Here is a 57,671-nt window from a genome sequence, read left to right as displayed (position 1 = left end):
AAGCATTTAATGAAGATGATGAAACTAAGGCTGTCGTTATGATTGGTGAAATCGGGGGTACTGCAGAAGAAGAAGCTGCTGAATGGATTAAAGCTAATATGACGAAACCTGTTGTAGGCTTCGTAGGCGGTCAAACAGCTCCTCCTGGTAAACGTATGGGCCATGCTGGTGCGATTATCTCAGGTGGTAAAGGAACTGCAGAAGAGAAAATTAAAACACTTAACAGTTGTGGTGTTAAAACAGCAGACACACCTTCTGAAATTGGTACAACTTTAATTGATGCAGCTAAAGAAGCTGGCATCTATGAACAATTATTGACTGTAAAATAATTTTATTTATTAAAAGTCAGCGCAAATTCCGATAGTATGTCGGAGTTTGTGCTTTTTTAGGTTGTATGAGCTGATATTAAAATTAAAAAAATGCATTTGATAAAGTACTTTATATAGTAGAAATGCGACCGCTAAATTAAAGATAAATAAAATTAATATCTCCAATTGAAAGATCAGATGTTGTCAATTTAGAAATTTAAAATTACTCTTTAAAATCATATGACTTATTACGATCATTTGACAAAATTTTGTAATACGCAGCATATATATTTTATCGTATAATATGAGGTATAAAGGAGTATGATAAATGAACGATTTAGACCTTTTAAAGCTTCGATTTGCTGGACTATCTACACAACAAATACATCGATTATTAAGATTTTCTCCCTCTTTTATGAAATATAGTAAGGTAGATAAACAATACATACTCAAACAATTTTTGGGAACAGTAAAAATAACTGCAAAAAATGAAAATGTATACCGATTATATGTGACAACTAATTTTGAAATACTATTCAAACAATTAAAAGCATGGAAAGTTCATTTCATAACAATTAATCACCGTTTATATCCACAGTTATTGCGAGAAATTTATGATCCACCCCTAATCCTATTTTATCGCGGTAAGCTCACTTTAATGCAATCTCCTCGTACCCTAGCTATTATTGGATCTAGACAAGCGACACAATATACATGGCAATCACTTCAAACATTTTTTCCTTCATTTAAAAAACATCATTTGACGATAATATCAGGGCTTGCAAAAGGTGCAGATATGATGGCGCATCAACATGCTTTGTTATTTAAGTTACCTACAATTGCGGTATTAGGATTTGGACATATGCATCATTATCCGAAAGAAACTAAAGAGATAAGACAGCAAATTGAAAAAGATGGAATAGTTATAAGTGAATATCTCCCTCTCGAAAAGCCCAAAAGATACCATTTCCCAGAAAGGAATAGATTGATTAGTGGACTTTCTAAAGGTATCTTTATCACAGAATCTGCAGAAAATAGTGGCACAAGTATCACGACGCGATTTGCATTAGAACAAAATAGAGATGTGTATGTCTTACCTGGTACAATATTTAATAAAATGACATTAGGCAATTTGCGTAGTGCTCAAGAAGGTGCGAAAATTGTATTGAATGCGGATGATATATTAGAAGATTTTATTATATGAAAAGTAAATAACACACAACTTTAAAACAGATTTTATTTAATGCTTTGTTTTTTAATAATATATGAAAAAATACTGCTGATTGATAAAGTTTGGGATGAAATAACGGTATAAATTTAATCAAGTCAAAATTAAAAACATTGACAAAAACAAAATACACCGTTTATCATTTATCTTTGTAATTAGAAAATGCAAGGGGGTAACTACTTTGGCAGAAAATTTAGTCATAGTTGAATCGCCTGCAAAAGCTAAAACCATTGAAAAATATTTAGGTAAAAAATATAAAGTAATCGCATCAATGGGGCACGTTAGAGACTTGCCTCGTAGTCAAATGGGTGTAGATGCTGAAAATGATTATGAACCCAAATATATTACGATACGTGGTAAAGGTCCAGTTGTAAAAGAATTGAAAAAACATGCTAAGAAAGCGAAAAAAGTATTCTTAGCGAGTGACCCCGACCGTGAAGGTGAAGCTATTGCTTGGCATTTAGCGAATATATTAAACTTGGAAGATTCAACAGAAAATAGAGTAGTGTTTAATGAAATAACAAAAGATGCAGTAAAAGATAGTTTTAAACATCCAAGAGGCATCGAAATGGAACTCGTTGATGCGCAACAAGCACGACGTATTCTAGATCGTTTAGTCGGTTATAATATCTCACCTGTATTATGGAAAAAAGTTAAAAAAGGGTTATCTGCTGGTCGTGTACAATCTGTGGCATTAAGACTAGTTATAGATCGTGAAAATGAAATTAGAAATTTCAAACCAGAAGAATATTGGAAAATTGAAGGCGAATTTAGATATAAGAAAACAAAATTCACAGCTAAATTTCTTCATTTTAAAAATAAACCATTTAAATTAACTGAAAAAGCAGATGTTGAAAAAATTACTACGCAGTTAGATGGCGATCAGTTTGAAGTGACTAAAGTGACTAAAAAGGAAAAAACGCGTTATCCAGCTAATCCTTTTACAACGTCAACACTTCAACAAGAAGCAGCTCGTAAATTGAATTTCAAAGCACGTAAAACAATGATGTTAGCCCAACAACTATATGAAGGTATAGATTTGAAAAAGCAAGGTACAGTTGGTTTAATCACTTATATGCGTACAGATTCAACAAGAATCTCAGACCAAGCGAAATCAGAAGCGAAAAATTACATTCAAGAAACATATGGTAATGACTATACATCTAATCGAAAATCAAAAGGTCAAGGCGATCAAGATGCCCATGAAGCTATCAGACCGTCTAGTACTTTACGTACACCAAATGAAATGAAAAATTTCTTAACTAGAGATCAACATAGATTATATAAATTAATTTGGGAACGTTTTGTTGCCAGTCAAATGGCACCTGCAATTTTAGATACAGTTGCAATGGATTTGACGCAAAATGACATCAAATTCCGAGCAAATGGACAGACAATCAAATTTAAAGGTTTTATGACTTTATATGTTGAAACCAAAGATGACAGTGAAGATGGTAAAGATAACAAATTACCAAATATTGGTGAAGGTGAAATGGTTACAGCTATGAACATTGAACCATCACAACATTTTACTCAACCACCACCACGCTATACTGAAGCGCGTTTAGTGAAAACAATGGAAGAATTGAAAATTGGACGTCCTTCCACATATGCACCAACAATCGATACAATCCAGAAAAGAAATTATGTGAAAAATGAAAGTAAACGTTTTGTGCCAACTGAATTGGGCGAAATTGTTCATGAACAAGTTAAAGATTACTTCCCAGAAATTATCGATGTTGACTTTACAGTAAACATGGAAACATTATTGGATAAAGTTGCCGATGGTGAGATTGGCTGGAAAAAAGTGATTTCAGATTTTTACAGTAGTTTCAAACAGGATGTAGAACGCGCAGAAGAAGAAATGGAAAAAATAGAAATAAAAGATGAACCTGCTGGTGAAGACTGTGAAGTCTGTGGTTCACCTATGGTTATTAAAATGGGTCGTTATGGTAAATTCATGGCTTGTTCAAATTTCCCAGATTGTCGAAATACAAAAGCTATTGTTAAGACAATTGGTGTGACTTGTCCTAAGTGTAAAGAAGGCGACGTTGTAGAACGTAAATCTAAAAAGAATCGTATTTTTTATGGTTGTTCTAAATATCCAGAGTGTGATTTTGTAACTTGGGATAAACCGATAGGAAGAGATTGTCCTAAATGTGAGCATTACTTAGTTGAGAAAAAACAAGGACGTAAGAGCCAAGTAGTATGTTCAAATTGTGATTACAAAGAAGAAGAGCAAAAGTAATATAGTATAGCGAATTTACGCTTGCAATCGTATTTATGAAAGAAATAGTTTAAACAATAACAGCAACTTATGACACATATATATAATGTAGATGCATGTATTTATATTTATGATACGATGTCTAAGTTGCTTTTTAATTATGGGAGGAAATCGAATGACTCAAGTTGTAAATGTAGTAGGTGCTGGTTTGGCTGGTTCAGAAGCAGCATATCAATTAGCGCAACGAGGCGTAAAAGTAAATCTTATAGAAATGAGGCCGGTGAAACAGACACCTGCACATCATACCGATAAATTTGCAGAACTCGTATGTTCGAATTCACTACGAGGCAATGCTTTAACAAATGCTGTCGGTGTACTTAAAGAAGAAATGAGACAGTTAGATTCTTTAATTATCAGTGCAGCGGATAAAGCGCGTGTGCCTGCCGGTGGCGCTCTAGCAGTCGATCGACATGATTTTGCTGGCTATGTGACTGAAACATTAAAAAATCATCCAAATATCACAGTTTTAAATGAAGAAATTAATAGCATACCTGAAGGATATACGATTATTGCAACAGGTCCTCTAACGACAGACAAGTTAGCAAACGAAATTGTGGAGGCAACTGGAAAAGATCAGTTGTATTTCTATGACGCTGCGGCACCAATTATTGAAAAAGACAGTATTGATATGAATAAAGTGTATTTGAAATCCCGCTATGATAAAGGTGAAGCCGCATATTTGAATTGTCCTATGACAGAAGATGAGTTTAATACATTTTACGATGCGCTCATGGAAGCTGAAGTTGCACCTGTAAATGAATTTGAAAAAGAAAAATACTTTGAAGGTTGTATGCCATTTGAAGTAATGGCTGAACGTGGTAGAAAAACATTATTGTTCGGTCCAATGAAACCCGTGGGTCTCGAAGATCCTAAAACAGGCGAAAGACCATACGCTGTCGTACAACTACGCCAGGATGATGCTGCAGGAACACTATACAACATTGTAGGTTTCCAAACACATTTAAAATGGGGAGCTCAAAAAGATGTCATCAGATTAATTCCAGGATTAGAAAATGTTGAAATAGTTAGATATGGTGTCATGCACCGTAACACATTCATCAATTCGCCTGATGTTTTAACTGAAACTTATGAATTAAAAGGAAGAGAAGAACTTTATTTCGCAGGTCAAATGACTGGTGTTGAAGGATACGTAGAGAGTGCCGCTAGTGGACTCGTTGCAGGTATCAATGTAGCACATAAAATGCTTAACAAGGGAGAAGTCATTTTCCCTAGAGAAACAATGATAGGTAGCATGGCATATTATATTTCACATGCCAAAAATGAAAAAAACTTCCAACCAATGAATGCTAACTTTGGTTTACTACCAACATTGGAAAAGAAATTAAAAGATAAAAAATTACGTTATGAAAAATTAGCAGATCGTGCTTTAACATATTTAGATAATTATAAACAAACGCTATAAAATATTGTATTTTTATAATTCTTTCCGAAAATTTTGAAAGTTTTACTCAATTTAATAGTTATTTTTCGCAGACCCCTCTATCAATATGCTACAATTTATGTTGATGGAGGGGTTTTTATTGGAAAAAATCCAACAAGCGTATTTATATATGCTAAAAGTAGAAAAACAATTTTCAGAGCACACTTTAAAATCCTATCATGATGATTTAGAACAATTTAATGTTTTCTTAGCTCAAGAACATTTAGATTTGAATGCGTTTGAATACAAAGATGCTAGGAACTATCTCAGTTACTTATATTCAAAAAACTTGAAAAGAACCTCAGTTTCACGTAAAATTTCTACGCTGAGAAGTTTTTATGAATATTGGATGACACAAGATGAAGCGGTGGTAAATCCGTTCATACAATTGGTACATCCGAAAAAAGAACATTATTTACCACATTTTTTCTATGAAGAGGAAATGGAAGCATTATTTGACACGGTTGAAAATGATGCAAAAAAAGGCTTGCGAGATAGGGTAATCTTAGAACTACTTTATTCTACTGGTATTAGAGTTTCAGAGTTAGTGCATATAAAAGAACAAGACATAGATATGACGTCGCCAGGTGTAAAGGTATTAGGTAAGGGTGGCAAAGAACGTTTTATCCCCTTTGGCGAGTTTTGTAAACAAAGTATGGAACGATATTTAGCGTCATTCAAACCTAAATTAAATAGTGATCACGATTATTTATTAGTTAATATGAAAGGCGATCCTATCACTGAACGTGGCGTTCGTTATGTATTGAACGACGTAGTGAAACGAACGGCCGGTGTTACAGAGATACATCCTCATAAACTTAGACATACATTTGCGACACACATGTTAAACCAAGGTGCAGATTTAAGAACAGTGCAATCTTTGCTCGGTCACGTTAATCTGTCAACAACTGGTCGATATACACATGTGACAAATGAACAATTAAGAAAAGTATATTTAAATGCACATCCTCGTGCAAAAAAGGAGAATTAAATAATGAGTACATCTATACATGCAACAACAATATTTGCAGTACAACATAATGGACATGCAGCAATGGCTGGAGATGGTCAAGTTACTCTAGGTGAACAAGTCATCATGAAACAAACAGCGAGAAAAGTGAGACGTTTATATAATGATAAAGTATTAGCTGGTTTTGCTGGAAGTGTAGCAGATGCGTTCACTCTATTTGAAAAATTCGAAACAAAATTACAACAATTTAGTGGGAATTTAGAAAGAGCTGCAGTGGAATTAGCACAAGAGTGGAGAGGCGATAAACAATTACGTCAGCTAGAAGCTATGTTGATTGTAATGGATGAAACATCAATCTTAGTAGTTAGCGGTACAGGAGAAGTAATCGCACCAGATGATAATTTGATTGCAATTGGATCAGGTGGTAACTATGCGTTAAGTGCAGGTAGAGCGCTAAAACGTAATGCAACACATTTGTCTGCGAGCGAAATGGCTTATGAAAGTTTGAAAGTTGCTTCAGATATTTGTGTATTTACAAATGACCAAATTATAGTTGAGAATTTATAGCTGAGTAAATAAATTAATGAAAATGTCTAAATTTAGAATTAATTGGCAATAGTAAACATGTATAAATTATAAGTTGTTTTAAAGCACAAAATTAATGGAGGTAACGTATCATATGGAGACAAATGGAATAAAATTAACACCTAGAGATATTGTATCAAAACTTAATGAATATATTGTTGGTCAAGACGATGCTAAACGTAAGGTTGCAATTGCATTAAGAAATAGATATAGAAGAAGTCTATTAACTGAAGAAGAAAAACAAGAGGTCGCACCTAAAAATATTTTGATGATTGGACCTACGGGTGTAGGTAAAACGGAAATTGCAAGACGTATGGCTAGAGTAGTTGGCGCTCCATTTATTAAAGTTGAAGCAACTAAATTTACAGAAGTAGGTTATGTTGGACGTGATGTAGAAAGCATGGTTAGAGACCTTGTAGATGTTGCTGTTAGACTTGTAAAAGATCAAAAAAAGGCATTGGTACAAGATGAAGCCCAAGATAAAGCGAATGAAAAGTTAGTGAAATTGTTAGTACCTAGTATGAAGAAAAAAGCTAATAACAATACGAACAGTAATAACCCATTGGAATCTTTATTTGGTGGTTCAATCCCTAATTTTGGTCAAAATAATGATGACGAAGAAGAAACACCTACTGATGAAGTGAAAACGAAACGTGCAGAAATTAAGCAACAATTATTAAATGGTCAATTAGAAGATGAGAAGGTACGCTTAAAAGTTGAACAAGATCCAGCTGCTATGGGCATGTTAGGTACGAACCAAAACCAACAAATGCAAGACATGATGAACCAATTAATGCCTAAGAAAAAAGTTGAAAGAGAAGTTCCAGTTAAAACTGCACGTAAGATATTAACTGATGAATTTGCTGATGAATTGATTGATCAAGAAACAGCTAACCAAGAAGCTATTGAATTAGCTGAACAAATGGGCATTATATTTATTGATGAAATAGATAAGGTTGCGACAAATAATCAAAATTCAGGGCAAGATGTATCTCGCCAAGGTGTTCAAAGAGATATATTACCAATTCTTGAAGGTAGCATGGTTCAAACAAAGTATGGTACTGTTAACACTGAACATATGCTATTTATTGGTGCTGGAGCATTCCACGTGTCTAAACCAAGTGATTTAATTCCAGAGTTGCAAGGCCGTTTTCCAATTCGCGTTGAACTAGAAAGTCTTTCAGTTGAAGATTTTGTTCGAATCTTGACGGAACCTAAATTATCACTTATCAAACAGTATGAAGCGTTACTACAAACAGAACAAGTAACGGTTAAATTTACAGATGAAGCAATTAAACGATTAGCAGAAATTGCATTCCAAGTAAACCAAGATACTGATAACATTGGTGCACGTCGATTGCATACTATACTTGAAAAAATGCTAGAAGATTTATCATTCGAAGCACCAAGTATGCCCGATGCGGTTGTAGATATTACACCACAATATGTTGATGATAAGTTGAAATCAATTTCAACAAACAAAGATTTAAGTGCATTTATTTTATAATATAAATATAAAGGAGTAGGAATATGAGCTTATTATCAAAAACGAGAGAATTAAATACACTTTTGCAAAAGCATAAAGGTATTGCGGTAGATTTTAAAGATGTAGCACAAACGATAAGTAGTGTGACAATAACAAATGTTTTTATAGTTTCAAGAAAAGGTAAAATTTTAGGTTCGAATTTAAATGAATTATTAAAAAATGAACGTATCATCGAAATGTTAGAAAATAGACATATCCCTGTAGAATATACAGATCAATTGATGGATGTGAAAGAAACACAATCCAATATTGGTATTGATAATGTACTAACTGTTTTCCCACCTGAAAATAATGATTTATTCGGTGATAGCAGAACAACAATTTTCCCAATTTTAGGTGGTGGCGAAAGACTTGGTACATTAGTTCTAGGACGTGTGACAGAAGATTTTTCTGAAAACGACTTGGTATTAGGTGAATACGCAGCTACAGTTATCGGTATGGAAATATTACGTGAAAAACATAATGAAGTAGAACAAGAGGCAAGAGATAAAGCAGCTATTAGTATGGCGATCAACTCATTATCATATTCTGAAAGTGAAGCGATTGAACATATATTTGAAGAACTAGGTGGTAAAGAAGGCTTACTAATCGCTTCAAAAGTTGCAGATAGAGTCGGCATTACACGTTCAGTTATTGTAAATGCCTTGCGTAAACTAGAAAGTGCGGGTGTAATCGAATCTCGTTCATTAGGTATGAAGGGTACATTTATTAAAGTTAAAAAAGACAAGTTCTTAGATGAACTAGAAAGAATCAAATAAAATTTTATTGCGTAACGACTTAATTGAGAACGACTAATAGATGGGCTTAGTCGTTCTTTATAATGTGTAAATTAATGGACAAAAACTATTGATTTGCATAGGTAAATATGATATATTTATTGACGGCTATGAAGCCAATACACACACAGAAAGTTAAAGTATAAAGGGTGCGATATTTAATTGTCGTGTTTATATGAGCTTTTTGTGGAGGTAATAAACCAATAGGAGGAATTTATTATGGCAGTAATTTCAATGAAACAATTGCTAGAAGCAGGTGTTCACTTCGGTCACCAAACACGCCGTTGGAACCCAAAAATGAAAAGATACATTTTCACTGAGAGAAACGGTATTTACATTATCGATTTACAAAAAACAGTGAAAAAAGTAGAAGAAGCTTATAACTTCATTAAACAAGTATCAGAAGATGGCGGAAAAGTTTTATTCGTTGGTACGAAAAAACAAGCACAAGATTCAGTTAAAGCTGAAGCAGAACGTGCTGGTCAATTCTATGTAAACCAAAGATGGTTAGGTGGAATCTTAACTAACTATAAAACAATTTCTAAACGTATTAAACGTATCTCTGAAATTGAAAAAATGGAAGAAGATGGCTTATTCGAAGTATTACCTAAAAAAGAAGTTGTAGAACTTAAAAAAGAATATGACCGTTTAATTAAATTCTTAGGCGGAATTCGTGATATGAAATCTATGCCTCAAGCATTGTTCGTTGTTGACCCTCGTAAAGAGCGCAACGCAATTGCTGAAGCACGTAAATTACACATCCCAATCGTTGGTATTGTAGATACTAACTGTGATCCAGATGAAATTGATTACGTTATCCCTGCAAACGATGATGCTATCCGTGCCGTTAAATTATTAACTGGTAAAATGGCAGATGCAATCTTAGAAGGTCAACAAGGTGTATCAAATGAAGAAGTAGCAGCTGAACAAAATATTGATTTAGATGAATCAAAAGAAGCTACTGAAGCAGAAACAACTGAAGAAAACACTTCTGTTGAATCAAACTAAGAATAATGTAAAATGGGTGATAAGATATTGAAGCTTATCACCTTTTTTTAAAATAAATAAAATAAAATTCATTAAATAATGGAGGAATTTGAAATGGCAATTTCAGCTAAACTTGTAAAAGAATTACGTGAAAAAACTGGCGCTGGTATGATGGACTGTAAAAAAGCGTTAACAGAAACTGATGGTGACATCGATAAAGCGGTAGACTTCCTACGTGAAAAAGGTATCGCTAAAGCTGCTAAAAAATCTGACCGTATTGCGGCAGAAGGTTTAGTACACGTTGAAGAAAGAGGAAACGAAGCAGCAATTGTTGAAATCAATTCTGAAACTGACTTCGTTGCTCGTAATGAAGGTTTCCAACAATTAGTGAAAGAAATTGCTATCCAAGTATTAGATACTAAAGCAGAAACAGTTGAAGCACTTTTAGAAACTAACTTACCAGATGGTAAATCAGTTGACCAACGTGTTAAAGAAGCTATCTCAACTATCGGTGAAAAATTAAGTATCCGTCGTTTTGCAGTTAGAACTAAAACAGACAACGATTCATTCGGTGCTTATTTACACATGGGTGGACGTATTGGTGTATTAACTGTAGTTGAAGGTTCTACTGATGCTGAAGCAGCTAAAGATGTTGCAATGCACATTGCTGCAATCAACCCTAAATATGTTTCATCTGAACAAGTAAGCGAAGATGAAATCGCTCATGAAAGAGATGTTTTAAAACAACAAGCTCTAAATGAAGGTAAACCAGAAAATATCGTTGAAAAAATGGTTGAAGGTCGTTTACGTAAATATCTACAAGAAATTTGTGCAGTTGACCAAAACTTTGTAAAAGATCCTGATCAAACAGTTGAAGCTTTCTTAAAATCTAAAGGTGGTAAACTAGTTGACTTCGTACGTTATGAAGTAGGCGAAGGCATGGAAAAACGTGAAGAAAACTTTGCTGACGAAGTTAAAGGACAAATGAAATAATTTTTCATAAGTTAAAACAAGGAAGAAGACACCTTTTGTGCTCCGTATGAAAGATTCACTTTTGTATTGGAAGACCTATTGTGTCTTCTTTACTTGTATAATTTACATATTTTTACAATAGAGAGGATAAGACAATGGCTCAAACTTCTAAATACGAACGTGTTGTATTAAAATTAAGTGGCGAAGCACTCGCAGGTGACGATGGATTTGGAATTAACCCAATTATAATCAAAAGTATTGCAGAACAAGTAGCTGAAGTAGCTAAATTGGACTGTGAAATTGCAGTTATCGTTGGTGGCGGTAATATTTGGAGAGGTAAAACTGGTAGCGATTTAGGCATGGATCGTGGTACAGCAGACTACATGGGTATGTTAGCTACAGTAATGAATGCATTAGCTTTACAAGATAGCCTCGAACAATTAGAATGTGACACACGTGTTTTAACTTCAATAGAAATGAAACAAGTTGCAGAACCTTATATTCGTCGTCGTGCAATCAGACATTTAGAAAAAAATCGTGTGGTCATCTTTGCAGCCGGTATAGGTAACCCTTACTTCTCTACTGACACAACTGCAGCATTGCGTGCAGCTGAAGTTGAAGCTGATGTTATCTTAATGGGCAAAAATAATGTCGACGGTGTTTATTCTGCTGATCCGAAAGTAGATCCAAATGCAATCAAATATGAGCACCTAACGCATATCCAAATGTTACAAGAAGGTTTACAAGTTATGGATTCAACAGCTTCATCATTCTGCATGGATAATAATATTCCATTAAATGTATTTTCAATAACTGAAGAAGGTAATATTAAACGCGCTGTCATGGGTGAAAAAATAGGAACATTGATTACAAAATAATTAGAGGTGTATGACTATGAGTGACATTATTAATGAAACGAAATCAAAAATGCAAAAATCAATAGACAATCTTTCAAGAGAATTAGCTAATATCAGTGCTGGTAGAGCGAATTCAAACTTATTAAATGGTGTAAATGTTGATTATTACGGTGCGCCAACACCAGTTCAACAACTTGCTAGTATTAGTGTGCCAGAAGCACGTTTATTAGTCATTTCTCCATATGATAAATCATCAGTTGGCAATATTGAAAAAGCAATCAATGCAGCTAACTTAGGTGTTAATCCTTCAAGTGATGGAGAAGTTATCCGTATCAGTGTACCAGCATTAACTGAAGAACGTCGTAAAGAGCTTGTTAAAGATGTTAAAAAAATTGGCGAAGACGCTAAAGTTGCAGTAAGAAATGTGCGTCGTGACTCAAACGATGAGCTTAAAAAACAACAAAAAAATTCTGACATCACTGAAGATGATTTAAGAACACAAACAGATGATGTACAAAAATTAACTGACGATTCAATTAAAGAAGTTGAAAAATTGTTAGAAGAAAAAGAACAAGATATTATGTCAGTATAAACATGGTAATGATGATAATGGCTTCAATCATTAAGGCGATATAATTGAACTTATATTGTTGCTGATTAAGAGGCTAATCATATTCTTATCTGAACTGTATCAAATCAGACTTTGGTACAGTTTTTTTATTTGTTTATTCAATGCAACAATCTAGTATGATAAAATGGTAGATAATTGCATCTAGAACCTATTATAATAAACATAGATGATCACGCTCGGAGGAAATACCATGTTTAAAAAGTTAATTAAAAAAAATAAAAATCAGCCAATCCAATCAGAGTTTGGCTTGGACTTACATAACATACCTGAACATGTTGCTATAATCATGGACGGTAATGGTCGCTGGGCAAAACAAAGAAAATTGCCTAGAATTAAAGGTCACTATCAAGGTATGCAAACAGTTAAAAAAATCACAAAAGTTGCTAGTGATATTGGAATTAAATATTTAACATTGTATGCATTTTCTACAGAAAATTGGACTAGACCTGAAAATGAAGTCAATTATATCATGAACTTGCCAGTTAACTTTTTAAAAACATTTCTACCAGAGTTGATAGAAAATAATGTAAAAGTCGAGACAATTGGTTTTATGGAATATTTGCCATCATCTACACTCAAAGCAATCGCTAAAGCCAAAGAAGATACTAAAGATAATACAGGTTTAAAATTAATCTTCGCGATTAATTATGGTGGTCGTGCTGAAATATTAAACAGTGTGAAAACAATCTATGATGAACTAACTGCTAAAGGATTAACTAGTGATGACATTACAGAACAGATGATTGATGATCATTTGATGACACATGCATATCCTGACCCAGATCTTTTGATAAGAACATCAGGTGAACAAAGAATAAGCAATTTCCTTATTTGGCAAGTATCTTACAGTGAATTTATTTTCAATGAAAAGCTATGGCCAGATTTCGATAAAGAAGAATTAATAAATTGTATTAAAATTTATCAATCACGGCAGCGCCGATTTGGTGGATTATAAATAGTTAGGAGAATAGTATGAAAGTTAGAACTTTAACGGCAATTATAGCACTTATCGTTTTCCTCCCAGTTTTACTTAAGGGTGGCCTTATTCTAATGCTATTTTCATATTTATTGGCATTCATCGCTTTAAAAGAATTGCTTAATATGAATATGATTAAGTTCTTATCAATACCAGGGATAATTAGTGCATTAGGTATTTTAATCATTATGTTACCTCAAGACGCGGGGAGCTGGGTTAACGACCTTCAATTAAAATCGTTAATAGCAATGAGTTTTATTTTATTAAGTTATACAGTACTTTCTAAAAATAGATTCAGCTTTATGGATGCGGCATTTTGTCTAATGTCCATCGCATATGTAGGTATCGGATTTATGTATTTATATGAAACACGCTCAGAGGGTTTACATTACATATTATTTGCGTTTTTAGTGGTTTGGTTAACTGATACAGGTGCGTATATTTTTGGTAGATTGATGGGTAAACACAAATTATGGCCAGTCATTAGCCCTAACAAAACTGTTGAAGGCTTTGTAGGTGGTTTGATTTGTAGTTTAATCGTACCGCTAGTAATGATGATCTTTGTAGATTTCAATATCGCACTATGGTTATTGCTAATCATTACGATTATTTTAAGCATGTTTGGTCAATTGGGTGACTTAGTAGAGTCAGGGTTCAAGCGTCACTTTGGCGTAAAAGATTCTGGAAGAATTTTACCAGGTCACGGTGGCATTTTAGATCGTTTTGATAGTTTTATGTTTGTCTTACCATTATTAAATATTTTATTAATTCAAATATAATACATTTACGATATGACTTTTATAATTTTATAAAAATGCGAAAGGAGTTAATGGATTGAAATAACTGGTTATTTAATAACAGTTAATGATATTCTTAACTCCTTTTGACAAGGTCGAAAGATTTCACAATGCTAAATTAAATTTTCAATATTTATAAGTTAGCATGTTGATAACTGTTGAATAAAAATGATTAGAGTTACGTGTATGACAAAGTATAGTTGTGGTATACTTTTATAACTTAAAGTTGGTAGTATACATTACTGACACATTGCATGTTATCCAACATGCAGTTAATTTATTAAGAAAATATGAGGTGTATCAAATTGAGTTTTCTAGTAACAATTATTTCTTTTATCATTGTTTTTGGTGTCCTCGTAACCGTACATGAATATGGGCATATGTTTTTTGCTAAACGCGCAGGAATTATGTGTCCAGAATTTGCTATTGGTATGGGACCTAAAATATTTAGTTTTAGAAAAAATGAAACATTATATACGATACGACTATTACCAGTTGGTGGTTATGTGCGTATGGCTGGTGATGGTTTGGAAGAACCGCCGGTACAACCAGGTATGCATGTTAAAATAAAATTGAATGATAAAGATGAAATTACACATATCATTTTGGATGACCAACATAAATTCCAACAAATTGAAGCGATAGAAGTGAAACAATGTGATTTTAAAGATGGCTTGTATATCGAAGGTGTAACGCCTTATGATCAAGAACGTCATAGGTATAATATTGCTAAAAAATCATATTTTGTTGAAAATGGTAGCTTAATTCAAATTGCACCAAAAGATAGACAATTCACGTATAAAAAGCCTTATCAAAAGTTTTTAACATTATTTGCTGGACCACTATTTAACTTCTTACTTACATTGGTATTATTTATCGGTCTTGCGTATTATCAAGGTACACCGACAAATGGCATTGATGAAGTCATGAAAGATTCACCGGCACAACAAGCTGGTCTTAAATCTGGTGATAAAATTGTTAAATTAGATGATAAAAAAATTGAAAATAAAGGCGATATAGATAGTGTTGTAAAAAATATTAAAGATAATAAGACAGAAGTTACGGTTGAACGTGATGGAAAAACACATACGATGGATATCAAGCCTAAAAAAGTAGAACAAAAAGTAACGAAAACTAATACACAAACTAGATATTTATTAGGCTATAGTGCAAGTACCGAACATACAATATTTAAACCAATTGCAGCTGGTGTTGAACGATCACTAGAGGCGGGTAAATTAATATTTACAGCTATTGTAAGTATGATTGCCAGCATATTTACTGGTCATTTTTCTTTCGATATGCTAAACGGACCAGTTGGTATATATCACACTGTGGATTCAGTAGTTAAAACAGGTATCATTAATTTAATTTCTTGGACGGCACTATTAAGTGTTAATCTAGGCTTAATGAACTTGTTACCAATACCTGCACTAGACGGTGGCCGTATTTTATTCGTCATATATGAAGCGATATTTAGAAAACCGGTTAATAAGAAAGCCGAAACAACAATTATTGCGATTGGTGCTGTTTTTGTACTTATTATAATGGTCTTAGTGACATGGAACGATATTCAACGTTATTTCTTATAAAAGGGAGAGAGGTAGTTAAATGAAACAATCAAAGGTATTTATTCCAACAATGAAAGAAGTACCAGCAGGAGCAGAAGCACTGAGCCATCGTTTATTACTGAAAGCTGGTTTAATTAAACAAAGTACAAGTGGGATCTATAGTTATTTACCTTTAGCTGCACGCGTACTGAATAATATTGAAGCAATTGTGCGTGAAGAAATGGAACGCATAGATGCGGTTGAAATCTTAATGCCTGCATTACAACAAGCAGAATTATGGGAAGAGTCAGGTCGCTGGAGTGCTTACGGTCCAGAACTGATGCGTTTACAAGATCGTAACGGACGTGAATTTGCATTAGGACCAACACATGAGGAAGTTGTAACGTCCATCGTTAGAGATGAATTGAAGTCATACAAACAATTACCACTTACGTTATTCCAAATACAATCTAAATACAGAGATGAAAAGCGTCCACGCTTCGGTTTGTTACGTGGTAGAGAATTTATCATGAAAGATGCTTATTCGTTCCATGCGGATGAGGACTCTCTAGATGCATCTTATCAAGACATGTATAACGCATACGGTCGCATATTTAAACGTGTTGGTATTAATGCGCGACCAGTTGTTGCAGATTCAGGAGCAATTGGTGGCAGTCACACACATGAATTTATGGCACTAAGTGAAATCGGCGAAGATACGATTGTGTATAGTGAACAGAGTGACTATGCTGCAAATATTGAAAAAGCGGAAGTAGTCTATCAAGCCAATGAAAAACATGAAGATTTACAACCATTAACAAAAATAGAAACACCAAATATTCATACTGCGCAAGAACTGGCTACATTCTTAGACAAACCCTTAGACGAAATTACTAAATCTATGGTATTTAAAATAGATGGAGAATTTATTATGGTCTTAGTTCGTGGTCACCATGAATTGAATGATATTAAGTTAAAAGCATACTTTGGTACGGATAATATTGAATTAGCTTCTGAAGACGAAATTGTTAATCTTTTAGGTGCAAAACCTGGCTCGCTAGGTCCAATTTTTGATAAAGAGATTAAAGTCTATGCCGATAATTTCATTCAAGATTTAAATAATATTGTCGTTGGTGCAAACGAAGATGGCTATCATTTATTAAATGCTAATATTGGTCGTGATTTCGAAGTTGATGCATTCGGAGACTTTAGATTTATATTAGAAGGTGAACCATTATCAGATGGCTCCGGACCAGCTCGCTTTGCAGAGGGCATTGAAGTTGGACAGGTATTTAAATTAGGAACGAAATACTCTGAATCAATGAATGCAACATTTTTAGATAATCAAGGTAAAGCACAGCCACTATTAATGGGTTGTTATGGAATTGGCGTATCAAGAACATTAAGTGCGATTGTTGAACAAAACAATGATGAAAATGGCATCATTTGGCCAAAATCTGTAACACCATTTGATTTACACTTAATTACGATTAATCCTAAAAAAGATGATCAACGTGAATTAGCAGATCAATTATATACCCAGTTAAAAGAAAACTACGATGTTTTATATGACGATCGTAAAGAACGTGCAGGTGTTAAATTTAATGATGCTGATTTAATTGGATTGCCAGTGCGTGTGGTTGTTGGTAAAAATGCAGCAGAGGGTATAGTAGAAGTGAAACGTCGTGATACAGGTGAAAGTGAAGAGGTCTATGTGGATAATTTAATTAATTATGTAAACACATTGTATTCTAATATCTAATTTTAGAGCAGGAACTAGGATAATTTGTTATAATATACAAAGTAAACTGTGCGTTAAAAAGTATAAATATGGGAGATAGGTAGAAACCGAATTTTTCAAAAGGTTTCATTGTCCCAGCTTGACAATTATGACTAGGGTAGATGATTACTTGAATTGAAGCTCATGTATAAGAGTGAGACTTTACATCTACTGCCAATTGACAAAAAAGTCTGAGACATCTATTTGTGTCTCAGACTCTTTTGTTATTCATGTAAAGTAATATCATAGTGCGACAAGTTGAACTAATAGAAATTTTTAGATATTCCGTTATAGTATAGAACATGTAAATTCATACATACACCGTCATAAAATATAAGTATCTATATATAAGAAAAGTAGTGTAATTAATAGTAAGGTGGTTATCGTCATGGCAATGACAAATGAGGAAAAATTTAAAATACTAGCTGACCAAATCAAAATTGCTGAGCATTTAGATTCAGAAATATTGGAAAATAGTGAATTAACACGTGTTGATGTCAAAACATCAAATCGAACTTGGGTATTTCAAATTACATTCCCACATTTTTTAACAATTGAAAATTATTTGCTTTTTACAGGTGCAATCATTGAAGAATTTAAAACGATTGCAGATGTAAAATGTAATTTCACGGTAAAAGATAAAACAAATCAAGATGAATTTGCAATAAAATATTTTAGCCACTGTATTGATCAAACAAAATTATCACCCAAAGTAAAAGGACAATTAAAACAAAAACGCTTAATTATGTCAGGTGATGTATTAAAAGTCATGTGCCAAAACGATGTTGAACGAGATCACTTTGATAAAGCGTGTAATGGTAGTTTGATTGCAGCATACCAACAGTGTGGGTTTAATATAAGTAAAGTCGTTTTCGAAACAGATAGTGCAGTTAACCATGGGGATTTAGCGTCATTAGAAGCACATATTCAAGAAGAAGATGAGAAAAGTGCGCGTGAAGCAACAGAAAAATTAGAGAAAATGAAGGCTGAAAAAGCAAAACAACAGGACAATAACGAAAGTGATGTTTCAAAATGTCAAATTGGTAAACCAATCCAAGTTGAAAATGTACGTCAAATTGACTCAATTATCGAAGAAGAATTTAAAGCTGCTGTAGAAGGTGTTATTTTCGATATCAATTTAAAAGAATTGAAGAGTGGGCGTCATATTGTAGAATTAAAAGTAACAGATTATACAGATTCTCTTGTCTTGAAAATGTTCACACGTAAAAATAAAGATGATTTAGCGCATTTTAAAGCTTTAAGTGTAGGTAAATGGGTTCGTGCACAAGGGCGTATTGAGGAAGATACATTTGTACGTGACCTAGTTATGATGATGTCAGATATCGAAGAAATAAAAAAAGCTACAAAACAAGATAAAGCTGAAGACAAACGTGTTGAATTCCATTTACATACGTCAATGAGTCAAATGGATGGTATTCCAAACATATCAGATTATGTAGATCAAGCTGCGAAATGGGGACATAAAGCCATTGCGGTAACAGACCATAATGTTGTGCAAGCATTCCCAGATGCACATAGTGCTGCCGAAAAAAAAGGAATTAAAATGATTTATGGCATGGAAGGTATGCTGGTAGATGATGGTGTACCAATCGCATATAAACCAAAAGATTGTGACCTAAAAACAGCTACTTATGTAGTATTTGACGTTGAGACAACGGGACTTTCAAATCAATACGATAAAATTATTGAACTTGCAGCTGTTAAAGTAAAAGATGGCGAAATTATTGATAAATTTGAACGATTCAGTAATCCTCATGAACGATTGTCAGAAACAATTAAAAACTTAACGCATATTTCAGATGACATGTTAGTAGATGCCCCTGAAATAGAAGAAGTGCTCACTGAGTTTAAATCATGGGTAGGCGACGCCATTTTTGTAGCGCATAATGCATCATTTGATATGGGTTTCATCGATACAGGCTATGAACACGTTGGCATTGGTGCTTCCACGAACGGTGTCATTGATACATTAGAATTATCTAGAACAATTAATACAGAATATGGTAAGCATGGCTTAAATTTCTTAGCTAAAAAATACGGAGTTGAATTAACGCAACACCATAGAGCGATATATGATACAGAAGCAACGGCCTATATGTTCATAAAAATGCTTAAGCAACTAGAAGCGCTTGGTGTTCACAACCATCAAGATATCAATACGTCATTGTCAAATGAAGATGCGTATAAGCGTGCACGACCAAATCATGTAACACTCATTGTGCAGAACCAAGATGGTTTGAAAAATCTATTTAAAATTGTGAGTGCTTCTCTTGTTCAATATTATTACCGTACACCAAGAATTCCACGTTCCTTGTTGGATGAGTATAGAGAAGGAATACTTGTAGGCTCTGCGTGTGATGAGGGCGAAGTATTTACAGCAGTTATGCAAAAAGACCAGTCTCAAGTAGAGCGAATTGCCAAATATTACGATTTTATTGAGGTTCAACCGCCAGCACTTTATCAAGATCTAATTGATAGAGAGCTAGTAAGAGATAATGAAACTTTACATGAAATTTATAATCGTTTAATTCGAGCGGGGGATGTAAATAATATTCCAGTGATTGCAACAGGTAATGCACATTATTTAAATGAACATGATGCGATTGCTCGTAAAATATTAATTGCCGCTCAACCGGGTAATCCATTAAATCGCTCTACTTTACCAAAAGCGCATTTTAGAACAACGGATGAAATGTTAGATGAATTACACTTTTTAGGTGAGGAAAAAGCATATGAACTTGTAGTTCAGAATACGAATGATTTAGCAGATAAAATAGAACGTGTCGTACCAATTAAAGATGAACTATTCACACCGAGAATGGAAGGTGCGAATGAAGAAATACGTGAAATGAGTTACGATAATGCAAAAGCACTTTACGGCGATGATTTACCACAGATTGTCATTGATCGTTTAGAGAAAGAATTGGAAAGTATTATAGGTAATGGTTTCTCAGTAATATATTTAATTTCTCAAAGATTAGTTAAAAAATCACTGAATGATGGTTACTTAGTAGGTTCACGTGGTTCTGTTGGTTCGAGCTTTGTGGCAACAATGACTGAAATTACAGAAGTGAATCCCCTACCACCACATTATATTTGTCCAGAGTGTAAGCAAAGTGAGTTCTTTGATGATGGTTCTGTTGGTTCTGGATTCGATTTACCAGACAAGAAATGTGAATCGTGCGGTTGTGATTTGATTAAAGAAGGCCAGGATATTCCATTCGAAACTTTCTTAGGATTTAAAGGGGATAAAGTACCTGATATTGACTTGAACTTTAGTGGTGAATATCAACCTGAAGCGCATAACTATACTAAAGAGCTATTTGGTGAAGATAAAGTATTTCGTGCGGGAACGATCGGTACGGTTGCAGAAAAAACTGCTTTTGGTTTTGTGAAGGGATATTTAAACGATCAAGGTATTCATAAACGAGGAGCAGAAATAGACAGACTTGTAAAAGGTTGTACTGGTGTTAAACGTACGACTGGACAACATCCAGGTGGTATTATTGTTGTTCCCGATTATATGGATATTTACGATTTTACACCTGTTCAATTCCCAGCAGATGATCAAGGTTCTTCTTGGATGACAACGCACTTTGATTTCCATTCCATTCATGATAATGTGTTGAAATTGGATATACTGGGTCACGATGATCCTACTATGATACGTATGTTGCAAGATTTGTCAGGTATTGATCCAAAAACGATTCCAGTAGATGATAAGGAGACGATGGGCATTTTTAGTTCGCCAGAGCCTTTAGGTGTCACTTCCGATGAAATTTTATGTAAAACAGGTACATTTGGTGTACCAGAATTCGGAACTGGATTTGTTAGACAAATGTTAGAAGATACGAAACCAACAACATTTTCTGAATTAGTTAGAATTTCAGGGCTATCTCATGGTACGGATGTATGGTTAGGTAATGCACAGGATTTAATACGCTCTGGTAAATGCGATTTAGCAAGTGTAATTTGTTGTCGTGATGATATCATGGTCTACTTGATGTATAACGGTTTGGAACCTTCATTAGCCTTTAAAACAATGGAATTTGTTCGTAAGGGTAAAGGTTTAACTGATGATATGGTAGAAGCGATGGTTGATAATGAAGTGCCAGATTGGTACTTAGACTCATGTAGAAAGATTAAATACATGTTCCCTAAAGCCCACGCAGCAGCTTATGTACTAATGGCTGTACGTATTGCTTATTTCAAAGTGCACTATCCATTATATTACTATGCTAGTTACTTTACTGTACGTGCTTCAGACTTTGATTTAATCTCAATGATTAAAGATAAAGAAAGTATACGTAACACGGTAAATGATATGTATTCACGTTATATGGATTTAGCAAAAAAAGAAAAAGATACGTTAACGGTGCTTGAGATTATGAACGAGATGGCACAACGTGGCTACCGAATGCAACCAATCAGTTTAGAGAAGAGCAAAGCATTTGAATTCATAATCGAAGGGGATACTTTAATTCCTCCATTTATTGCTGTACCAGGTTTAGGTGAAAATGTTGCACAAAGAATTGTAGAAGCGCGCGATGAAGGGCCTTTCTTATCTAAAGAAGATTTAAATAAAAAAGCTGGTTTATCTCAAAAAGTTATTGAGTATCTAGATGAATTAGGTTCATTACCTAATTTGCCAGATAAAGCACAGCTTTCCATTTTTGATATGTAATCCTTAAATATGATTTACTAGAGACTATTTAGATTTCAATTAAGTGTATTATTTTATAGATTTAGTAAAAGTATAAGAGGTTGATATATTTTACTTGAATTTGACATTAATTAAATATAAGTAAATTTGAGAATAACTTAAGTAAGTTGTCATTGTGCCGTTTAACAAATATAGTTATTTGTATAGAAAATGAACATATGGTATAATAATAGTGCTTAAAAAATTAGACTCAGGCAGAAAGAGTGGGCATAATACCCGCTCTTTTCTATTTGCCAAAAAAGGAGGTCAGCATGAGTAAAATAACTGAGCAAGTTGAGACTATCATTCAACCTGTCCTTAATGACTTAAATTTTGAATTAGTAGAAGTTGAGTTTACCAAAGAAGGAAAAGACCATTTTTTAAGAGTATCTATAGATAAAGAAGGCGGCGTTGATTTAAACGATTGTGCGCTAGCTTCTGAAAAAATCAGCGAAGTCATGGACGCGGAAGATCCTATACAAGAAATGTATTATTTAGATGTCGCGTCACCTGGTGCTGAAAGACCAATTAAAAAAGAAAAAGATTTCCAAAATGCAATAACAAAACCAGTATTTGTTTCTTTATATGCACCAATTGAAGGTTCTAAAGAATGGTTAGGTATTTTACAATCTGTTGATGAAACAAACATTGTTATGGAAGTTAAAGAAAAGGCTAAAACAAAGCAAATTGAAATTCCAAGAAATAAAATCGCAAAAGCACGCCATGCTGTAATGATATAACGTGATGAGGAGGATGATAAGTCGTGTCAAGTAATGAATTATTATTAGCTACTGAGTACTTAGAAAAAGAAAAAAAGATTCCTAGAGAAGTATTGATCGATGCCATTGAAGCAGCTTTAATCACTGCTTATAAAAAGAACTACGATAGCGCGAGAACTGTACGCGTAGAATTAAATATGGATCAAGGTAGTTTCAAAGTAATCGCTCGTAAAGAAGTGGTTGAAGAATCAATGGATGATAGAGAAGAAATTAGTTTAGATACTGCATTAGTAAAAAATCCAGCCTATGAAATTGGTGATATTTACGAAGAAGATGTAACGCCAAGTGACTTTGGTCGTGTAGGTGCGCAAGCAGCGAAACAAGCTGTTATGCAACGTTTACGTGATGCAGAACGCGAAATCCTTTACGATGAATTCATCGATAAAGAAGATGATATTGTAACAGGTTTAATTGATAGAGTAGACCACCGTTATGTATATGTGAATTTAGGGCGTACTGAAGCTGTACTATCTGAAGCTGAAAGAAGCCCAAATGAAAGCTATATTCCGAATGAAAGAATTAGAGTGTACGTAAATAAGGTTGAACAAACTACAAAAGGTCCACAAATTTATGTTTCTAGAAGTCATCCAGGCTTATTAAAACGTTTATTTGAACAAGAAGTGCCTGAAATATTTGATGGTACAGTTATTGTTAAATCTGTTGCACGTGAAGCAGGAGATCGCTCTAAAATCAGTGTGCATTCTGATAACCCTGATATTGATGCAGTTGGCGCATGTGTTGGTGCTAAAGGTGCACGTGTAGAAGCGGTTGTAGAAGAACTTGGTGGCGAAAAAATTGATATTGTTCAATGGAATGAAGATCCTAAGGTATTTGTTAAGAATGCATTAAGCCCTTCACAAGTGCTACAGGTTATCGTGGATGAGCCAAATCAATCAACAGTCGTTGTTGTCCCTGACTATCAATTATCACTAGCAATTGGTAAACGCGGTCAAAACGCGAGATTAGCAGCAAAATTAACTGGTTGGAAGATCGATATTAAATCAGAAACTGATGCGAGAGCAGCAGGCGTTTATCCTGCAGAAGAAGCATTAAATGAAGAAGATGAAATGCAATTAGATGATGTTGTGTCGTCTGAAAATATTGAAGTAGAAGAAGATACTACTGAATCGCAACCAACAGAGACAGTTGAAATAGAAGACGAAGACGCAGAAAAATAAATTGGAGTGGATACTTTATGAAAAAGAAAAAAATTCCAATGCGTAAATGTATACTATCAAATGAAATGCATCCTAAAAATGACATGATTCGAGTTGTAATCAATAAAGATGAGCAAATTTTTGCTGATGCGACAGGTAAACAACAAGGTCGTGGTGCCTACGTATCAAAGGATGTTAAGCTAGTAGAAGAAGCTCAACAAAAAGGTGTTTTAGAAAAGTATTTTAAAGCTGATGCTGATACATTAGAGCCTGTGTATAAAGAAATTATACGTCTTATATACCGTGAAGAGATACCTAAATGACCAAAGAACAAATCGTAAATTTTTTAGGTTTAGCAATGCGTGCTGGAAAAGTAAAAACAGGTGAATCAGTTATTTTAAATGATTTGAAAAAGAACAAACTAAAGCTCGTAATCATTGCAACGGATGCTTCTGATAACACAATTAAAGTGATACAGAACAAATGTGAAAGTTACCATATATCATTACGTATATTTGGAACGAGAGCTGAATTAGGACAAGCTTTGGGTAAAGCAGAACGTGTAAACATTGGAATCACTGATCAAGGCTTTGCTAAAAAGTTATTGTCAATGATTGATGAATATCGTAAGGAGTGACTATATGAGTAAAAAAAGAATTTACGAATACGCAAAAGATTTAAAAATTAAAAGTAAAGAAATTATTGATGAATTGAAAAAAATGGACGTTGAGGTAACGAGTCATATGCAAACGTTAGAAGACGACCAAATTAAAGCTTTAGATAAAATTTACAAACCAGAAAAAGCAGAACAAAGTGAGAAATCACAACAAAAGAATACTCAAAATAAACAACAAACAACACACAATAAAGGTAACCAATCGAATAAAGGTAACCAATCGAATAAAGGTAACCAATCGAATAAAGGTAACCAATCGAATAAAGGTAACCAAAATAATAAGCCGAATAATAAGAAAAATAATAAAAATAACAAGAACAACAAAAATAATAAAAATAACAAACAACCTAAACAAGAAGAACCAAAAGAAATGCCATCAAAAATTAACTACCAAGATGGCATAACAGTTGGTGAACTTGCTGAAAAATTAAATGTTGATTCTTCAGGTATTATCAAAAAATTATTCTTATTAGGTATCATGGCTAATATCAATCAATCATTAGATGACGAAACATTAGAACTTATTGTAGACGATTATGGTGTTGAAATTGAAAAAGAAATCGTAGTTGATGAAGAAGACTTGGCGATTTATTTTGATGATGAAACAGAAGATGAAAATGCAATAGAACGTCCAGCAGTAGTTACAATCATGGGACATGTTGACCATGGTAAAACGACGTTATTAGATTCTATTCGTCATACGAAAGTGACAGCTGGAGAAGCTGGTGGTATTACACAACATATCGGTGCTTACCAAATTGAAAATGATGGCAAAAAAATCACTTTCCTTGATACACCTGGTCACGCCGCTTTTACAACAATGCGTGCACGTGGTGCTCAAGTTACCGATATTACTATTTTAGTAGTGGCAGCTGATGATGGGGTAATGCCTCAAACAATTGAAGCAATAAATCATGCCAAAGAGGCTGAAGTGCCAACAATTGTAGCTGTAAACAAAATTGATAAACCTACTTCAAATCCAGACCGTGTGATGCAAGAATTAACTGAATACGGTTTAATTCCAGAAGACTGGGGTGGCGATACAATCTTCGTTCCACTTTCAGCATTAAGTGGCGACGGTATTGAAGATTTATTAGAAATGATTGTATTGACTTCAGAAGTACAAGAATTAAAAGCTAATCCAGAAAAAAATGCTGTAGGTACAGTGATTGAAGCTGAATTAGATAAGTCACGCGGTCCGTCTGCTTCATTATTAGTTCAAAATGGTACACTCAATGTGGGTGATTCACTCGTAGTTGGTAACACGTATGGTAGAATTCGTGCAATGGTTAATGATTTAGGCCAACGTATTAAAACGGCTGGTCCTTCTACACCAGTTGAAATTACTGGTATTAATGATGTGCCACAAGCTGGTGACAGATTTGTTGTATTTAAAGATGAAAAACAAGCAAGACGTATTGGTGAAGCACGCCATGAAGCTAATGTGATGCAACAACGTCAAGAAAGTAAGAGTGTTTCATTAGATAATTTATTTGAACAAATGAAACAAGGTGAAATGAAAGATCTTAATGTCATCATCAAAGGTGACGTTCAAGGTTCAGTTGAAGCACTTGCTGCGTCATTGATGAAAATAGATGTTGAAGGCGTTAATGTGCGTATTATACACACAGCTGTAGGTGCTATAAATGAATCAGACGTTACTTTAGCTAATGCCTCTAACGGTATTATTATCGGTTTCAATGTTCGACCAGATACTGGTGCAAAACGTGCGGCAGATAATGAAGGCGTAGATATGCGTTTACACCGTGTCATTTACAACGTTATAGAAGAAATAGAATCAGCAATGAAAGGTATGCTAGATCCAGAATTTGAAGAACAAGTTATTGGGCAAGCAGAAGTTCGTCAAACTTTCAAAGTTTCTAAAGTCGGTACAATTGCAGGTAGTTATGTTATTGATGGTAAAATCACTCGTAATGCAGGTGTACGTGTCATTAGAGACGGCATTGTACAATTCGAAGGTGAACTAGATACATTGAAGCGTTTTAAAGATGACGCAAAAGAAGTAGCTCAAGGTTACGAATGTGGTATCACAATTGAAAAGTATAATGACCTTAAAGAAGGTGACATCATTGAAGCGTTCGAAATGGTAGAAATTAAAAGATAAAATTTAAATTAAAATAAAGATTCAGGCATATAATCACCTCAGACTAACGATAATCATTTTCTTTATTGAAATCATCATAAGCACGCCAAAAGTGAGATTAAAATCTCATTTTTGGCGTGCTTTTTTATTATCAATGAAGTTTCTGTATAAGGGCGTAAATTGAGTCACCATCAGTCATCATTAGGGACTTTTAGATTTAATTAAGATATGTTTATGAATCGATGAGAGTATATCTGTTAACAACTAAATAGATTATATTTGATAATGATGTAAAGCTTTCGTACTCTGAAGCATCGTATAAAAGAGAGTGTTGATAGTAGATGTGAAAAATATCAGGGATGTTGATTTTACGTATTATGTTGTTATATAATATATATTCCAAAATTCGATGGCTTATCAGTGATTCGAATTTTAAGTATACGTCGTTTATAGTTTATTAAACAATTAATATCAAAAGATATTAAAATTAAATAATTGAAACATAGAAATGTTATCGCACTATTTTATATAATTAATAGATGTTTTTATAGTTGTAAATTAGATATAAAAAATATTGTAAAATTACCTTTATTTATATTGGCTGACACTGGCTGTCTATGTGCATGATTAAACTTAGAATAAATAGGAGGTTATAAATGATGAGTGAATATTTAAAAGAAATAAATGAATTCTGGCAACAATATTTAGATCAATATAACTCTATTTATGATGAATCGACATTAAAAGCAATCATTAAAAATAATGATACTACAGCATTTTTACATCCTAGAGATTTAGAATATATAAAAAAACATTTCGGTGAAAATTTTATGGAAATTCCAAGATTTAAGAAAATGATTGATTTCGCTAATGGTAAAGTGACAGTTAATAAAAATAGACAAAAAGTGACATTCGAAAATGCTGAACTTAATCCTGCGACTGCGCGACCTTATTTTGGAAATCCTGAAATTGCAGATATCGTTATATTAAAAAAACAACCCGAAAATGATTTTAAAACATACGAACTCAGTTTGCCTGAAGCTGAAGCAATAGAGTATAGAAAGAGGATCTTGTTAGATATTCAAGGTAAATTAACATTTGAGGGTCAAAAATTATTTTTACCTTATATTGATCGCCATAGATGGTTTGTAAAATATTTATATAGTAATGCGTCAACTTTAAAATACTTTAATATTGACCCTAATCGTTTAATGGTTATTAAATTTTTCCCTTATCAAACAGGTCATGCAGCAGGTATACCGAAAGATTTCTTATCATTTAAATATATACTTCCTTCCCAGAGGCAAAATTTTAACTTGTTAATTAAAATGCTAAAAGATGATAAAAAACGAATTTATATCGTAAGTGAGGAAGAATTATATATATCCATTTTCAAAAATTTTGCGGATAGTGATATTTGTGAATATTTAATTGAAAACCTATTTGTATTATCTTCTAAACAAAATAGACATCTTACGTTATGTAACGTATTGAGTTATAAAGAGCATAGGGAACGTCTGAGAAAAAAACAAGCGTTATCAAAAATTGAGTATTACAAATGGAATCAAGAACAAAAGGCTGCACGCGAAAATGGTGATTCTGATTTTCACAAGAAAATGGATTCTATGAGATATGAATTTTCTAATTCTAACTAATAAATAAAAAAGCTTATAGTATGTGTGTATCACTAACTGTAAGCTTTTTTTAAATGTCGTAATTATTGAATAAAACTTGTATTTTTCTTTTAAATTCATCGACATAGGATTGTGGTTGTAGAAGTATGATAGCCTGAGGATATAGATACGCTAAATGCATACTTTCTTCTTTTGAAATAATTAGGTTAACGATAGTCCCATCTGCTGAAGGAGTAGTATCTAAGATAATGAATTGTCTCTTTATTTCTGGCCAAATATCATCTTTCACTAGCAGTTTCACTTGTTTAATATGATTAAAGATATCGCGTTCAAATACTTGATTTGTTAGTTTAATATCTGTAATTGTTGTTAAATCACGCGTATATATTTCTCCCTCATATAAGTACGTAATCCAATACACGTTATCAAAATAGCGCGTATAAATTGGAATGATGTTAGGGAGCTCGACATTATCAAGTTGTATAGTGAGTTTATGATTATTCTCGATTGCAAGTTGAATTTTATAGATTAAAGTAGACTCATTGAGTTCACGATGTATTTTGAATTGGCTTAATAATTTATTAGATAATAATTTTTCTGCTAGATTTGAATTAGCATTCAAACCACGAATGAGATTATATGTATCTTCATGAATAACCGGGGTGAAATCTTTCATTCGAAAAATAAGATTTAGCAATCTATTATTTTTAAATTTATATCTATCAATCTTTAAGCGATGTTTTTCAATTGTAGTATCGTATATTACTTTGCCTTCAAGACCATGCCATTCATGATCTTCATAAATAAAATTATTTATATCACTAATGTCTCTTTGAATCGTACGTATATTAACTTGTAGTTTTTGTGACAAGGCTTCTTTGCTTATCGTTTTACCATTTAGTAATCGGGTGTAAATATAGAGCAGACGTTCTGGTTTTTCCAAAAAAGATGCAACTCCTAAAGTTTTAAAATCAAATCAATTATAATATCGATTAGTTTTATAGTATAGCACTATATTTTTATAAATGTGTAAAATCATTATGAATTGACGTACTAAAGTTGATGGCTTTGATGAAAAACACATGCCATTTACACTTAAGCATAAAAATTCATCGCTTAGGCAATTTAAATATAAAATTATAGCGTTCTTATGAAATAATGTTTCAAAAATTAACAGTTAGGAATTAAAATTATGCTCAACTGTCATATAATATGTTGTATTTATATATGACATGCAATATATTGTAATGACAAACATAACTCTACTGATTCGATAAAAGGGAATACAAATTAATAATATTTGTTTGACGTCATGAAATAAACTGTCATATAATTTGTTAGTAAGGAAACAATTGACGAAGTAAGATATATGTGAGGTGAAAAATATGAATATGAGAGCAGAACGTGTAGGTGAACAAATGAAACAAGAAATCATGGATATCGCTAATAATAAAGTTAAGGATCCAAGAATTGGTTTTTTAACAATTACTGACGTACAATTAACCAATGATTTATCTATTGCAACGGTTTATTTAACTGTTTTAGGTAATGAAAAACAAAAAGCAGATACCTTCAAAGGCTTAGAAAAAGCTAAAGGCTTTATAAAATCTGAATTAGGCTCTAGAATGAGACTCCGTATCATTCCAGAATTGAATTTTGAATATGATGAATCGATTGATTATGGTAATAAAATCGAAAGAATGATTCAGGATTTGCATAAAAAAGACTAAATATTAATTAACGTGTCTTTGATTCAATATGAAGTGGACAATTGATTAATATATTTTCACAGGATGATTACATTCTATTTAGCTCAATATTTGAATTTAGATTGTAGATTCTTAGTGTAGGAGCGAGAACTTGAAATCGAATAGATTTCAGTCTCGCTCTTTTTTACATAAACGCGTAAATCAATACATGTTAGTATAGTATATATAATAAAAATGAGACTCTGAAGGTGAATTGAAAATGTATAATGGGATTTTACCGGTGTTTAAAGATCGTGGATTAACAAGTCATGATGTTGTATTCAAGTTGAGGAAAATTTTAAAAACGAAAAAGGTTGGTCACACGGGTACGCTAGACCCAGAAGTTTCAGGTGTTCTACCAATTTGTATTGGCAGTGCTACGAAAGTGAGTGACTACATTATGGAAATGGGTAAAACTTATAAAGCTACAGTTAGTTTGGGCATAACAACGACGACTGAAGATCAGACTGGAGAAATATTAGAACAAACAGCTGTTAATGAGCAAGATGTTTCTGCTAAGTCGATAGATGATGTTTTACAACAATTTAAAGGTGAGCTGATACAAATTCCACCAATGTATTCTTCCGTAAAAGTAAATGGTAAGAAACTATATGAATATGCAAGAAACAATCAAGTAGTTGAAAGACCAGAGCGAAAGGTCAACATTTATCAAATTAATCGAATTTCAGATTTGCGTTTTGTAGACGATACTTGTCAATTTGATATGATAGTTGAATGTGGTAAAGGTACATATATTAGAACACTTGCCACAGATATTGGTAAAGCACTTGGGCTACCTGCACATATGTCAAAATTAACACGTACGCAAAGTGGTGGATTTGATATCAATGATAGTCTAACACTTGAAGATATAAAGTCATTGCATGAGCATGACACGTTACTTGAGAAATTATTTCCTATAGAATATGGTTTGAAAGGTATTGAACAAATTTTAATTACTGATAACGCCATTAAAGGAAAAATATTAAATGGACAAAAGTTTTACAAAGCTGAGTTCAAGCAAAATATAGACGACATCGTTATAATGGTCGATAATGAAACACATAAAGTGTTAGCAATTTATGAACCACACCCAGAAAAACTTGATGAAATTAAACCTAAAAAAGTGTTTAACTAAAGGAGTCATACACATGAAAGTGATAGAAGTAGCTCATCCAATTCAAGATAATCAATATATAACAGAAGCGGTTGCGATGGCTTTTGGATTTTTTGACGGTATGCATAAAGGTCATGCAAAAGTATTTGAAACATTAGATGCCAAAGCAAAATCCCAAAATTTAAAAAAAGCAGTCATGACATTTGATCCGCACCCTTCAGTTGTATTAAATCCTAAATTAAAGAGAACAGATTATTTAACACCAATTCAGGATAAGGTGGAAATTTTAGAGTCATATGGTATAGATTATTGTATCGTTATTAATTTTTCATCTAAGTTTGCTGAAGTTACGGCTGAAGAATTTATTCAGGATTATATTATCAAAAATAATGTAAAAGAAGTGATTGCTGGCTTTGACTTTACATTTGGTAAATTCGGTAAAGGGAACATGATGATTCTTGACGAAATGTCTGAGTTTAATACAACAGTTGTGAGTAAACAAGAGATTGAGTCAGAAAAAATATCTACAACAGATATTAGAAAATCGCTTAAAACAGGCGATTTGCAGAAGGCCAATGAAGAATTAGGTTACCGATATCGTATTAAAGGTACAGTTGTTCAGGGTGAAAAACGTGGGAGAACAATTGGTTTCCCTACGGCTAATGTGCAACCGAGTGGTGATTATGTATTGCCGAAAAATGGCGTTTATGCTGTCAGCATGGAAATTGGTGTAAACAAAGAAACATATCGAGGCGTAGCCAATGTTGGGGTTAAACCGACGTTTCATGATCCTTCCAAAGCACAAGTAGTTATTGAAGTGAATTTATTCAACTTTAGTGAAAATATTTATGGTGAACGTGTAACCGTATATTGGCATCACTATTTAAGACCAGAAATTAAATTTGATGGAATAGATCCTTTAGTTGAACAGATGAACAAAGATAAAGAAAAAGCAAAATATCTATTATCGGTTGATTTTGGTGATGAATTATCATATAATATTTAAGTCGAATGTGTAATCCACATTTATGCACCTTTACCTTGGCAGCTCGAGACTCCGACGTTTTGCTCGGATAAAGGCGAATAAAAATTAAAAGGAGGAAATTGACAATGGCAATTTCACAAGAACGCAAAAATGAACTAATTAAAGAATATCGTACACACGAAGCAGACACTGGTTCTCCAGAAGTCCAAATCGCTGTATTAACTGCAGAAATCACTGCATTAAACGAACATTTACGTGAACACAAAAAAGATCATCATTCACGTCGCGGATTATTAAAAATGGTAGGTCGTCGTAGACACTTACTTAACTATTTACGTGACAAAGATGTTCAACGTTACCGTGAATTAATTAAATCATTAGGTATCCGTCGTTAATTTTAAGACGTTTATTGATAGGGAAAGAACCTTTAGGGTCCTTTCCCTTTTTTATAATTTAGAACAGCTATTTTTTAAAAAGGAATATACTAATATAAAATTATTCTAAGAAATGATATGATAGAACTAATAGATATATGAGAGGAGATTCGTAATGTCTCAAGAGAAAAAAGTTTTTAAAACCGAATGGGCAAACAGATCATTAACGATTGAAACAGGTCAACTTGCTAAACAAGCTAATGGTGCCGTACTCGTTCGTTATGGTGATACAGTAGTTTTATCTACTGCAGTAGCTTCAAAAGAACCACGTGATGGTGACTTTTTCCCATTAATGGTTAACTATGAAGAAAAAATGTATGCAGCTGGTAAAATTCCAGGTGGATTTAAGAAACGTGAAGGTCGTCCAAGCGATGAAGCAACGTTAACTGCACGATTAATTGATAGACCAATCCGCCCATTGTTCCCTAAAGGTTATAAGTATGATGTTCAAATAATGAATACTGTACTTAGTGCTGATCCAGATTGTTCACCAGAAATGGCAGCTATGATAGGTTCATCTATGGCATTGAGTGTTTCTGACATTCCATTCCAAGGGCCTATTGCCGGTGTGAATGTGGGATATATTGATGGTGAATACGTAATCAATCCAACGGTAGCACAAAAAGAAGTGTCGCGTTTAGACCTAGAAGTTGCTGGTCATAAAGATGCAGTGAACATGGTTGAAGCGGGCGCTAGTGAAATTACTGAGAGTGAAATGCTAGAAGCTATTTTCTTTGGACATAGCGAAATTCAACGATTGGTTAATTTCCAACAAGAAATTGTTGATCATATCCAACCAGAGAAAAAAGCATTCGTTCCTGTAGAAAAAGATGAAGCATTAGTTGAAAAAGTTAAACAACTAACACAAGAGAACGGTTTAAAAGATGCTGTTTTAACATTTGATAAACAACAACGTGATATCAATTTAGATGCGCTCAAAGAAAAAGTAGCAGCTGAATTTATTGATGAAGAAGACGCAGATAACGAAGCGTTAATTAAAGAAGTGAATAGTATATTAAATGACTTAGTGAAAGAGGAAGTTAGACGTTTAATTGCTGAAGAAAAAATCAGACCTGATGGCCGTAAAACAGATGAAATTCGTCCATTAGAATCAGAAGTAGGTGTCTTACCTAGAGCGCATGGTTCTGGTTTGTTTACACGTGGTCAAACACAAGCACTATCTGTCCTAACTTTAGGTTCAATGAGTGAATATCAAATCCTAGACGGTTTAGGGGAAGAAGAACAGAAACGTTTCATGCATCATTATAACTTCCCGAACTACTCAGTAGGTGAAACGGGTCCTGTTCGTTCTCCAGGTCGTCGTGAAATTGGTCATGGTGCATTAGGTGAACGTGCATTGAGCCATATTATACCGGATTTGAAAGACTTCCCATATACTGTAAGAATTGTAAGTGAAGTATTAGAATCCAATGGTTCGTCTTCACAGGCATCAATTTGTGGGTCTACATTAGCATTAATGGATGCTGGTGTGCCGATTAAAGCACCTGTTGCAGGTATTGCTATGGGCTTAGTGACACGTGATGATAGTTATACAATCTTAACAGACATTCAAGGTATGGAAGATGCACTTGGCGATATGGACTTTAAAGTTGCAGGTACAGCTGAAGGTATCACTGCAATTCAAATGGATATTAAAATTGATGGTTTAACAAAAGAAATTATTAAAGAAGCGTTAGATCAAGCACGTGAAGGTCGTCTAGCTATATTAGATCACATGCTACAAACTATCGATACGTCTCGTAGCGAATTAAGTGCTTTTGCACCTAAAGTAGTTACGATGACAATTAAACCAGAGAAAATTAGAGATGTCATTGGACCTGGTGGTAAAAAAATTAATGAAATCATTGATGAAACTGGCGTGAAACTTGATATCGAACAAAATGGTACGATCTTTATTGGTGCAGTTGATAAAGATGCCATAGCACGTGCACGTTCAATCATTGAAGATATTACACGTGAAGCAGAAGTTGGACAAGTTTATGAAGGTAAAGTCAAACGTATTGAGAAATATGGTGCGTTTGTTGAATTATTCCCAGGTAAAGATGCACTTGTTCACATTTCGCAAATTGCGAATGAACGTATTGATAAAGTCGAAGATGTTTTAAAAGTCGGCGATATTTTCAAAATCAAAGTAACTGAAATTGACAAACAAGGTCGTGTCAATGCATCACATAAAGCATTACTATAAATTAGAGTTTTATCATAAAATTGGTATTGTAACTATAACGAGAGACTAGTTAACTGAATGTAACTTCCAACAATAGCATGTCATCGATTCTATTGTTGGAAGTATCACATTGCAGTATTTGCTAGTTTCTTTTTTTATACATATAAAAATGCTAATAAGGAAGTTTGTAATTATAAATAGTATATAAACGGAATTTCAGTTTGTGGAAAATTTTCAAGTCGCATTGTATATTAAGTCAATATAAATTGAGTGATTATAGAATTAAAATAGATATAAACTATTTGTTGTAATTACTTTAATAGTGTACATAAAGCGCATTTTAACTTATAATAAATTATGAGTTTATATATGGACGGGGAAATTAAATAGGAGGTAACATTTTGAGTTTAATAAAGAAAAAAAATAAAAACATTCGTATCATTCCACTCGGCGGAGTTGGAGAAATTGCGAAAAATATGTATATCGTCGAAGTGGACGATGAAATGTTTATGCTTGATGCTGGTTTAATGTTCCCAGAAGACGAAATGCTGGGCGTAGATATTGTTATTCCAGATATTCAATACGTAATAGAAAATAAAGAAAAATTAAAAGGGATCTTTCTAACGCATGGACACGAACATGCTATTGGTGCTGTAACGTATGTGTTAGAACAAGTTGATGCTCCGGTATACGGTTCGAAATTGACGATTGCTTTAATTAAAGAGAATATGAAAGCACGCAATGTAAATAAAAAAGTTAGATACTACACAGTGAATAATGAATCAGTGATGCGTTTTAAAGGGGTAAATGTCACTTTCTTTAATACGACGCATAGTATTCCAGATAGTTTAGGTATTTGTATCCATACTTCTTATGGCGCAATTGTTTATACGGGTGAATTTAAATTCGACCAAAGTTTACATGGACATTATGCACCAGATTTGAAGAAAATGACTGAGATAGGCGAAGCGGGTGTGTTTGCTTTAATTAGTGATTCGACTGAAGCTGAAAAGCCAGGTTATAATACACCAGAAAATGTGATTGAATCACATATGTACGATGCATTTACAAAAGTGAAGGGCAGATTAATTGTATCTTGTTATGCTTCTAATTTTATAAGAATTCAACAAGTATTAAATCTTGCGCAAAGATTAAATAGAAAAGTGTCATTCTTAGGACGTTCACTTGAAAGCTCATTTAACATTGCTAGAAAAATGGGATATTTTGATATTTCAAAAGATTTATTAATTCCAATCAATGATGTTGAAAATTATCCTAAGAATGAAGTGATTATCATAGCCACTGGTATGCAAGGTGAACCTATTGAAGCGCTTAGTCAAATGGCTCAGAAAAAGCATAAGATAATGAATATCGAACCAGGGGACTCTGTCTTTCTAGCTATTACAGCTTCTGCCAATATGGAAGTGATAGTAGGTAATACTTTAAATGAATTAGTACGTGCAGGTGCTGAAATTATACCAGATAGTAAAAAGATTCATGCTTCTAGTCATGGTTGCATGGAAGAGTTGAAGATGATGATTAACATAATGAAACCAGAATACTTTATACCAGTAAATGGAGAATTTAAAATGCAAATTTCTCATGCTAAATTAGCTAATGAAGCAGGTGTACAACCTGAAAAAATCTTCCTTGTAGAAAAAGGCGATGTTGTTAACTACGATGGTGAAGAAATGATTTTAAATGAAAAAGTAAATTCTGGAAATGTACTTATTGATGGTATCGGTGTAGGAGATGTCGGTAATATCGTGTTAAGGGATCGTCATTTATTAGCGGAAGACGGTATATTTATTGCTGTGGTTACGCTTGATCCAAAAAATAGAAGAATAGCGGCAGGTCCAGAAATTCAATCAAGAGGTTTCGTTTATGTAAGAGAAAGTGAAGCACTTTTAAATGAAGCTGAAGAAAAAGTCCGTGAAATTGTCGAATTAGGTTTACAAGAGAAACGCATTGAATGGTCTGAAATTAAACAGAGTATGCGTGATCAAATTAGTAAATTATTATTTGAAAACACGAAACGTCGTCCGATGATTATTCCAGTTATTTCTGAAATTTAATAATTTTAATACTAAACAAAGAGGTTAAGACATACGCTTAGGTAAATATATTTAAAAGTAGATTAAGGTGACATGTTAAGCAATTTTGCCATAAATCCAACCTTTAAATGCACTAAGAGCGAAAAAATGTCTTACCTCTTTTATGTTATTATGTAAGAATGCGAAACTTTATTTATACATAAATATTAATAACTATGAGAAACATGCATATATTTTAAACGAAAATGTTATATCACATATGTAGGAATTGAACATATGATGACGCATATTTGAAAACTGAGTCGAAAAGAAGGTGTTAAATTTGGCACAAACGAAAAAAAGATCAACAGCTAAGCGAAAACCTGCAAATACAAGAAGAAAGACATCCAATAAGAAGAAACAACAAGGTGATCATCCCTTAAGATATATATTGGCAATTGCAATTTTTGTCATCATCGTCTTAGGTGCTTTTCAACTTGGTATAGTGGGAACAATGATTGATAGTTTCTTTAATTATTTATTTGGTAACAGTAGATTTTTAACTTATATACTTATTTTGATTGGAACTATATTCATTACATATTATAAAGCATTACCTAAAACGAGACGTACAGTGGGTGCCTTCGTATTACAATTAGCTTTATTGCTAGTTACACATATTGTTTTTTATTTTACAAACAAGGTACAAGCGCAACGTGAACCAGTATTGTCATTTGTATATAGTTCATATAAACATACGAATTTTCCGAATTTTGGCGGAGGACTCTTAGGTCATTATTTATTATCGATATCTATACCGCTTATTTCAATTGTAGGTATTATTATTGTCACAATTTTACTTATAGCTTCAAGTATTATTTTACTTTTAAAACAAAAGCACCGAGATGTATCTAAAATATTATTTGAAAAGTTAAAAGTTAAAAGTCAGGATGCTTCAGAAAATTATAAAGAAAAGCGCAAACAAAATAAAATCAAAAAAGAAGCGAATGCACGCGTAAAAGCTGAGAAGAAAGCTGAGCGTGAGAAACAACAACTAGAAGCGACTGAGCAACAAGACATTAAAGATGTTAGCGAGCTAGAAGAAGTACCAAACGAAACAAGTAACCAACAATTATCTATCCCTATATACGGACATAGTGAAAATGATGAAGAATCTACAAATCAAAGTCCAAATACTAAAAAACAACGTACTAAACGCATGTACGATCATGAAGCGGATAATGTTCAACATACAGAGCATGATACAAATGATGCGGATTTGGCTTCATTAGATCAATCTATGGATGCTACTGAAGAAACTGAAGATAGTCAAAGCGATGCGGTTAACTCGATTTCAGAAGCTGGAGAAGTGGAAAACGAGGCATACACGATTCCACCACTCTCATTACTTAAGCAACCAGCGAAACAAAAAGCAACTTCAAAAGCAGAAGTTCAGAAAAAGGGGCAACTGCTAGAAACAACACTTAAAAATTTTGGTGTAGATGCTAGAGTGACACAAATAAAAATCGGTCCTGCGGTAACACAATATGAAATTCAACCTGCACAAGGTGTTAAAGTAAGTAAAATTGTAAACTTGCACAATGATATCGCACTTGCACTTGCAGCTAAGGATATTCGTATTGAAGCACCTATTCCAGGACGTTCTGCAGTGGGTATTGAAGTACCAAATGACAAAATTTCACTAGTATCACTTAAAGAAGTATTAGATGAGAAGTTCCCTGCAAAAAATAAATTAGAAGTAGGATTAGGAAGAGATATCTCAGGTGATCCTATAACAGTTGAATTAAATAAAATGCCTCATTTACTTGTTGCTGGATCTACAGGTAGTGGTAAATCCGTATGTATCAATGGTATTATCACTAGTATTTTACTTAATGCAAAGCCGCATGAAGTAAAACTTATGTTAATTGATCCGAAAATGGTAGAATTGAATGTATATAATGGGATTCCCCATTTATTGATACCGGTAGTTACAAATCCTCATAAGGCATCTCAAGCTTTAGAAAAAGTTGTGGCCGAAATGGAGCGTCGTTATGATTTATTCCAACATTCATCTACAAGAAATATAGAAGGTTACAACGAAGCGATTAGAAGACAAAATCTTGAGCTAGATGAAAAACAAGCTGAACTACCTTATATCGTGGTTATTGTGGATGAATTAGCTGATTTAATGATGGTTGCTGGTAAAGAAGTAGAAAATGCAATTCAAAGAATTACTCAAATGGCTCGTGCAGCAGGCATTCATTTAATCATTGCAACACAACGCCCTTCTGTGGATGTGATTACTGGTTTAATCAAAAATAACATTCCAAGTAGAATTGCTTTTGCTGTTAGTTCACAAACGGATTCTAGAACGATTATTGATAGCGGTGGCGCAGACAAGCTATTAGGAAAAGGTGACATGCTATATGTTGCAAATGGTGGTTCTACAAGAACGCGTGTGCAGGGTGCATTTTTAAGCGATCAAGAAGTGCAAGACATTGTTAATTATGTAGTAGAACAGCAAAAAGCGAATTATGTTAAAGAAATGGAACCAGACGCACCAGTAGAAAAATCAGAAATGAAGAGTGAAGATGCGCTTTATGATGAAGCATATTTATTTGTCATTGAACAACAAAAAGCGAGTACTTCTTTATTACAAAGACAATTTAGAATTGGTTATAATCGCGCTTCCAGATTAATGGACGATTTAGAACGAAATCAAGTTATTGGACCACAAAAAGGAAGTAAACCTAGACAAATATTAGTGGATTTAGATAGTGATGAGGTGTAAAAATGGAACTGACTTCTGTTTATAAAGTTAAAGAGTGGATGATACAACAAATCAAAGATGGCAAATTACAACATGGTGAACCATTACCAAGTAATTTAGCAATAGCTAGAACATTAAATGTAAAGACAGATGATGTCTATGATGCAGTAGATGAATTAATCACTGAACAAGTTTTATCAAATAATTTAGAAGAAGGTGCACGTGTTAAATCACTGCACCCATTCTATTATCCTTTAGGAGAAGTTGTAAGTATAAGTAGAATGATTGAAGATCAGGGTTATAGTGCTGGGACAGAATATATTAGTTTTGATGAAAAACCAGCGACCTCATTAGATTCAAAACGATTAAATATTGCAGATAAGGCAAACGTTACAATTATAGAACGTGTCAGAACGGCAAATAAGAAACCCGTAGTATATTGTTTAGATAAAGTGCCTGCGAGTGACTTAACATGCGCACAATATCAAAATAGCGATGAATCGTTACTAGGTGCTATCGAAGCACATGCGGGAAAAAAAGTGGCATATGCTGATACTGAAATGGAGGCCATCAGTTATGAGCCGCACATTTCAGACATCTTAGGTGCATCACCACATGAAGGGCTTATGTTATTGAAATTAGTCCATTATGATAAAGATGACCAACCAATACTTTATTCTTTTAATTATTTCAAAAGTAGTTTAGTAAAATTTAAAACGGTTAAAAATAGTTTATAATAAGAAATTTATGAAAGTGAGGCATGACAATTTGAAGAACAAAAATACTCAGAATGACATACATATTAAAGTAATGCCAACTACAAAATTTAAAACGACCACAATAACGTTGAAATTTATGGCTCCCTTAGAAAGTGACACCATGACTGCGCGTTCGATTCTAAGCAAAGTATTAGTTCGAGCAACCAAACAATGGCCTACAGATAAAGCATTCAATAGACATTTATCACATTTATATGGCGCCTATGTGAATAGTTTTGTTTCAAAATTTAAAGATAAGCATGTTATAAGCATTTCATTAGAGTTAATTAATGAACGTTATTTGAAAGACCAAACACCATTATTTGAAAAAGGTGTGGCATTGTTAAAAGAAATTATTTGGAACCCGTTAGTGACTGATCAACAATTTGATGAGGTTTTTGTGTCACAAGAAAAATCTTTATTAGGTAAAAAACTAGAAGCGATGGTTGATAACAAATCGCAGATTTCATTTTTAAATTTATTAAAACATATGTTTGGAGAACATCCTTATAGACATTTGGCTACAGGTCAAATAGAATACATAAAAAGTGTAACGCCAGAAACTTTATACGATATATATCAATCTATGCTACAAAATGATTATTGTGCAGTTTACGTCGTTGGTAACGTAGATGAAGCACAAGTTAAAACGCAATTGAAAACTTATTTCGATATCAAACCTTTCCACTTTGAATTAACGCAAGACGCACCTATGAAACAAGCACATACATTACCACAAGAAATTGTTGAAGTGGACGATGTAGATCAAGCTAAGTTGAATATGGGCTTTAGAATGCCTGCAAAATATGGCGACGCAGCGTATTTTACAATGGTTGTATTTAATGTAATGTTCGGTGGTGACCCTTCATCTGTATTATTTAATGAAGTCCGTGAAAAACAAAGTTTGGCATATTCAATTCATTCACAAATTGATGCAAAAAATGGCTTCATGTTTGTACTGAGTGGTGTATCCATAGATAAATATGAAGTTGCAAAAGATACAATTATCAAAGAATTTGAAAAGTTCCAAAACGGTCAATTTGAAGAAGATAAGCTAGCATTAGCTAAAAAAGTAATTCTTTCGCAGAGACAAGAATCACATGACAGACCAAAAAGTATGATAGAAATTTTAAACAACAATATCTTATTAGATGAGCCTATGTCAGAAGAAAGTTATTTTGAAGGTATCCAAAGTGTTACAAAATCAGATGTGCAACAATTAGCGCAAGCGGTTGTGCTTGATACCATTTATATTCTGACAAAAGAAGGTAATGACTAATGCGAGAAAATTATTATGAACAAATAGATGAACGTGTATTTGAAGCAGAATTAAATAATGGATTGAAATTATTTATTATCCCCAAAAAAGGGTTCCAAAAAACATTTGTGACGTATACTACAAAGTTCGGCTCGTTAGATAATAAATTTAAGCCACATGGTAGTGATACTTTTGTCACTGTTCCAGATGGTGTAGCGCATTTCTTAGAACATAAATTGTTTGAAAACGATGATGAGAGTGAAGATTTATTTACGGCATTTGCTGAAGATAATGCACAAGTCAATGCATTCACTAGTTTTGATCGTACAAGTTATCTATTTAGTGCAACAGATCATGTGGAGCGTAATATTAAACGCTTATTAACAATGGTTGAGTCACCTTATTTCACTAAAGAAACAGTAGATAAAGAAAAAGGCATCATAGCTGAAGAAATTAAAATGTACCAAGAACAGCCTGGTTACAAATTAATGTTTAATACATTGAAAGCTATGTATGATACACATCCTATTCGTGTGGATATTGCAGGCAGTGTAGAGAGTATTTATGAGATTACTAAAGATGATCTTTATTTATGTTATGAGACATTTTATCATCCATCGAATATGGTACTCTTTGTTGTCGGCGATGTAGATGTAGCAAATATTTATGATGTCGTGGCAACGCATGAAAATCAACGCGATAAAGAAGCACAACCGCAAATAGTTAGAGATCCATTGATAGAAAAAGCAACTGTAAATGAATCCAAAGTGACTGAAACTATGAAATTGCAATCACCTCGATTGATGTTAGGCTTTAAAAACAATCCGTTAGTTGATGAACCCGACGCATCTTTTGTAAAGAGAGATTTAGAGATGACACTTTTCTATGAAATGTTATTTGGTGAAGAAACAGATTTTTATCAATCTTTACTTAACGAAGATCTAATTGATGAGACATTTGGATATCAATTTGTATTAGAACCGACATATAGTTTCTCAGTAATTACGAGCGCAACACAGTATCCTGATAAATTAAAAGCGTTACTTTTAACAGAAATTGAAAACAACCAAGGACAACTGAATGATGAAGAAGCATTTAGTTTACTAAAAAAACAATTCATAGGTGAATTTATTTCAGGGTTAAATGCTCCGGAATACATAGCGAACCAATATACGAAATTATATTTTGAAGGCGTAAGTTTATTCGATTTATTGGAAATTGTTGAAAGCATCACTTTAGAGAGTGTAAACGAAACTTCAAAAATGTGCTTGAATCTAGAGCAAGTTGTTGATAGTCGTTTGGAGATGAAATAAAAATGAAGGCATTAGTGATGGGTGGTTCTGGTAGTATAGGTACAGCTATCGTTGATCGTCTATTGTCTGACGGTTATGAAGTTATCATTCAGTATAATCAGGCTAATGTTGATACACTGCAGTCGCAATATAAAAGTCAGCCTGTACAATTCATACAAATAGATTTAATGCAGGACATCGATTTTGCGGATTACTTTGATTTTATTACTAATTTGGATTGCCTTATTTATGCGAGTGGCACTGCATTATATGGACAAATACAAGATATGACTGACGAAATGATTGATTTAGCTTATCAAATTCACGTAAAACAATTCATACGTGTTTGTAGGTATTTTGTTGATCAACTAAGACAAAGTCAGAGTGGTAGGATTGTTGTTATTTCATCTATTTGGGGTGAAACAGGTGCAAGTATGGAATCAGTTTATTCTGCAATGAAAGGTGCCCAAATTGCTTTTGTAAAAGCATTGAGTCAAGAACTTGCAATGACTTCAGTAACGGTGAACGCTATTGCACCCGGTTTGGTAAGTGGTAATATGGCTCGAGTTTGGAGTGAAGCGGAATTGGCAGTAATTACTGAAGACTTGCCACAACAAAGATTGATAGATCCGACTGAAATTGCTCACACATGTAGTTATCTATGTCATCCTTTTGCGAAAAGTATCACCGGAACAATTCAAAAAGTGAATGGCGCTTGGTACTTGTAAATAATTTAAGTAAACTATAGAAAATAAAACAACTTTGAAACATTCAATGATATAATGTCAGTAAGTATGAGGAAGTAATTTTCTAAAAAGTTTTGTATTACTATTTAACTTAGATGACTGATGAAAGGATTGCTATAGCTAAAGTGAAGTAGCACGTTTGTAGTTCATCCTAGTCGTTAGTTGTTCATATGATCTAATAGGATGATTCTTATATTTATGCTCAGCTAATAAAACAAAACGTCAATGATATAATTTATAAAATAATGTTTATTTAAAGTGTATCATTTGCTGTTTATCATAAAAGACAACATATGGTTTATAAACAAAGGGGTGTTTATTTCATGACAGTAGCAACTAAAAAAGAATGGTATTTAGAATATGAGATAACAATGAACCGAGCTGGCCTTTTAGGAGATGTTTCTAGTTTATTAGGTTTGATGGGAATTAGTATTGTGACTATCAATGGTATTGATGAAGGTCGTAGAGGGCTATTAATAAAGTCAGATAGTCTAGATAAAGTGCATAGATTTGAAAATATCGTAACAGAAATAGATGATATATCTATAACAAAATTGCGTAAACCAGAGTTACGTGATCGTTTAGCTGTGAGACATGGAAGATACATAGAACAAGATGCAGATGATAAAAAAACGTTTCGTTTTGAAAGAGATGATTTAGGTTTACTTGTTGATTTTATGGCAGAATTATTTAAAGAGAAAGGCCATAAATTAATTGGTATTAGAGGTATGCCGAGAGTAGGTAAAACTGAATCAATCGTTGCAGGTAGTGTGTGTGCGCACAAGAGATGGTTATTTATCAGTTCAACGTTAATTAAACAGACTGTTCGTAGCTCTTTAATTAAAGGAGAATATGATTCTGATCATGTTTATATTATCGACGGTGCAGTCACAGCGAGAGAGTCTAGTCAAAAACATCAAGAATTAGTTAAAGAAGTTATGAGTTTACCAGCAATAAAAGTAGTCGAACATCCTGACTTGTTCGTTGAAACGAGTGATTATGAAATGAGTGATTTTGACTATATCATCGAATTACGAGAAAATAAAAATCAAGAAATTCAATATGAAGAAATGAAAAAGAAAACAGTTAAAAGTAAAAATAACTTAGATTTTGGTGATGATACGTTTGGTGGCGGATTTGGATTTTTTGAATAAAATATGAATAGTTATTGAGGAGGACTAACATTTTGAATTTAGTTGGTCAAACTTTAAAAGGACGTCGAGAACGTTTAGGTATGACACTAAACGAACTTGAAACGCGTACCCAAATAAAAAGAGAAACACTTACACTGATTGAGAATAATGATTTTGAATCGTTGAAAAATGTAAATTATGCAGAAGGTTTTATTAGGAAATATGCAAAAGCAGTGAATATCGACTCAGTACAGTTAATTGAGGCGCATAGAGAAGAAATTCCTAGTAATGATGAATCGCTTCAAAATACAATAACTGCTTTTTCAAAAGAAGATAAACCGACTTATCGAACTAAAAATAAAGAACCATTGCAAGTGGCCGTTGTAATAAGTATATTTGTTATTATTACAGCACTTTTATGGATTTTTTCAGTATTAATTTTTTAATCTGTAAGTCCAAGTACGTCATAAGTTATAAATAGAAAAGAGGACTTTGTATGAATATACCGAATTGGATAACTGTATTTAGAGTTATACTCATTCCAATCTTCCTATTGTTTGCTCTAGCGGATTTTGGATTTGGTAAAATTTCATTTATCGGTGGTAATGAAATTAGAATAGAATTATTAATTAGTGGCATTATTTTTATCGTCGCATCATTAAGTGACTTTGTAGATGGTTACTTAGCGCGTAAATGGGAACTTGTAACAAACATGGGTAAATTTTTAGATCCATTAGCAGATAAATTACTAGTATCAAGTGCTTTGATTGCGCTCGTACAAGTAGATTTAACCAATTCTGTAGTTGCAATTATTATTATTGCTCGAGAATTTGCTGTTACGGGATTACGCTTATTACAAATAGAACAAGGTTTTGTTAGTGCTGCAGGTCAGTTAGGTAAAATAAAAACTGCTGTTACTATGGTTGCCCTTGTTTGGATTCTTTTAGGCGATCCATTGTCTAGCTGGATTGGTTTTGAATTAGGACAGGTATTACTATATATCGGTGTATTTTTCACTATCCTATCAGGAATTGAATATTTTTATAAAGGTAGAGATGTGTTTAAGGCAAAATCATAAACACATTAACATCATAACGCTATAAATCGGGGCATGTAGATAATTTGGACATGCTTCGATTTTTTTAATTTTATAAACAAGTCGTATAGAAGCGCTTTTACATGAACGAATCTTTCGTTATTTATGGTTTTTCATTTTATAATATAGGGAAGTAGAAATATATTGTTAATTAGAAGCTATAAGGAATAAATTATTTACAAAAATGTAAATGTCTCAGGAGGAAACGTTTTGAATATATCTATTATTGCGGTAGGATCAGAATTATTATTAGGACAAATCGCTAATACTAATGGTCAATACTTATCAAAATTATTTAATAGTGCTGGCCATAATGTGGTTGAACATACAGTGATTGGTGATAACCCACAAAGATTAGAGAGAGTAATTAATAAAGCATTAGAAAATTATGATACCGTTATATTAACTGGAGGCTTGGGCCCTACAAAAGATGATTTAACTAAGCATACAGTTGCGAAAGTATTAAATCGAGATTTAGTTATCGATCAAAATGCACTCGACTACATCGAACAATATTTTAATGAACAAAACGTCGAAATGACGCCAAATAACCGTCAACAAGCGTTAGTCATTGAAGGTGCGCATGTCTTGGATAATAAGGTCGGTATGGCCCCAGGAATGCTTGTCCAACAACATGGAAAGCAAATTGCTTTGTTACCAGGTCCACCAAAAGAAATGAAACCGATGGCTAAAGAGGCGTTATTACCTTATTTTATAAATGGTGAAAATACAATATTTTCAGAATTACTTCGCTTTGCGGGTATAGGAGAATCAAAGGTCGAAACAGAATTAATGGATTTAATCGATCAACAAACGAACCCTACGATAGCACCATTAGCTGGGTCTCACGAAGTCAATGTAAGATTGACAGCAAGTGGTGAGACAAAACAAGTATGTGAAACGTTAATAGCGCCGCTTAAAGAAGAAATTTTAGAACGTATCGGTAAATATTATTATGGTTCTGATGATATTGTTATAGAACAAGCATTTATGAATAATATGACAAAAACATTTGCCATTTATGATGGGGTGACAGATGGTATATTATTTTCTCGGATGAAAAATTTTGATAATAATCAGTTACTTCAAGGTATGTTATCTCACCACACGCAATTTATAGATGAACGTGATATAATAACATCTCAACTTTCAGTATCTGCTCAGATTGTCAAAGACATGTTTAACACGGAAATAGGTATTTCAGTGATACATCAACATGATACGGTATATTTAGGTATTTTAGAAAATGATGAATTAGCTGTACAATCATTTAAAATGACACAAAGAAGACATTTAATTAAAAGCAGAACTCAAAATTATGTGTTGATTAGATTACTAAATTGGTTTAAATAAATACGAACAGTATACAGAAAATGCGAAAAATAGCACGTGTGTTCTATTTTAGCATTATTGAATTCAAATATTAGCGAACAAATATTCGCAAAATACTTGCGAAATTATCTGAATCAAGGTATAGTGAATATAAGATATTTTTTCGAGAGATAAATCTCATTTAGGAGGTCCAGCATTGGATAACGATCGTCAAAAAGCTTTAGATACGGTAATTAAAAATATGGAGAAATCATTTGGTAAAGGTGCTGTTATGAAATTAGGCGACAACAAAGCGCGCAAAGTTTCGAGTGTATCAAGTGGTTCTGTAACATTAGATAATGCTTTAGGTGTAGGTGGTTACCCTAAAGGAAGAATCGTAGAAATTTATGGTCCAGAAAGTTCTGGTAAAACAACTGTAGCGTTACATGCTATCGCTGAAGTACAAAAAAATGGCGGTGTTGCAGCGTTCATAGATGCTGAGCATGCATTAGATCCTGTTTACGCAGAAGCTTTAGGCGTAGACATACAAAATTTATATTTATCTCAACCTGATCATGGGGAACAAGGTTTAGAAATTGCCGAAGCATTTGTTAGAAGTGGCGCTGTTGATATCGTTGTGGTCGATTCAGTTGCTGCGCTTACACCTAAAGCTGAAATTGAAGGTGAAATGGGAGATACGCACGTTGGTTTGCAAGCACGTCTTATGTCCCAAGCTTTGAGAAAGCTTTCCGGTGCAATTTCAAAATCAAATACAACAGCAGTATTTATCAACCAAATCCGTGAAAAAGTTGGTGTGATGTTCGGTAATCCTGAAGTTACACCAGGTGGACGTGCTTTGAAATTCTATAGCTCTGTTCGTTTAGAAGTGCGCCGTGCGGAACAATTGAAACAAGGTCAAGAAATTGTTGGTAATAGAACAAAAATTAAAGTCGTTAAGAATAAAGTAGCACCACCATTTAGAGTTGCAGAAGTTGATATTATGTATGGTAAAGGTATCTCTAAAGAAGGAGAATTAATTGACCTAGGTGCTGAACATGAAATTGTAAATAAATCAGGGGCTTGGTATTCATACAATGGTGAACGTATGGGACAAGGTAAAGAAAATGTGAAATTATACCTCAAAGAAAACCCTGCTATTCGAGAAGAAATTGATCAAAAATTACGGGAAAAATTAGGTATCTTTGACGGTGACGTTGAAGAAAAAGAAGCTGAAAGTCCTGCTACACTTTTTGATGAGGAAGAATAACTAAAGTTCTGGTTATCAGTAGAGCGTTATAAAATATAATTTGAGTTATTTATTACTAATAACATAATAATAAGCTTAGACATTCAAGCGTGTCTAAGCTTATTTTTTGTATATGAATAAGAATATAAAAATATTATATGAAAATATTTTTCATTTCAAATGTGCTGTGAGTTAAGTAAGCGCAATCGGTAAAGTAAATATTGTGTAAAAGGAACGCTTCAAATATTATATTAATGTGTATGGAAACCTTGACACTTCTTAGCTGTAAACCGTACAATTACATTGTATGATTCTTTTAGAACTTCATATAATCATATTTAATCATATTGAAATTTGATATACAGAGCAAAATCCTAGATAAAAAGGGGGTGTTTGTGTGAATTTATTAGGCCTCCTACTCATTTTGCTAGGTATTATTCTCGGAGTTGTTGTAGGGTATATTGTTGCCCGAAATTTGTTGCATCAAAAGCAATTACAAGCAAGACAAACTGCCGAAGATATTATCGAACAAGGTAATAAAGAAGCAGAGAATATTAAGAAGGAAAAGCTCCTAGAAGCTAAAGAAGAAAATCAAATCATAAAAGAGCAAAGTGAAATTGAACTTCGTGAAAGACGTGGTGATCTTCAAAAGCAGGAAGCAAGACTTCTACAAAAAGAAGAAAACTTAGAGCGAAAATCTGATCTATTAGATAAAAAAGATGAGATTTTAGAGCAAAAAGAGTCTAAACTTGAAGAACGACAACAACAAGTAGATGCAAAAGAGAGTAGTGTTCAAACATTAATAAATAAGCATGAACAAGAATTAGAACGCATCTCTGGTCTCACTCAAGCAGAAGCTGCACAAGAGCAACTTCAAAGAGTTGAAGATGAATTGTCACAAGATATTGCAATACTTGTTAAGGAAAAAGAGAGAGAAGCAAAAGAAGCAGTCGATAAAAATGCAAAAGAACTATTAGCAACTACTGTTCAAAGGTTAGCTGCAGAGCATACTTCTGAATCTACAGTTTCTGTTGTTAATTTACCGAATGACGAAATGAAAGGTCGAATCATTGGTAGAGAAGGTAGAAATATCAGAACGTTAGAAACGTTAACTGGTATTGACTTAATTATAGATGATACACCAGAAGCCGTAATTCTTTCTGGTTTTGACCCAATTAGACGTGAAATTGCAAGAACTGCATTAGTAAATCTTGTTTCGGATGGTCGAATCCATCCTGGACGAATTGAAGATATGGTAGACAAAGCTCGAAAAGAAGTAGACGACATTATTAGAGATGCAGGGGAACAAGCTACATTTGAAATAAATGTACATAACATGCATCCAGATCTTGTTAAGATCTTAGGTCGTTTACAGTATCGTACTAGCTATGGACAAAATGTATTGAAACATTCTATCGAAGTTGCTCACTTAAGTGGTATCTTAGCAGCAGAATTAGGTGAGGATATTACATTAGCTAAACGTGCTGGCTTACTTCATGATGTTGGTAAAGCTATTGATCACGAAGTAGAAGGTAGCCATGTTGAAATCGGTGTAGAATTAGCGAAAAAATACGCTGAAAATGAAACAGTCATTAATGCAATACATTCCCATCATGGTGATGTTGAACCAACTTCAATTATTTCTATCTTGGTTGCTGCAGCAGATGCACTTTCAGCTGCGAGACCGGGTGCTCGTAAAGAGACTTTAGAAAATTATATTAGAAGATTGGAAAGATTAGAAACACTATCTGAAAGTTATGAAGGTGTTGAGAAAGCATTCGCAATCCAAGCAGGTAGAGAAATTCGAGTTATTGTATCACCAGATACTATCGACGACTTAAAATCACATCGCTTAGCAAGAGATATTAAAAGCCAAATTGAAGATGAACTTCAATATCCAGGTCATATAAAAGTGACAGTTGTTCGTGAGACTAGAGCAATTGAATATGCAAAATAAAAGTTAATTATTAAACGATTAATTTTTGAAATTTAAACAAACTAAACGATATTTCGTTTAGTTTGTTTTTTTTAATATTTTAGAATAAAAGAACATCCGCGACAATTTATTTATGTCGCGGATGTTTCACATTGAGGTTAAAAATAACTGCAATGGAAAGTATTGGTAACAACTCATTAAGATAATGTAGTATATGTCATACTTTTATACAGTTTATCGATACGCTCAATGATGTATATGGATTCAATAATTCAAGTTCATTGTAATTAACATGTTAAAATTTAAGTGAGCTCTAAATCTGCCTGTTGTACTTCTTTAATTATTTCTGCAGTATCATAACAGTTTGTAGAGATATTGGCATACCTTTCAGCTAAACGGTATGCATTGATATATAGCTCCAAACTTTCTTTAGCTATGTCTTCTGCATCTTCACTTTTTGATGGATTTGCTGTAACAACTAAGTCAGCAAAATGTTGTGGATCGATATTAATTGACATGTATTACTTCCAACTCCTATATTTTGGATTAGCTCTTAACTACTATAATCTATACCACTATTTTTATAATTAAAACTTAGCTAATTTAATAAATTTTCATCAGCACCTTTTCATTGTAAATAAATTGAATTAAACTAACACTAAGAGAGGATGAACACGTAAATGAGATTATTATTTATTGGGGATATTGTAGGAAAAGTAGGGCGCGAGGCCATTACAACATATTTATCAAGACTGAAGCAGACATATCGTCCTACAGTTACAATTGTGAATGCTGAAAATGCGGCACATGGTAAAGGCCTGACAGAAAAAATATACAAAGATTTATTAAGAGAAGGCGTAGATTTTATGACGATGGGTAACCACACATATGGTCAGCGTCAAATTTATGATTTTATAGATTCAGCAAATCGTATGGTAAGACCGGCTAACTTTCCAGAAGAAGCGCCAGGCGTAGGTATGCGATTTATTCAAATAAATGAAATTAAGCTAGCTATCATCAACTTGCAAGGTCGTGCTTTTATGCAAGATATTGATGATCCTTTTAAAAAGGCAGATGAGCTTATAAACGAAGCAAAAAAAGAAACGGATTATATATTCGTAGATTTTCACGCTGAAACGACATCTGAAAAAAATGCTATGGGTTGGTATCTTGATGGTAGAGCAAGTGCTGTTGTGGGCACGCACACACATATACAAACTTCGGATGAACGTATATTACCAGGAGGGACAGGTTATATTACGGATGTTGGTATGACAGGTTTTTATGATGGTATATTAGGTATAAATAGACATGAGGTGATTACGCGTTTTATTACAAGTTTGCCACAAAGACATGTTGTGCCAGATGAAGGTCGCAGTGTATTATCGGGCGTGATTATAGATATCAATAAAGAAGGAAGAACAACACACATTGAACGTGTATTAATCAATGACGATCATCCTTTTTAAAATATCGTCCATTAGTATGAATTTAAAAAAAGTACCACTCTGTACATAGTAATAGGGTGGTTTATTTTGGTATGATGAATAATGAATTATTATAACCACTAGGAGGCAAGATGATATGAAATCACAAGTATCATGGAAAGTGGGCGGTCAACAAGGCGAAGGTATTGAATCTACTGGGGAAATCTTTGCTACTGCTATGAACCGTAAAGGATACTACTTATATGGATATCGTCATTTTTCAAGTAGAATCATGGGCGGACACACGAATAATAAAATACGCGTATCCACGACACCAGTGCATGCAATTAGTGATGATTTAGATATCTTAATTGCATTTGATCAAGAAACAATCGAAGTAAACCATCATGAAATGCGTGAAGACAGCGTAATTATTGCAGATAGTAAAGCAAAGCCAGAGAAACCAGACAACTGTCGTGCTCAATTGATAGACCTACCATTTACTGCAACTGCTAAAGAATTAGGTACTGCATTGATGAAAAATATGGTAGCGATTGGTGCCACTTGTGCTGTTATGGACCTCGATATTTCAGATTTTGAAACATTAATTACAAACATGTTTACTAAAAAAGGTGACAAGGTTGTAGAATTGAATATAGAGGCGTTAAATGAAGGTTATCGTTTAATGAATGAACAGTTAAATAACGTTGATGCTGATTTTATCTTAGATAAAACGGATGGAAAGCCACATCTATATATGATTGGTAACGATGCCATTGGTTTAGGTGCGTTATCAGCAGGATCAAGATTTATGGCGGCTTATCCAATAACACCAGCTTCAGAAATTATGGAATATATGATTGAAAATCTTCCAAAAGTGGGCGGAACAGTTGTACAAACTGAAGATGAGATTGCTGCAGCAAACATGGCAATCGGTTCAAACTATGCAGGTGTACGTGCATTTACTGCTAGTGCGGGACCAGGACTATCGCTAATGATGGAAGCGATTGGTTTATCAGGTATGACAGAAACGCCTTTTGTAGTTATAAATACACAGCGTGGTGGCCCTTCAACAGGATTGCCAACGAAACAAGAGCAATCAGACTTAATGCAAATGATTTACGGTACACATGGTGATATTCCTAAAATTGTAGTCGCGCCTACTGATGCAGAAGATGCATTTTATTTAACTATGGAAGCTTTTAATTTGGCTGAACAATATCAATGTCCAGTCATAGTATTAAGTGATTTACAACTTTCATTAGGTAAACAAACGGTTGAACAATTAAACTATAATAAAATAGAAATCAATCGTGGTGACATGATCCAATCCGATATAGAACGTGAAGAAAATGACAAAACTTACTTTAAACGTTATGCATTAACAGAAAGTGGTGTTTCCCCAAGACCTATTCCTGGGGTAAAAGGCGGCATTCATCATGTTACAGGTGTTGAACATAATGAAGAAGGAAAAACGAGTGAAGCTGCAGATAATAGACAACAGCAAATGGATAAACGTATGCGTAAAACAGAAAACCTATTAATACAAAATCCAGTAGAAGCTGATGTACAACATGAAACAGCAGACATACTATATTTAGGATTTATTTCAACTAAAGGTGCAATTCAAGAGGGTAAATCAAGATTAGAATCACAAAATATTAAGGTTAACCACATACAAATTAGACAATTGCATCCATTCCCTAGTGAAACGATTCAAAAAGAAGTCGACAAAGCTTCAAAAGTCGTTGTAGTTGAACATAATTATCAAGGTCAACTTGCCAATATATTAAAAATGAACGTAAATTTAGGTGATAAATTAGTAAATCAAACGAAATACGATGGCACACCATTTTTACCACATGAAATTGAAACTAATGGACTTGAGATAGCTAAAGAAATAAAGGAGTTGGTATAAATGGCGACATTTAAAGATTTTAGAAATAATGTAAAACCTAACTGGTGTCCTGGTTGCGGAGATTTTTCAGTACAAGCAGCCATTCAAAAGGCAGCAGCCAATGTTGGTTTAGAACCGGAAGAAGTAGCGATTATTACGGGGATTGGTTGTTCTGGACGTTTATCAGGATACGTAAATTCATATGGCGTTCATGGTATACATGGCCGTTCATTACCATTGGCACAAGGTGTAAAAATGGCTAATAAAGATTTAACGGTTATTGCTTCTGGTGGTGATGGAGATGGTTATGCCATTGGTATGGGTCATACGATTCATGCATTACGTAGAAATATGAATATGACTTACATTGTTATGGATAATCAAATTTATGGCTTAACTAAAGGTCAAACGTCACCTTCTTCAGCTCAAGGATTTATTACTAAATCTACACCAAAAGGAAATATTGAACAAAATGTAGCACCTTTAGAGTTAGCACTTTCATCAGGTGCAACATTTGTAGCGCAAGGTTTTTCAAGTGACATTAAAGGACTAACAAAAATGATTGAGGACGCAATTAATCATGATGGCTTCTCATTTGTGAATGTATTTTCTCCATGTGTAACATATAACAAAGTGAATACGTATGATTGGTTTAAAGAAAATTTAACAAATATCGATGATATTGAAGATTTTGATATTAAAGATAAGCAAAAAGCCACTCAAAAAGTGTTAGAATATAATTCATTAATAAAAGGTATTGTTTATCAAGATACTGAAACACCTTCATATGAATCACAAATTGAAGAAATGAACGGTACACCTTTAGCTAAACAAGACATTCATATTGATGAAGAACAATTTGAGGCATTAACGAAACAATTTGTATAAAATATTTTTAACTAAATAAGCTAATGAACTGTCACATTATTAACGAAATAATCATGCACGCATTGATTGTCGTATTGAGCATGTGACAGTTTTTTTATATGTTTGATTAAGCATGATTTGTAGTACATATTTTCATTACACGATAGAGAGGACATTCATTATGATAGATCAATTTATGTCAATGTCAGAACTGATTGATCACACTGAAGAACATAAAGATTGGCAAATTTTATATAACGAGCGTGTTGCAAAAAGTTTAATAACAGCTGTTCATGGTGGTGCTATTGAACGTAGCACATCAGAAATTGCACAATTAATTAGTGAAATTGGTGGTTATAGTTTTTATACATTTAAAGGAATCAGGAAAAATAAAAATCATGAACTTCATGTTACATCAAAGCATTTTGATGAGCCCATACTTAATGAATTAGTACCGACACATGAAGTTGTAGTATCGTTACATGGTTGTATGGGTGATGATGTAGCAGTTTATATTGGAGGTAAAGATTTAGAATTATCCTATGAAATTACACAACAATTACAAAAAATAGGCATAAAGGTCAAACCGGCTCCAGCACATATAGCTGGAATGCAAACAGAGAATTTTGTAAATAAGGGTAAACGTGACGCAGGTGTACAATTAGAACTAACTGTGGCATTAAGGAAACAATGTTTTAAAAATAATAAATATAATTTACATGATAGAGAGAATCCAGAGAATTGGTCGCAGTTAATGTTTTCATTTTCCACTGCAATTGCCAATGCTTTAAAAATATTAAATGATTAGGTACGACTTTACAAAATCTTAAGATAATAGTGCTTAAGTTAGGGAATAGGTTGAATAGAAACTATGAAGGGTGTTTATTTATGGCAGATAAATATAAATCAATGACTGAATTGGCTGAATATACGACTGAAAATAGTGATTGGTCAGTGGTTCGTCGCGACTTAGATAGCCAAGTTATTATTTCGGCGATTCATGGTGGAGCGATTGAACCTGGTACAACGGAAATTGCTGATTTAACAGCACAAAAGGGTGATTTTGATTATTTTACTTTTAAAGGAACAAAATCAAAAGGAAATGAAGCGTTACACGTAACCTCTCGTCATTATGACCAACCGGATATGATGGAAATGGTCAAAAATAAGACACACGCAGTAGCAATTCATGGCTGCGTGGGTGATGATAGCATTGTATATATGGGCGGCAAAGATGAAAGTTTGATTCGTGCGTTAAAAGAACAATTTGAGCAATTAGATATTAAAGTAGATCAAGCGCCTAAACATATGTCTGGTGCACACGATGATAATATTATCAATTGTTGTAGCACAGGTGAAGGTGTACAGCTAGAATTAACTTCGGGATTAAGAAAATTGTGCTTTAAAAATCAAAAATATAATAAACATAGCCGAGAAGACCAAAGTAATTGGAGTCAGTTTATGGATAACTTTACAAGTGCAATGGTTCAAGCGATACAAAAGGTGTAGTAACGCTTGTAAATAATGGACACTTAAGCTATTATAGATTCAAGATGTCTATAATAGGAAGATGATGATAAATGAAATATTCTAAAGCGACCAATTATGCGTTACACGCGTTATTATTTATGATTAAAAATAATGGTGATGTTCAACGAATTCCGGTACAAGATCTTGCTAAAGCATTAGGTATTTCTACAACTTACTTGTCAAAAATTTTAACAAGATTAGTTAAAGTTGGTGTTATTTCAGCGAGTAGCGGTGCTAAAGGTGGATACCAATTAAGTTTAAAGTGGCAAGATGTAACAATCTATGAAGTGATTACAACAATTGATGGTAAACAAAGCTTGTTTGAAGATAGTTTTAATCATGGTGATAGTTGTCCAATTAATAAGTTAATGATTGAAGCGGAGCAAGCGCTCATAGGCAGTTTGAAACAAAAAAAGCTAAAGGATCTCATATAAATAATTGAGGTTCTTTAGTTTTTTTGTACGAGTAATTTAGATATTGGATGATTATAAAGCTGTACATCATGAGTACACATGATGAAATGATAATTGCATTGTTGTACATTAGTTTTCATTTTGTTTTTGAATAAAGTAACACGCGAATAACTGTGCGTATTATGTTTAATTTGCTAAAATATAAAGTAAATAAAGTAATTAAGGGGTTGACGTAGTATGAATGATACATTAATGAGTATTCAGATTATTCCTAAAACTGCTAACGGAGAAGACGTAATTCCATATGTTGATGAAGCGATTAAAGTAATAGATGACGCAGGTTTAACGTACCGAGTAGGTCCATTAGAAACAACAGTACAAGGTGAAATGAATGAATGTTTAATATTAATTCAAAAATTAAATGATCGCATGGTTGAACTAGAAATTCCTAGTATTATAAGTCAGGTTAAATTTTATCATGTACCTGAGGGGATAACGATTGAGACACTGACTGGAAAGTATGATGAACTTTAAAAAGTTCAAATATAGATTTATGTATGCGCCAGATTTATTTTATAAATAAACTTTTTTTTAGAACCACTTCTCAATTTATTGAGTTAGTGGTTCTTATGCAAGTGCAAAGGCACTTGTAAACCCAAGCTGATACTTCTCAATTTATTGAGATAGTGGTACTTATGCAAGTGCTCTGGCACTTGTAA

Annotated in this window: 48 protein-coding genes and 2 pseudogenes (1 of these 50 cut by a window edge); 48 read left to right on the top strand and 2 right to left on the bottom strand. The window is 33.4% G+C overall.

Annotated elements, in window-relative coordinates:
* From sucD to ACP7BT_RS02905, 23 genes are all read left to right on the top strand, one after another.
* Window positions 1-329 carry the 3' end of a succinate--CoA ligase subunit alpha gene (sucD, locus tag ACP7BT_RS03015; RefSeq protein ID WP_002483475.1) on the top strand. It extends 577 nt beyond the left edge of the window, so 329 of the gene's 906 nt are visible here — the last part of the coding sequence; its start codon lies off the left edge, out of view; its stop codon occupies window positions 327-329.
* Between the two features lie 307 nt (window positions 330-636).
* On the top strand, window positions 637-1,512 hold the full coding sequence (gene dprA / locus ACP7BT_RS03010; protein WP_041080447.1) for a DNA-processing protein DprA: 876 nt from the start codon (window positions 637-639) through the stop codon (window positions 1,510-1,512).
* 205 nt (window positions 1,513-1,717) lie between these two features.
* Complete coding sequence (gene topA / locus ACP7BT_RS03005) at window positions 1,718-3,784, top strand: type I DNA topoisomerase (RefSeq protein ID WP_326005313.1); 2,067 nt, start codon at window positions 1,718-1,720, stop codon at window positions 3,782-3,784.
* A 154-nt stretch (window positions 3,785-3,938) separates the two neighbouring features.
* On the top strand, window positions 3,939-5,246 hold the full coding sequence (gene trmFO, locus ACP7BT_RS03000) for an FADH(2)-oxidizing methylenetetrahydrofolate--tRNA-(uracil(54)-C(5))-methyltransferase TrmFO (RefSeq protein ID WP_041080450.1): 1,308 nt from the start codon (window positions 3,939-3,941) through the stop codon (window positions 5,244-5,246).
* 118 nt (window positions 5,247-5,364) lie between these two features.
* Window positions 5,365-6,255, top strand: a complete 891-nt coding sequence (gene xerC / locus ACP7BT_RS02995; RefSeq protein WP_037538546.1) for a tyrosine recombinase XerC — start codon at window positions 5,365-5,367, stop codon at window positions 6,253-6,255.
* 3 nt (window positions 6,256-6,258) lie between these two features.
* The gene (gene hslV / locus ACP7BT_RS02990; RefSeq protein ID WP_041080451.1) at window positions 6,259-6,801 is read left to right on the top strand and encodes an ATP-dependent protease subunit HslV; all 543 of its coding nucleotides are present in this window, start codon (window positions 6,259-6,261) and stop codon (window positions 6,799-6,801) included.
* Window positions 6,802-6,913: 112 nt separating this feature from the next.
* Entirely contained in the window at window positions 6,914-8,326 is a 1,413-nt protein-coding gene (hslU, locus tag ACP7BT_RS02985) for an ATP-dependent protease ATPase subunit HslU (RefSeq protein WP_002483469.1), read from the top strand.
* A gap of 23 nt (window positions 8,327-8,349) precedes the next feature.
* Window positions 8,350-9,123, top strand: a complete 774-nt coding sequence (gene codY / locus ACP7BT_RS02980) for a GTP-sensing pleiotropic transcriptional regulator CodY (RefSeq protein WP_002483468.1) — start codon at window positions 8,350-8,352, stop codon at window positions 9,121-9,123.
* A gap of 237 nt (window positions 9,124-9,360) precedes the next feature.
* Entirely contained in the window at window positions 9,361-10,149 is a 789-nt protein-coding gene (gene rpsB / locus ACP7BT_RS02975; protein ID WP_002483467.1) for a 30S ribosomal protein S2, read from the top strand.
* Window positions 10,150-10,242: 93 nt separating this feature from the next.
* On the top strand, window positions 10,243-11,121 hold the full coding sequence (gene tsf / locus ACP7BT_RS02970) for a translation elongation factor Ts (RefSeq protein WP_037538543.1): 879 nt from the start codon (window positions 10,243-10,245) through the stop codon (window positions 11,119-11,121).
* Between the two features lie 134 nt (window positions 11,122-11,255).
* Window positions 11,256-11,978, top strand: coding sequence for a UMP kinase (pyrH, locus tag ACP7BT_RS02965; RefSeq protein ID WP_002483465.1), 723 nt, complete (start codon window positions 11,256-11,258; stop codon window positions 11,976-11,978).
* A 16-nt stretch (window positions 11,979-11,994) separates the two neighbouring features.
* On the top strand, window positions 11,995-12,549 hold the full coding sequence (frr, locus tag ACP7BT_RS02960) for a ribosome recycling factor (protein WP_002483464.1): 555 nt from the start codon (window positions 11,995-11,997) through the stop codon (window positions 12,547-12,549).
* A gap of 229 nt (window positions 12,550-12,778) precedes the next feature.
* Complete coding sequence (locus ACP7BT_RS02955; protein WP_011303261.1) at window positions 12,779-13,543, top strand: isoprenyl transferase; 765 nt, start codon at window positions 12,779-12,781, stop codon at window positions 13,541-13,543.
* A gap of 17 nt (window positions 13,544-13,560) precedes the next feature.
* A complete protein-coding gene (locus ACP7BT_RS02950; RefSeq protein WP_002483462.1) occupies window positions 13,561-14,343 on the top strand; it encodes a phosphatidate cytidylyltransferase in 783 nt (260 codons plus the stop codon).
* 323 nt (window positions 14,344-14,666) lie between these two features.
* The gene (gene rseP, locus ACP7BT_RS02945; RefSeq protein WP_037538541.1) at window positions 14,667-15,953 is read left to right on the top strand and encodes an RIP metalloprotease RseP; all 1,287 of its coding nucleotides are present in this window, start codon (window positions 14,667-14,669) and stop codon (window positions 15,951-15,953) included.
* A gap of 19 nt (window positions 15,954-15,972) precedes the next feature.
* Window positions 15,973-17,673 carry a proline--tRNA ligase gene (locus tag ACP7BT_RS02940; protein WP_426303728.1) on the top strand — a complete coding sequence of 567 codons (1,701 nt, stop codon included), beginning with the start codon at window positions 15,973-15,975 and terminating at the stop codon, window positions 17,671-17,673.
* A 406-nt stretch (window positions 17,674-18,079) separates the two neighbouring features.
* Window positions 18,080-22,396: a PolC-type DNA polymerase III gene (locus ACP7BT_RS02935; protein WP_041080453.1), complete on the top strand. Its 4,317-nt coding sequence runs from the start codon at window positions 18,080-18,082 to the stop codon at window positions 22,394-22,396.
* A gap of 290 nt (window positions 22,397-22,686) precedes the next feature.
* On the top strand, window positions 22,687-23,154 hold the full coding sequence (gene rimP / locus ACP7BT_RS02930) for a ribosome maturation factor RimP (protein WP_002483458.1): 468 nt from the start codon (window positions 22,687-22,689) through the stop codon (window positions 23,152-23,154).
* A 23-nt stretch (window positions 23,155-23,177) separates the two neighbouring features.
* The gene (gene nusA, locus ACP7BT_RS02925; RefSeq protein ID WP_002483457.1) at window positions 23,178-24,371 is read left to right on the top strand and encodes a transcription termination factor NusA; all 1,194 of its coding nucleotides are present in this window, start codon (window positions 23,178-23,180) and stop codon (window positions 24,369-24,371) included.
* 17 nt (window positions 24,372-24,388) lie between these two features.
* On the top strand, window positions 24,389-24,673 hold the full coding sequence (rnpM, locus tag ACP7BT_RS02920; RefSeq protein ID WP_002483456.1) for an RNase P modulator RnpM: 285 nt from the start codon (window positions 24,389-24,391) through the stop codon (window positions 24,671-24,673).
* Complete coding sequence (locus ACP7BT_RS02915; RefSeq protein WP_002483455.1) at window positions 24,670-24,987, top strand: L7Ae/L30e/S12e/Gadd45 family ribosomal protein; 318 nt, start codon at window positions 24,670-24,672, stop codon at window positions 24,985-24,987. The genes rnpM and ACP7BT_RS02915 overlap by 4 nt, the downstream gene beginning before the upstream one ends.
* Window positions 24,988-24,991: 4 nt before the next feature.
* On the top strand, window positions 24,992-27,151 hold the full coding sequence (gene infB / locus ACP7BT_RS02910) for a translation initiation factor IF-2 (RefSeq protein ID WP_426303727.1): 2,160 nt from the start codon (window positions 24,992-24,994) through the stop codon (window positions 27,149-27,151).
* Window positions 27,152-27,789: 638 nt separating this feature from the next.
* Window positions 27,790-28,785, top strand: coding sequence for a hypothetical protein (locus tag ACP7BT_RS02905; protein ID WP_228481172.1), 996 nt, complete (start codon window positions 27,790-27,792; stop codon window positions 28,783-28,785).
* 49 nt (window positions 28,786-28,834) lie between these two features.
* Here the strand turns inward: ACP7BT_RS02905 and ACP7BT_RS02900 are convergent, their stop codons facing one another.
* Window positions 28,835-29,707 (bottom strand): HTH domain-containing protein, encoded by an 873-nt coding sequence (locus ACP7BT_RS02900; RefSeq protein WP_002483452.1) that lies wholly within the window; start codon window positions 29,705-29,707, stop codon window positions 28,835-28,837.
* A gap of 442 nt (window positions 29,708-30,149) precedes the next feature.
* On the opposite strand from ACP7BT_RS02900, the gene rbfA reads away from it, so the two are divergent.
* The 18 genes and pseudogenes from rbfA (at window position 30,150) to rny (ending at window position 50,839) form a co-directional block, all read left to right on the top strand.
* Window positions 30,150-30,494 (top strand): 30S ribosome-binding factor RbfA, encoded by a 345-nt coding sequence (gene rbfA, locus ACP7BT_RS02895; RefSeq protein ID WP_002483451.1) that lies wholly within the window; start codon window positions 30,150-30,152, stop codon window positions 30,492-30,494.
* A 238-nt stretch (window positions 30,495-30,732) separates the two neighbouring features.
* Window positions 30,733-31,650 carry a tRNA pseudouridine(55) synthase TruB gene (truB, locus tag ACP7BT_RS02890; protein ID WP_037538533.1) on the top strand — a complete coding sequence of 306 codons (918 nt, stop codon included), beginning with the start codon at window positions 30,733-30,735 and terminating at the stop codon, window positions 31,648-31,650.
* A gap of 13 nt (window positions 31,651-31,663) precedes the next feature.
* Window positions 31,664-32,635, top strand: coding sequence for a bifunctional riboflavin kinase/FAD synthetase (locus ACP7BT_RS02885; RefSeq protein ID WP_129334862.1), 972 nt, complete (start codon window positions 31,664-31,666; stop codon window positions 32,633-32,635).
* Between the two features lie 104 nt (window positions 32,636-32,739).
* Window positions 32,740-33,009: a 30S ribosomal protein S15 gene (gene rpsO, locus ACP7BT_RS02880; RefSeq protein ID WP_002483448.1), complete on the top strand. Its 270-nt coding sequence runs from the start codon at window positions 32,740-32,742 to the stop codon at window positions 33,007-33,009.
* Window positions 33,010-33,163: 154 nt separating this feature from the next.
* Window positions 33,164-35,257 carry a polyribonucleotide nucleotidyltransferase gene (gene pnp, locus ACP7BT_RS02875; RefSeq protein ID WP_426303726.1) on the top strand — a complete coding sequence of 698 codons (2,094 nt, stop codon included), beginning with the start codon at window positions 33,164-33,166 and terminating at the stop codon, window positions 35,255-35,257.
* A gap of 380 nt (window positions 35,258-35,637) precedes the next feature.
* Window positions 35,638-37,311 (top strand): ribonuclease J2, encoded by a 1,674-nt coding sequence (gene rnjB / locus ACP7BT_RS02870; RefSeq protein WP_069821936.1) that lies wholly within the window; start codon window positions 35,638-35,640, stop codon window positions 37,309-37,311.
* A gap of 301 nt (window positions 37,312-37,612) precedes the next feature.
* Window positions 37,613-38,498, top strand: a pseudogene (locus tag ACP7BT_RS02865) (cell division protein FtsK); the annotation flags it as partial.
* Window positions 38,499-38,599: 101 nt separating this feature from the next.
* Window positions 38,600-40,063 (top strand): annotated as a pseudogene (locus ACP7BT_RS02860) (DNA translocase FtsK); the annotation flags it as partial.
* Window positions 40,064-40,065: 2 nt separating this feature from the next.
* Window positions 40,066-40,779, top strand: a complete 714-nt coding sequence (locus tag ACP7BT_RS02855; protein WP_002483444.1) for a GntR family transcriptional regulator — start codon at window positions 40,066-40,068, stop codon at window positions 40,777-40,779.
* 10 nt (window positions 40,780-40,789) lie between these two features.
* Window positions 40,790-42,079, top strand: coding sequence for an EF-P 5-aminopentanol modification-associated protein YfmF (yfmF, locus tag ACP7BT_RS02850; protein ID WP_426303725.1), 1,290 nt, complete (start codon window positions 40,790-40,792; stop codon window positions 42,077-42,079).
* A complete protein-coding gene (yfmH, locus tag ACP7BT_RS02845; RefSeq protein ID WP_069821938.1) occupies window positions 42,079-43,371 on the top strand; it encodes an EF-P 5-aminopentanol modification-associated protein YfmH in 1,293 nt (430 codons plus the stop codon). The genes yfmF and yfmH overlap by 1 nt, the downstream gene beginning before the upstream one ends.
* 2 nt (window positions 43,372-43,373) lie before the next feature.
* Window positions 43,374-44,078 carry an elongation factor P 5-aminopentanone reductase gene (gene ymfI, locus ACP7BT_RS02840; protein WP_041080463.1) on the top strand — a complete coding sequence of 235 codons (705 nt, stop codon included), beginning with the start codon at window positions 43,374-43,376 and terminating at the stop codon, window positions 44,076-44,078.
* A gap of 341 nt (window positions 44,079-44,419) precedes the next feature.
* Window positions 44,420-45,250 carry a DUF3388 domain-containing protein gene (locus ACP7BT_RS02835; protein WP_002483440.1) on the top strand — a complete coding sequence of 277 codons (831 nt, stop codon included), beginning with the start codon at window positions 44,420-44,422 and terminating at the stop codon, window positions 45,248-45,250.
* A 32-nt stretch (window positions 45,251-45,282) separates the two neighbouring features.
* Window positions 45,283-45,675, top strand: coding sequence for a helix-turn-helix domain-containing protein (locus ACP7BT_RS02830; protein WP_002483439.1), 393 nt, complete (start codon window positions 45,283-45,285; stop codon window positions 45,673-45,675).
* Between the two features lie 50 nt (window positions 45,676-45,725).
* Window positions 45,726-46,307 carry a CDP-diacylglycerol--glycerol-3-phosphate 3-phosphatidyltransferase gene (gene pgsA / locus ACP7BT_RS02825; RefSeq protein ID WP_037538519.1) on the top strand — a complete coding sequence of 194 codons (582 nt, stop codon included), beginning with the start codon at window positions 45,726-45,728 and terminating at the stop codon, window positions 46,305-46,307.
* A 228-nt stretch (window positions 46,308-46,535) separates the two neighbouring features.
* Complete coding sequence (locus tag ACP7BT_RS02820; RefSeq protein ID WP_426303724.1) at window positions 46,536-47,678, top strand: CinA family nicotinamide mononucleotide deamidase-related protein; 1,143 nt, start codon at window positions 46,536-46,538, stop codon at window positions 47,676-47,678.
* A 175-nt stretch (window positions 47,679-47,853) separates the two neighbouring features.
* Complete coding sequence (recA, locus tag ACP7BT_RS02815; RefSeq protein WP_002483436.1) at window positions 47,854-48,903, top strand: recombinase RecA; 1,050 nt, start codon at window positions 47,854-47,856, stop codon at window positions 48,901-48,903.
* Between the two features lie 376 nt (window positions 48,904-49,279).
* Window positions 49,280-50,839, top strand: coding sequence for a ribonuclease Y (gene rny, locus ACP7BT_RS02810; RefSeq protein WP_037538515.1), 1,560 nt, complete (start codon window positions 49,280-49,282; stop codon window positions 50,837-50,839).
* 281 nt (window positions 50,840-51,120) lie between these two features.
* Here rny and ACP7BT_RS02805 read toward each other — a convergent pair whose 3' ends face one another.
* Window positions 51,121-51,336, bottom strand: coding sequence for a hypothetical protein (locus ACP7BT_RS02805; RefSeq protein WP_002483434.1), 216 nt, complete (start codon window positions 51,334-51,336; stop codon window positions 51,121-51,123).
* A 162-nt stretch (window positions 51,337-51,498) separates the two neighbouring features.
* On the opposite strand from ACP7BT_RS02805, the gene ACP7BT_RS02800 reads away from it, so the two are divergent.
* The 7 genes from ACP7BT_RS02800 to ACP7BT_RS02770 all read left to right on the top strand — a co-directional run bounded on the left by ACP7BT_RS02800 (window position 51,499) and on the right by ACP7BT_RS02770 (window position 57,486).
* Entirely contained in the window at window positions 51,499-52,287 is a 789-nt protein-coding gene (locus ACP7BT_RS02800) for a TIGR00282 family metallophosphoesterase (RefSeq protein ID WP_002483433.1), read from the top strand.
* A 115-nt stretch (window positions 52,288-52,402) separates the two neighbouring features.
* Entirely contained in the window at window positions 52,403-54,163 is a 1,761-nt protein-coding gene (locus ACP7BT_RS02795; RefSeq protein WP_426303723.1) for a 2-oxoacid:acceptor oxidoreductase subunit alpha, read from the top strand.
* Entirely contained in the window at window positions 54,164-55,030 is an 867-nt protein-coding gene (locus ACP7BT_RS02790) for a 2-oxoacid:ferredoxin oxidoreductase subunit beta (RefSeq protein WP_002483431.1), read from the top strand.
* 160 nt (window positions 55,031-55,190) lie between these two features.
* Window positions 55,191-55,817, top strand: a complete 627-nt coding sequence (locus ACP7BT_RS02785; RefSeq protein ID WP_426303722.1) for a poly-gamma-glutamate hydrolase family protein — start codon at window positions 55,191-55,193, stop codon at window positions 55,815-55,817.
* An 80-nt stretch (window positions 55,818-55,897) separates the two neighbouring features.
* The gene (locus ACP7BT_RS02780; RefSeq protein ID WP_145437560.1) at window positions 55,898-56,518 is read left to right on the top strand and encodes a poly-gamma-glutamate hydrolase family protein; all 621 of its coding nucleotides are present in this window, start codon (window positions 55,898-55,900) and stop codon (window positions 56,516-56,518) included.
* Between the two features lie 71 nt (window positions 56,519-56,589).
* Window positions 56,590-56,973, top strand: a complete 384-nt coding sequence (locus ACP7BT_RS02775) for an RrF2 family transcriptional regulator (RefSeq protein ID WP_002483428.1) — start codon at window positions 56,590-56,592, stop codon at window positions 56,971-56,973.
* Between the two features lie 216 nt (window positions 56,974-57,189).
* Entirely contained in the window at window positions 57,190-57,486 is a 297-nt protein-coding gene (locus ACP7BT_RS02770; RefSeq protein ID WP_002483427.1) for a thiamine-binding protein, read from the top strand.
* The last annotated feature ends 185 nt before the right edge of the window (window positions 57,487-57,671 follow it).

Origin of the sequence: Staphylococcus sp. Y174-1 (assembly GCF_049897865.1) — a bacterium.
GTDB lineage: Bacteria > Bacillota > Bacilli > Staphylococcales > Staphylococcaceae > Staphylococcus > Staphylococcus saprophyticus.
The sequence above is the reverse complement of the archived record's forward strand: the minus strand, read 5'-3'. Positions and strand labels throughout refer to the sequence as shown.

Coding starts and splice junctions, on each gene's coding strand:
- dprA (WP_041080447.1), top strand. CDS start 637: ATGAACGATTTAGACCTTTTAAAGCTTCGATTTGCTGGACTATCTACA.
- trmFO (WP_041080450.1), top strand. CDS start 3,939: ATGACTCAAGTTGTAAATGTAGTAGGTGCTGGTTTGGCTGGTTCAGAA.
- hslV (WP_041080451.1), top strand. CDS start 6,259: ATGAGTACATCTATACATGCAACAACAATATTTGCAGTACAACATAAT.
- hslU (WP_002483469.1), top strand. CDS start 6,914: ATGGAGACAAATGGAATAAAATTAACACCTAGAGATATTGTATCAAAA.
- codY (WP_002483468.1), top strand. CDS start 8,350: ATGAGCTTATTATCAAAAACGAGAGAATTAAATACACTTTTGCAAAAG.
- rpsB (WP_002483467.1), top strand. CDS start 9,361: ATGGCAGTAATTTCAATGAAACAATTGCTAGAAGCAGGTGTTCACTTC.
- tsf (WP_037538543.1), top strand. CDS start 10,243: ATGGCAATTTCAGCTAAACTTGTAAAAGAATTACGTGAAAAAACTGGC.
- pyrH (WP_002483465.1), top strand. CDS start 11,256: ATGGCTCAAACTTCTAAATACGAACGTGTTGTATTAAAATTAAGTGGC.
- frr (WP_002483464.1), top strand. CDS start 11,995: ATGAGTGACATTATTAATGAAACGAAATCAAAAATGCAAAAATCAATA.
- ACP7BT_RS02955 (WP_011303261.1), top strand. CDS start 12,779: ATGTTTAAAAAGTTAATTAAAAAAAATAAAAATCAGCCAATCCAATCA.
- ACP7BT_RS02950 (WP_002483462.1), top strand. CDS start 13,561: ATGAAAGTTAGAACTTTAACGGCAATTATAGCACTTATCGTTTTCCTC.
- ACP7BT_RS02940 (WP_426303728.1), top strand. CDS start 15,973: ATGAAACAATCAAAGGTATTTATTCCAACAATGAAAGAAGTACCAGCA.
- ACP7BT_RS02935 (WP_041080453.1), top strand. CDS start 18,080: ATGGCAATGACAAATGAGGAAAAATTTAAAATACTAGCTGACCAAATC.
- rimP (WP_002483458.1), top strand. CDS start 22,687: ATGAGTAAAATAACTGAGCAAGTTGAGACTATCATTCAACCTGTCCTT.
- rnpM (WP_002483456.1), top strand. CDS start 24,389: ATGAAAAAGAAAAAAATTCCAATGCGTAAATGTATACTATCAAATGAA.
- ACP7BT_RS02915 (WP_002483455.1), top strand. CDS start 24,670: ATGACCAAAGAACAAATCGTAAATTTTTTAGGTTTAGCAATGCGTGCT.
- infB (WP_426303727.1), top strand. CDS start 24,992: ATGAGTAAAAAAAGAATTTACGAATACGCAAAAGATTTAAAAATTAAA.
- ACP7BT_RS02905 (WP_228481172.1), top strand. CDS start 27,790: ATGAGTGAATATTTAAAAGAAATAAATGAATTCTGGCAACAATATTTA.
- rbfA (WP_002483451.1), top strand. CDS start 30,150: ATGAATATGAGAGCAGAACGTGTAGGTGAACAAATGAAACAAGAAATC.
- truB (WP_037538533.1), top strand. CDS start 30,733: ATGTATAATGGGATTTTACCGGTGTTTAAAGATCGTGGATTAACAAGT.
- ACP7BT_RS02885 (WP_129334862.1), top strand. CDS start 31,664: ATGAAAGTGATAGAAGTAGCTCATCCAATTCAAGATAATCAATATATA.
- rpsO (WP_002483448.1), top strand. CDS start 32,740: ATGGCAATTTCACAAGAACGCAAAAATGAACTAATTAAAGAATATCGT.
- pnp (WP_426303726.1), top strand. CDS start 33,164: ATGTCTCAAGAGAAAAAAGTTTTTAAAACCGAATGGGCAAACAGATCA.
- ACP7BT_RS02855 (WP_002483444.1), top strand. CDS start 40,066: ATGGAACTGACTTCTGTTTATAAAGTTAAAGAGTGGATGATACAACAA.
- yfmF (WP_426303725.1), top strand. CDS start 40,790: ATGAAAGTGAGGCATGACAATTTGAAGAACAAAAATACTCAGAATGAC.
- yfmH (WP_069821938.1), top strand. CDS start 42,079: ATGCGAGAAAATTATTATGAACAAATAGATGAACGTGTATTTGAAGCA.
- ymfI (WP_041080463.1), top strand. CDS start 43,374: ATGAAGGCATTAGTGATGGGTGGTTCTGGTAGTATAGGTACAGCTATC.
- ACP7BT_RS02835 (WP_002483440.1), top strand. CDS start 44,420: ATGACAGTAGCAACTAAAAAAGAATGGTATTTAGAATATGAGATAACA.
- pgsA (WP_037538519.1), top strand. CDS start 45,726: ATGAATATACCGAATTGGATAACTGTATTTAGAGTTATACTCATTCCA.
- ACP7BT_RS02805 (WP_002483434.1), bottom strand. CDS start 51,336: ATGTCAATTAATATCGATCCACAACATTTTGCTGACTTAGTTGTTACA.
- ACP7BT_RS02800 (WP_002483433.1), top strand. CDS start 51,499: ATGAGATTATTATTTATTGGGGATATTGTAGGAAAAGTAGGGCGCGAG.
- ACP7BT_RS02795 (WP_426303723.1), top strand. CDS start 52,403: ATGAAATCACAAGTATCATGGAAAGTGGGCGGTCAACAAGGCGAAGGT.
- ACP7BT_RS02790 (WP_002483431.1), top strand. CDS start 54,164: ATGGCGACATTTAAAGATTTTAGAAATAATGTAAAACCTAACTGGTGT.
- ACP7BT_RS02785 (WP_426303722.1), top strand. CDS start 55,191: ATGATAGATCAATTTATGTCAATGTCAGAACTGATTGATCACACTGAA.
- ACP7BT_RS02780 (WP_145437560.1), top strand. CDS start 55,898: ATGGCAGATAAATATAAATCAATGACTGAATTGGCTGAATATACGACT.
- ACP7BT_RS02775 (WP_002483428.1), top strand. CDS start 56,590: ATGAAATATTCTAAAGCGACCAATTATGCGTTACACGCGTTATTATTT.
- ACP7BT_RS02770 (WP_002483427.1), top strand. CDS start 57,190: ATGAATGATACATTAATGAGTATTCAGATTATTCCTAAAACTGCTAAC.